Raw genomic sequence first — 56,941 nt, forward strand, 5'->3', positions numbered from 1 at the left:
CTGGATAAGGGATTTCGCGACGGCTCAGGCCGTGCAGCGGCGCCTCCAGGTGCTCCAGTTCGACTGGGCCTCGGAGTGCGTGCGCGAGGTGCTCGGGCCGACCGAGGGCACGGCCAGCGAGGCCGCTGAGCGGTGCCTCGGAGTGCTGCGCCGGTTCTCGGAGGACATCACGGAGCTGGTCCGGTCGGAGACCGCGGACTGGATGGTGGAGTTCCGGGCCGGTCCCGCGCCCATGGGCATGCAGTCCCTGGTGACCGGCGGCGGGAACAGCCGTACGGAGCCGGCGCCGGGGGCGGGGCGGTTCTCGATGCCGTCGGTCGCCACCCGGCCGAACATGCCCCGGCAGCGGCCCCCGGAGTCGCCCCGCTGAGGGCGCGGTCTCCGGGGGGGTCCCCGGGGCGGTCTCCGAGCGTGCGGCCCGTTCCCGACCGGGGCCGGGGACGGGCCCCGGTCGGGAACGGGCCCGATCGGTCAGCTGAAGATGATCATCGAGCCCTGCGCCAGGCTGCGCGTCACGGCCGCGTGCAGACCCAGCCAGACGTGCCGCTCGCGTGCGAACGGGCTCTCGTCGTACGGGATCGGGGCCGCCGGTTCCTCCAGCGTGGTCGGCCGGTCGGGTGGCTGCGGAGCGATCGGCGGATTGACCGGGTCTATGCCGATGGACGGAGCCACGAACTGCAACTCCCGCAGCAGCCCGTGCGCCGAGCCCAGCGGTCCACCGCCCGCCAGGAGCTGGTCGTCGGCGAGCGGGTACAGGAAGTCCACCGGGACGTACGCCCCGGCGTGGTCGTAGTGCCAGACCAGGTGCGACTGCTGCGCGCTCTGCTCGAACATCTCCAGCAGTTGCTCGTAGTCCCCGCCCAGCGCGTCGACCGGAGTGACGGCGAGCCCGCTCAGCCGGAGGAGATACGCGCGGCGCAGCAGGTGCAGGGCGTCGTAGTCGAAGCCCGCGACGGGGGCGACGTCCCCGGTCAGGCCCGGCATATAGGCGTAGACGGGGACGGGTGGCAGCCCCGCGTCGCTCAGCGCCTTGTCGTAGATGGCGATCTCTTCGGCGAACGGGTTGTCGGGGCTGTGGCACAGCACATCGACGAGGGGGACCAGCCACAGGTCACAGGCCACGAAGTCTCGCTCTCCAACGGGTTCGGGCGGTCGTCGGGACAGCGTAATGCGACCCGTACGTCGCGCACAGTGCCCCTGCGCGGACTGCGGCCAGGCCGGGGCGGGAACGGTGTCAGGGGGGGGAGGGGCAGGCAGCCGGTGGCGAGGAACAGGGAGCCCCGCCGAGCCGGGAGCCCGCCGTCAGTCCCGCGTCCCTCCGGAGGCGGGGCCGGGACCGGGGGCGGGATCGGGGGCAGGACCGGACGGGGCGGGATCGGACGGGACGGGATCGGACGGGGCGGGGGCCGGGGCGCCGGCCCGGCTCTCCTCCTCCGCCAGCCGGTCCGCCCACGCCAGCGCGTGCAGGTAGTACGCCCGCATGGTCGCGTGGACCTGGTCGCGGTCGTCGCGAGCGATGGCCTCGACCAGTTCCTCGTGGCCGAACCACAGCCAGCTCCCGCTGTCCTCGTTGCCGCGCAGCCGGTGCACGGCGAACACCCACGCCTGGACGCGCAGCCTGCCGAGGAAGTCGGTGATGTACGGGTTCAGGACGAACGCCCCCAACTCCCGCCAGAACCGCAGGTCGTACCCGATCAGTACGTCGAGGTCGCCGCCCTTCGCCGCGCGTACCGCCTCCGCCGCGCGGCGCCGGATCGAGGCCATCCCGTCGCCGCGCACGGCCACCTGGTCCCCGGGACTGCGGAAGATGCCCTCCACGACGAGGGAGCGCGCTTCCACCATGGACCGGTAGTCGGCGACGGTGAACTCACGGACCTGGAAGCCGCGGTGCTGGTCGGATGCGAGCAGCCCCTGCGCGGAGAGGTCGAAGAGCGCTTCGCGGACGGGCGTCGCGGAAACGCCGTACTGCTCGGCGATCTGCTTGACCGTGAACTCCCGCCCCGGTGTCAGACGTCCCGCCAATACCTCGTCACGCAGTGCGTCAGCGATCTGCTGACGCAACGTACTGCGGGTCACACCTCCGCTCGCACACATGACGCCCCCTCCCCTTTTCGGCTCCGGTCACCTTAAGCCAGGCCACTGTGCCCGGATCCGGGCAGGGCGAGCAGGAGGGGAGGGGCGGGGAGGAGGCGTCGTGTGCGGTCGGCTACGCCGTGTGCTCGTCGGCGACCGCGAGGGCCGCGTCCAGGGCCGCGAGCCCTTCCTTGGCCTCTGCCTCGGTGACGTTGCAGGCGGGGACGGCATGGGTGCGGTTCATGTTGATGAAGGGCCACAGGCCGTGCTTCTTGGCGGCGGCGCCGAAGGCCGCCATCGGCGCGTTGGCCTCGCCCACGGCGTTGTACGGGACGAGGGGCTCGCGGGTCTCCTTGTTCCGGACCAGGTCCAGCGCCCAGAACGCGCCGAGACCGCGGACCTCGCCGACCGAGGGGTGGCGCTCGGCCAGTTCGCGCAGGCCGGGGCCGAGGACCGTCTCACCGATGTGCGCGGCGTTCTCGATGACCTTCTCGTCCTCCATCACATGGATGGTGGCGACGGCGGCGGCGCAGGCCAGCGGGTGGCCGGAGTAGGTGAGGCCGCCCGGGTAGGGGCGGGTGTCGAAGGTGGCGGCGATCTCCGCGTTGATGGCGACGCCTCCGAGCGGCACATAACCGGAGTTGACGCCCTTGGCGAAGGTCATCAGGTCCGGCACCACGTCGTAGTGGTCGGCGGCGAACCACTTGCCCGTACGGCCGAAGCCCGCCATGACCTCGTCGAGGACGAACACGATCCCGTACCGGTCGCAGATCTCGCGGACGCCCGCGAGGTAGCCGGGCGGCGGGGTCATGATCCCGGCCGTGCCGGGGATCGTCTCCAGGATGATCGCGGCGATGGTGGCCGGTCCCTCGAAGGCGAGGGTGTCCTCCAGGTGCTGGAGCGCGCGGGCGCACTCCTCGGCCTCGGTCCCGGCGTGGAACGGCGAGCGGTAGAGGAACGGGGCCCAGAAGCGGACGACGCCCGCGGAGCCGGTGTCGGAGGGCCAACGGCGCGGGTCGCCCGTGAGGTTGATCGCGGTGGAGGTGGCCCCGTGGTACGAGCGGTAGGCGGAGAGCACCTTCGTACGCCCGGTGTGCAGCCGGGCCATGCGGACGGCGTTCTCGACGGCCTCCGCACCGCCGTTGGTGAAGAAGATCTTGTCCAGGTCGCCGGGGGTGCGCTCGGCGATGAGGCGTGCGGCCTCGGAGCGCGCCTCGATGGCGAAGGCGGGCGCGAAGGTGGCGAGCTTGCCCGCCTGTTCCTGGATCGCGGCGACGACGGTCGGGTGCTGGTAACCGATGTTGGTGTAGACGAGGCCGCTGGTGAAGTCCAGGTAGCGGTTGCCGTCGTAGTCCCAGAAATACGCCCCCTCGGCGCCGGCGACGGCGAGCGGGTCGATCAGGCCCTGGGCGGACCAGGAGTGGAACACGTGCGCGCGGTCCGCGGCCTTCACGGCCGCACCGGCCGCGGAGTCGATGAACGGGACATGAGGGGCATGAGGGGTCATGCGGCGAGCGTAGGCGGCGGCAGGGGCGGCACTCCATGGCCACCTTGTATGGCATGGGGCGCGTGGTTCGGCAGGGTGTCGGGTTTCGCGAGAGGCCGCAGCTTTTGACAGCACCCTGTCGTTATGACAGTATTCTGTCATCGAGATCGAGGAGCTCACCATGACCGGCAAGACCGTTCACCTGGCCGTCTACGACACGTTCGCCGACTGGGAGACCGGGCACACCACCGCCCATCTCGCCCGGAGCGGCTACACCGTGCGGACCGTGGCGGCGGGCACCGAGCCCGTCACCACCATGGGTGGCATGCGGGTCCTGCCCGACCTGGCGCTCGACGCCCTCAGGCCCGAGGACAGCGCGCTGCTCATCCTCACCGGGGCCGACCTCTGGGACTCCGGGGACACCCTGGCCCCGTTCGCCGCCAAGGCCCGCGCCTTCCTCGCGGCGGGGGTGCCGGTCGCGGCCATCTGCGGAGCGACGGCCGGGCTCGCCCGCGAAGGGCTGCTCGACGACCGGGCGCACACCAGCGCGGTCTCCTTCTACCTCGACGCCACGGGGTACGGAGGCGGCGAGCGGTACGTGGACACCGACGCGGTCACGGACGGCCTGCTCGTGACCGCCGGACCGACGGAGCCGGTGGCCTTCGCCCGGGAGGTCTTCGCCCTGCTCGGGGTGTACGAGCCGAAGAAGCTGGACGCCTGGTACCGGCTGTTCCACGACTCGGACGTGAGCGCGTTCGAGGTGCTGGAGGGATGAGCGGGGAACGGAACCGGGGCCGGGAGAACCAGGACCGGTTGAGCAGCGCCGCGCTCACGGTCTTCCGGCTCAACGGCCAGGTCCTCGGTGTCGCGGACGAGCTGGCCCGGCCGGGCGGGCTGACGGCGGCGTGGTGGCAGGTGCTGGGCGCGGTGCTGCACGAGCCGTTGCCGGTGGCCGGGATCGCGCGGGCCATGGGGATCACCCGGCAGAGCGTGCAGCGGATCGCGGACCTGCTGGTCGCCAGGGGACTCGCGGAGTACGCGCCGAACCCGGCCCACCGCCGGGCCAAGCTGCTCCGGCCCACCCGGGAAGGGCTGGCCGCGGTGGGCCGGATCAACCCCGGACACGCGGAGTTCGCCGCGCGGCTGGCCGAGGAGCTGGGCGAGGACGGGTTCGCGCGGACGGTGGAGGCGTTGCAACGGCTGTCGGCAGCCCTGGACGTGGTGACGGCGGCCCCCCGGACGGACGCCCCGGCGGGACCGGCCGCCGCTCCCCCGGACGCGCAGGCCGCCGCCACCCTCCCGGACGCACAGGCCGCCGCCGCTCCCACGGACGCGCAGGCCGGTTGACCGGCCTCCCGGACGCGCGGGCCGGTTGACCGGATCACCGCGCCGTCCGGGTCATTCCGATCGGTCGGCGGCCAGTTGGCGGACGGTCGGGAACATGTACAGGTCGCGCATGGCGACCGTGAAGCCGCCGCCGTGCCTGCGCAGCGCCGCGCCGACCCGCATGGCCAGCAGCGAATTGCCGCCGAGGTCGAAGAAGTTGTCGTCCGGGCCGACGGCGACACCGAGCACGTCCCGCCAGATGCCGAGGAGGACGGCCGCGAAGGCGTCGCCCCGGTCCCCGACGTCCGAAGAGGGATCGGCGGCGGCGGAGGCCGGAGCGGCCACGGCGGCCACCGCCGGGCCGGGGGCCGGAAGCCTGCCCGTGTCGAGCTTGCCGTTCGCCGTCAGCGGCAGCCTGTCGAGCGCGGTGACCGTCGAGGGCACCATGTACTCGGGCAGATACCTGGCCGCACGCTGCCGCACAGCGGCGGTGTCGTCCCCCTCCAGCACCACGAACGCGTCGAGCCGGGCGGTGGCCGGGTCCTCCGGATCGGTCCGGTTGAGCACGACGGCGGCCGAGCCGACCAGCGGGTCGTCCAGCAGCACCGCGCGGATCTCGTCCGGCTCGATACGGAAGCCGCGCAGCTTGACCTGGTTGTCCAGCCGGCCGAGATGCTCCAGCCGGCCGTCCGGCAGCAGCCTGCCCCGGTCGCCGCTGCGGTACATCCGCTCCCCGGTGCGCGGATCGACGAGGAAGCGCTGCTCGGTGAGGTCCGGCCTGTTCAGGTAGTGCGACGCGACCCCGGCCCCGCCCACCAGGATCTCTCCGGCGACGCCGACCGGCAGCGGCCCGCCCTCGGGGTCGGCGACCCGCACCCACCAGCCGGGCAGGGGGTGCCCGACCGACCTCGATCCGGTGAGCGCTTCGGCCCGGGTGACGGTCTGCGCGGTCACATGCACCGTGGTCTCGGTGATGCCGTACATGTTGACCACCCGGCACGCGGTCTCCGGGTGCCGGTCGAACCAGGGCAGGAGCATGCGCGGTTCGAGGCTCTCACCGCCGAGTACCACCAGCCGTACGGGAACGGGACCGGGGCCCGCGCCGTCCCGCTCGGCGTCCACCAGGTGGGCGAAGGCCGAAGGGGTCTGGCTGAGCACCGAGACCCGCTCCGTCACCAGCAGCCGGCGGAACTCCTCCGGCGAGCGCGACACCCAGTACGGAACGACGACCAGACGGCCACCGGTGAGCAGGCAGCCCCAGATCTCCCACACCGAGAAGTCGAAGGCGCTGGAGTGGAACAGCGTCCAGGTGTCGTCCCCTCCGAGGCCGAACTCCCCGGCGGTGGCGGCCATCAGGCCGAGCACGTTCAGGTGCGGGACGACCACCCCCTTGGGGCGGCCGGTCGAACCGGAGGTGTGGATGACGTACGCCGGGTCCTGCGGGCCGGTCGTCGAGGGCGGCGGGCCGTCGCACACCTCGGGGGCCAGCTCCGCGAGCGCGGCCGTACCGATCACACGGACGTCCCCGCCGACAGGGAACTCCGCGGGGCCGAGGTCCGTGACGACCGTGGCCGGCCCGGCGTCGGCGACGGTACGGACCAGCCGCTCCCGAGGCTGCGCGGGGTCCATCGGCACATAGGCGGCGCCCGCCCTGAGCACGGCGAGCAGGGTGACGACGAGGTCGGCGGACCGCTCCAGACACACCCCCACCAGGTCGCCGTCCGCCACACCGCTCCGGCGGAGCGCGTGCGCCAACCGGTCGGCCCGGTCGTCGAGTTCGCGGTAGGAGAGCTGCCGGCCGTCGAAGGAGACGGCGACGGCATCGGGGCGGGAGGCCGCGACGGCGGCGATCACCGCGTCGATCCGTCCCGACGCGAACGACGGCGGCCGGGCCGACCGGACGGGCAGGGCCGACCGGACCGACGGGGCTGACGGGGCGGACCGGCCGAGGGCCGCCACTCTGTCCCTTTCGTCCTCGTCCAGCAGTTCCACGCGCACGACCGGGATGTCCGGCGATTCGGCGAGCATCCGGTGCACCCGGCACACATGCCTCAGAAGCTGGTCGGCGATCGCGGGGGACAGGGTCCGCGCCGAGAAGTCGCAGCGCAGTTCCCGGTGGCGCGCGGTGTCACGCGCCACCGAGAGGGTCACCGGGAACGGGGCGCGCTGGAACGGCCGGTACACATGGTCCCCACCGAGGTGATCACCGTCCTGCACGGCGACGATGCCCACGGCGGGCCCGCCCGTGACATCCCCGTCCCCGGCCGCCAATTGCCGCTGAAGCTCCTCGGTGCGCCAGGCCGGACCGTCCGCCAGCCCCGCGCGGACACGTTTGTCGACGGTGCCGAGCGTGCTCGCCGGGTCGGCGTCCACCGGTATCAGCGCTATCCCCTCGACGGCGTACGCGCCCACCGCTCCGGCGGTGTCCGAGGTGTCCGAGGTGTCGGTGACCATCGCCGCGAGCACGGGCCGGGCGACGCCCTCGTAACGGGCGAGGACGATGCCCAGCGCGGCCACCCAGCTCTCGGTGTCGCCCGGCGGATGATCGGCGGGCAGCGGCAGCACACGGGTCTCCGCCGTTTCCGGGCCGTCCGGGGAGCCGAGCCCCCAGTCCGCCCGCACGCCGAACCGGCATCCGGCGAGCGCTGCGGCCTGCGCGGCGGTGCCGGAACGCCTCCCCTCGCCCTCCCGCCCGGCGGTGGGTGCCCGGTCCGGTGCCGGGGCGCGGCCCAGCAGCGCGGCGGTGAAGCCGTGCAGCGCCCCGGCACCGAGCACCGCACGGTGCGCGACCACGACCAGTTCGGCCACGCCGTCGGCGTACTCCAGCAGCACGGCGCGCACCGCCGCGTCCCGGTGCGCCACCAGCGGCCGGGTGAGCTCCCGGCTCCGCCACCGTTCCGCGCCGGGTGCGTCGGAGCGGCACGGCACCGGCTGCCGCCACAACCGGGCGGCCGAGCGGAACACCGCCGCCGTCCCGGTGGCGGGCGGAAGGGCGGCGGCCAGGGCGGCGAACCGCCGGGACAGCCCCTGCGGCCCGGACAGCCCGTTCCGCAGGTCCGGCTCACGGTTCGGGTCCGGCTCACGGTTCAGGTCAGGCTCCCCGGATCCGGTGAATCGCACGCACAACGCGTGGCACACCGCGCCGGGGGCTTCCCGGCCGCCCTCCCGGACCCGGTCACCGGGGTGAACGACGGTGCGCCGCGCCGGAGTCAGAGCTGCGACGGCGACCTGTTCAGAGATCGACACGAGTGTTTCCCCTCGGCTTGTCATCCATCACCAGCGGATCCGATGGAATCCGCCCCGCCGGACGGCCCCGGAAGGCCCGGCTTCGCCGGACGCCCGCAGAGCGTGGATCCTCGCAGATCGGTCTCGGGTCCGCGCCCGCCGGAAGCACCACTCCCGCACTACTCGGTGGTACCGTATAGCGGTACTCAGCATCACGCAGTACCGGGAGCCGAGGAGGAATCGCGATGGACGACCTGACGGAGATGCTGAAGGGCACGCTCGAAGGATGCGTGCTCGAAATCATCGGCGGCGAGGAAACCTACGGGTACGCCATCACCCGACAGTTGAACGAGCTCGGCTTCGCCGACGTCGTCGAGGGCACGGTGTACACCATCCTGCTGCGACTGGAGCGGAACGGACTCGTCGAGGTGACGAAACGACCGTCCGGGGTCGGTCCGCCGCGCAAGTTCTACGCGCTCAACGAGGCCGGACGCGAGGAGCTCGCGAAGTTCTGGACGAAATGGCAGTACGTCTCCTCACGCATCGACAAGCTCAAGGAGGGCGGCAAGTGAGCTTCTGGGAAACCGTCACAGGCAGCGATCTCACCAGGGAGTGGAAGGCGTTCGAGACCCGGTCCGAGGCCCTTCCCGACGACTACCGGGCGGCGTGGGAACAGATCAAGGGCCACCTCTTTCCCCACGGGGACTTCACCGGCCGCAACCTGATGCCGATCCTCGACGCCGCCCTGGGGCTGCTCGAAGAGACAGCGGCGGAGGGGCAGAGCGTGCACGAGGTGCTCGGCGACGACATCCGGGGCTTCTGCACGGCGCTGGTCGGCGGGGAAGGGGCTCGCACCTATCGCGACCGGTGGCGCGAGCAGTTGAACAGGAACGTCGCCGGAAAACTGAGCCGGCCGGGAGGCTGACATGGGCATCCAGGACATCATCGAGGGCAAGAAGCAGTGGCGGGCCCACACGGCTCGGGTCAGGGCACTCCCGCCGGACTACCGGATCGTCTACAAGGAGATGCAGAAGTACCTGTTCAAGGTCGGACCGATCGACCTGCCCGACGGGCCCCTGCTCCCCGGGATCGTCGACTTCTTCGAGGAGGGCGCCGCCGCGGGCAAGGGGGTCCTGGAACTCATCGGCGACGACGTCGCCGCGTTCTGCGACGGCCTGGTCATGGACTCTCCCACCTATGCGGACGCCTACCAGGCATCCATCGGCGGGGAACCCGGCGCGGCCGGGAAGTGACCCCGGGCCGCCCCCGGTCGGCGGGCGCGGCCCGGCACGCGCCCGCATCCGCACTCACGCCCGCACCCGCACCCGCACCCGCTCGCAGCCGTCACCGTGCGGTGAAGCCGCCGTCGACGGTGAGTACGGAGCCGGTGACCTGCCGGGACTCGTCCGAGGCGAGCCAGACGGCCGCCCCGGCCACGTCCTCCGGTTCGATCAGCGCGTTCATCGGCTGCGACTGGACGAACGTCTCCTCGTGTCCGGCGACCGGGAGGTCGAGCGACCTCGCGATCTCGGCGAGCATCCGGCCCTCGGCCGGGCCGTCGTCCCGGACCGATCCGGGACACAGGGCGTTGACCCGTACCTTCAGCGGCGCGTAGTCGAGTGCGGTCGCCCTGGTCAGGCCGATCAGCCCGTGTTTTGACGCCGTGTACCCGGCGAAGTTCCGGTATCCGACCAGACCGGCGGTCGAGGCGACGTTGATCACGCTGCCCGACCGCTGGGCGATCATCAGGGGGCCGACCACGGAGGTCATCCGCCAGGCACCGGACAGGTTGATGTCGAGCATCACCTGCCACTCGTCCTCGGTGACCTCATGGGCGGCCTTTCCCGAAGGCGCCGCGATCCCGGCGTTGTTGAGGAGTACGTCGACGCGGCCGAACCGCTCGACCGTCCGGTCCACGGCCGCGCTCAGCGCCGCGCGGTCGCGGAGGTCGGCCTCGGCGGTGAGTACGGCGGCCCCCTGCTCGCGGCACAGCTGCGCCGTGTACGCGAGCTGGCTCGCGGTCCCCAGCGGGTAGGGAACACCCTCGATGTCACCGCACACATCGAGCAGCGCCAGATCGGCGCCCTCCCGGGCGAACGCCAGCGCACAGGCCCGGCCGACGCCCCGCGCGGCTCCCGTCACGATGATGGTCTTCCCTTGCAGGCGCACCCAGTCTCCTCACGTTCGGGGCGGTCGGTGGCCCGGCGCTCCACCCGCTCCGCGGCTCCCCGCCCGGAACCCTAAAGGCTGTCCCGCAGGCCGTGTTCCAGGCCGTGTCCGCAGGACCTGTCGGGCTCCGGGAACACGGGGTGGGGTCCGCCGCTATTCTCGAACACGGTCTGCCACGGCCGTACGGGGGAGGAATCGCACCATGGAGAAGCTGAGGTCGGACGACCCGCACCGGATCGGGGCATACCGGCTCCTCGGCCGCCTGGGAGAGGGCGGCATGGGCATGGTCTTCCTCGCCCGGTCCGACCGCGGCCGAACCGTCGCCCTCAAGCTCGTCCGCCGCGAACTGGCCGAACAGCCCGAGTTCCGCGCCCGGTTCCGGCAGGAGGTCCGCGCCGCCCACCAAGTGGGCGCGGCCTGGACCGCCCCGGTCCTGGACGCCGACACCGAGGCTCCCGTCCCCTGGGTCGCCACCGGCTATGTCGCCGGTCCCTCACTCCAGCACATCGTCTCCGGACGCCAGAGCGGGCCCGCGTCGGCCTCCGGGGCGTACGGCCCCCTGCCCGAACGCTCGGTCCAGCAGCTCGGGTCCGGCCTCGCCCACGCCCTCCAGCACATCCACGGCGCCGGACTCATCCACCGCGACCTCAAGCCGTCCAACGTCCTGCTGACCATCGACGGCCCCCGGGTCATCGACTTCGGCATCGCCCGCGCCATGGAGACCGTCGCCGACGGCGGCCTCACGCGCACCGGCGCGCTGGTGGGGTCACCGGGCTTCATGGCTCCGGAGCAGGTCCGCGGCGAGCGCGTGACCACCGCCTGCGATGTCTTCTGCCTCGGCTCCGTCCTCGCGTACGCGGCGACGGGCCGCCTGCCGTTCGGTTCCGCCGACAGCGGTGGCGTCCATGCCCTGATGTTCCGCATCGCGCACGAGGACCCGGACCTGACGGGCGTCCCGGTGGGCCTGGTCGAGGTGATCGCGGACTGCCTCGCCAAGGATCCGGCCGCACGTCCGTCCACGGACGAGATCCTGGAGCGGCTGGGCGAGTCCGAGGCGACCGAGACCTGGCTCCCCGGCAGGCTCATCGCCCAACTCGGTCGCCATGCGGTGGAGTTGCTCGACTCCGAGGATCCGGAGCAGCCGCCGTCGGGGGCGAACGGCGGGGCACAGGGCGGGGCGAACGGCGGAGCGCCCACCTCACCGACGTACCACCGGACGGCCGCCGGGCAGCAGAGCCGCCCCCACCAACAGCCCCACCAGGCCCAGCAGACGCACCCCCAGCCTCACCAGAACCACCTGCCTCACCAGACCCACCAGACCCAGACTCCCCTGCACCACCCTCAGCCTCAGCCGAGCCCCCAGCCTCACCCGGGCCACCAGGCGCAGCAGGCGCAGCAGGCGCAGCAGGCGCACCACCAGACCTTCAGCCAGCCGTTCGCCGCGACGTATCAGACCCCCGCCGCGCCACGGCGCCGCTCCGTCGGTTCCACCATCGCCCTCGTGGTCGTCGCCCTGGTCGTCGCCGTCGGGGCGGGCGGGTCCGTGTACGCCTTCATGAACGGCAAGGGCACCGGCACCACCACCTCGTCCAACTCCCCCTCCCCGGACCCGAAGAACGGCGACGGTCACGTACCCGGCGACTACATAGGCACCTGGACCGGCACCATCGACGGCGACTCCGGACCGTCGACCCGCCGCCTCGTCATCCGGCAGGGCCGGGTGGGCGACCCCGTCCTCTCCCTGACGGCGGACGGCCCGCTGGCCTCCGGCGGCACCTACCACTGTGTGTTCAAGGCACCCCTGGCGGAAAGGCCCGCCTCCGACGACCAGGTCCACATCGGCCCCTCCACCGTCTCCGAGGGCCAGCCCTCGACCTCGTGCAGCCCCGGCCGGGCCACCGATCTGACCCTGCTCGCGGACGGCACCCTGCGCCGGGCGACCGCCGGAACCGACGAGAGCCTCGTCTACACGAAGTCCGAGTGACCCTCCCCGCACGCCGCGAGCCCCCTCACAGCAGGCTGCGCACCGTCAGACCGATACCGACCGCCAGAACCGCGACGGCCGTCAGGACCGCTCCGTACGGGGTGTAACGGCGCAGCGCCGGAAGCCGCCGTTCACCCAGCGCCGCGAGTCGGCTCCCGCCTCCGGCGAGCAGCAGCCCGGCGGAGGTCAGGGTGAGGGCCATGCCGAGGCCGTAGCCGAGGACGAGCAGCACGCCGAAGTACGTACGGCTCAGCCCGATCGCGCCCAGCAGGACGACGAGCGCGGAGGGGCTGGGGACCAGACCGCCCGCGAGCCCGACACCGAGCAGCGCGGGAAGCCCCTTGCGACGGCCCGCACGACCCTGTTCATGACTGTGCCCGTGGCTGTGCCCGTGCGCCGGCTCACCCCCGTGCCCGTGTCCATGCCCGTGTCCGTGTCCGTGCCCGTGCTCCTGCCCGTGATGACCGTCCTCGTGATGGTGCGAGGGATCGTGAGGGTGGTGATGGTGGTGGTGCCCGTGCAGCAGGCGGCCCGAGCCTCCCCCCGCCCGCACTCCCCGCACCGCCGATACCACCAGCACCGTTCCCAGCACCGCGAGCACCATCCCGCTCACCGCACCCAGCCAGCCCAGCAGTCGCTCCCCCAGCAGCCCGCCGCCCGCTGTCAGCACGAGGCCCATCACGAGCACCCCGGCCGTGTGCGTCACGGTCACCGTCGCGCCCACCGCGACCGCCGCCCGTACGCCGCCCTCCCGGCGGGCCAGACAGGCGGCCACCGCGAGCTTGGCGTGGCCCGGGAGCGCCGCGTGGCCCGCGCCCAGCAGCAGTGTCAGCAGCACCGCCAGCAGGCCGACCGGCAGGGTGGGATCACGGCCCGCCATGAGGTCGGTGAGGCGGTTCTCCACGGCGGGGAAGAGCACCGCGCCCCGGTCCACCGCCCGCGCGCCCGGCGCCTCGTCCACCGGCGTGCCCGCGACCGCTCCGGGACCGGGCGCGCCCGCCCCCGCGCCCCCCGGTTCCGTACGCAGCGTCGCGGACACCACGGCCGAGGGCTCGTCGCCGCCGTTCGCCGGATAGCGGCGCAGCACGTCGCTCGGGCTGGTCGCGGGCACCGGGGAGGCCGTCAGCCGCACCCCCGTCCCCGCGACCGCCGTGATCTCCTTCCACCCCGTGCGCGACGCGTCCGCCGACGAGGCGAACGTGATCGCTGCGGGTGCCGACAGGTCCGCTCCGGCCCGCAGCACACAGGTCAGCCGCGCCACGGACAGACCGGCCGCACCGTCGGCGTACGTGAGGCGCGCTCCGCGTACCCGCCAGTCGAGCCGCTGACCGTCCACCGAAGCCCGGGTCCGGCGGGCCAGGTCCGCACAGCGGCCGGCGGCCCGCGCGGTGGCCTCGCGGCGCGAGACGGACCCGTCGTGGTCGGTGTCCGTGGCGTCGGCGTCCTGGGCGGTGGGGATCTCCGCGCTGTCGACGACCGCCGTGTCCTCGATCGCGTCCCGGGTCAGGCGCAGCCCGTCGTGGTGGTTGACGCTGAAGTTGCCCAAGGGGTGCGCGAGTGCCGGAGGCGCTGCCGCGAGCGCCAGCAGGAGCGCGGCGGGCAGGACGGCCGACGCCCGGCGTGGCTGCCTCATGTCCGGCTCATCTCCTCGGCGCGCGGGGCGTGGTACGGGGAGAAGCGCGGGTTCAGCGCCAGCGCCTCGCGCAGGTGGCCGGTGGCTCCGGGCAGGCCGAGCGCGTGCTCGATCGCCCCCAGGTGGTAGCGGAACAGGGCGTTCTTCCACCCGGTCGCGGACGCCCTGCGCGCGTACTCCATCGCCTCCGCGTTCCGCCCGTCCCGGTGCAGTGCCCATGCCAGCGCGTCGGCGGCGATCACACTGCGGGTGTGCTTCCACTCGCGGCGCATCAGCTCGACCGCGACGGCCGGGTCACCGTGGTCGGCCGCGTACAGCGCGACGTGCGGATCGACGGGTCCGCCGTCCGCCCGCGACAGCCGTACCTGCGCGTCCAGCGCGGCCCGCTCCCCACCGCTGCCACCGCCACCGCCACCGCCGTCCCTGTCGCCGCCCGCCGAACGCCTCAACTCCACGGCCTCCAGGAGGAACTGCGGCAGCGGGGTCCGCTCCAGCAGCCGTTCGTACGCGGCCATCGCCTCGTCCGTGCGCCCGCGTGCGGCGAGCACCCTGGCCGTGCCGGCCCGCGCGTAGGGGTGGCCGGGTACGGCGTCCAGGGCACGCCGGTAGTGCTTCTCCGCCCGGCCGACCGCGCCCCGGGACCAGGCGAGGTCGCCCAGCCGGGCTTCCGCGAAGGCCCGTTCGTCGTTCGTCGCGGCACTGTCCACGGCCCGTTGGAGCGCGATGGCGGCGTCCTCGGGACGGCCGTTCGTCTCCAGGTCGTAGCCGGCCCTGCTGTACGCCGCCGAGGCCGGGGCGAGGTCCAGCATCCGCTGCACGGCGGTGCGGGCCGCCGGGTAGTGGCCGAGCTGGATCTCCGCGTCGGCCAGGATCGCGTACCCGTCGGGCCGGTCCGGGGCCATTCTGGTGGCCCGCAGCCCGTGCGCGCGCCCCTCGGCGAACTCGTGCCGGGCGTTGGCCAGCAGCCCCTGTCCGGTGAGCGCGGCGTAGTTGTCCGTGCCGTCGAGGTCCAGCGAACGGCGCAGGGCTCGCCCGGCAGCGTCCAGCCGCGCCGCGTCCAGCGCGGTGCGGGCAGCCTCGATCTCGGCGTGGCCGAGGGCGGCCCAGACGGTGGGGTCGTCGGGGTACGCCCGCGTGCGCTCGCGCGCGGCCTCGACCGCGCCACCCGCTCCACCCGCCGCGACCGCTGCGGCGGGAGGGGCGGCGGCCGGGGCATCCGGCGAGGGCCGGCCGGTGCCGGGCCCCAGGTACAGGAGGCCCGCCACACAGCCGGTCACGGCCACGGCTCCGGCCGCCCCGGTGAGCAGACCCCTCACGGGCCCGCGTGCGGGAGGTTGACGTAGGGGAACGTCGCCCGTGCGTCGGCGGGTTCGAGGCGCACGACCGGGTCCGGCAGCAGACCGCGTGCGGACGGGCCCGCCGGCTCGCCCTCCAGCATGCGGATCAGTGGTCCGTCGATGTTGTCGTTCAGACGGCGGCCGTTGGGGAAGCCCTGGAGGTCACCGTCGAGGACCCCGTGCGCCCGGGGATCGGCGGTGACGGGCGTGGTGAGGTTGAGGCGGAGCTGCTCGGCGAGCACGATGCGCGAGGCGTCCGCATCGCCGTTCAGGGCATGGCTGTTGAGGTCGAAGCCGAACAGCGAACCGTTGCCCTTGGCGATCCCCTTCATGAACAGTGCCTGGATGTCACGGCGCGGGGTGGCCGGAGCCTTGCGCCCCTGGGCCGCCTCGATCCGGTGCGGCGGCGCGGGGTCGAGCACCGCGGCGACGAAGGCGTCGTCCAGGTGGTCGTCCTTCGGGGCACGGGCCTGGAACCGGTCCTCGGGCCCGCCGGGCTTCGACAGGCCGATCGTCGAGCCGTGGACCGCGAACGCGAGGTGCGGGGTGCCGTTGCGGGAGACCTGCCGGTACGAGGGTGCCTGGGCGGCCAGACCGCTGCCGAGGTCGGCGCCCTGGCGCGAGACGGTCGACCAGACGCCGATCACCGGGTTGCGCTCGACGTCGCCGTTCAGCGCCACCTCGCTCTTGGGCACCTGGAGCACCAGGCTGTTCACATTGAGCGCCGACAGCGGCTGGGCGTCGGGCAGCCAGCCGGGCACCGGGCCCGAGGTCCCGACGGTGAACAGCCCGAACACCTGGGTGTCCGCCTTGAACGAGTCCGCCGCCTGGGTGGCGACCGTACGGCCGCCGCCCGGCAGATCACGGGTCGCCTGGGCGCGCAGCCTGCCGTAGTCGGGCATCAGCACACGGCCGGTGTTGGTGGGCGAGGCGATGGCGTCGCGCAACAGCGTCCTGCTCGTGCCGTCCGCCGCGATCCTCTCCAGCGTGTACTTCTGCCGGACCCCCAGCGAACGGTCCTCCAGCGAGGTCACCGGCAGCGGGCCGACCTTCGGGCCCATCCCGAACGGCCGGCGGTCCTCGTCGCGGAACGTCCAGCGGTACGTGGCGTCCGGCGCCCCGTCCCCGTCGGCGTCCGTGTGGATCTCGTACCGCGCCCCGGTGGCGAACGGGAAGTCCACCAGGGCGTTCGCCGCGGTCCCCGGCACCTGGAACGGCCGGACGTTGGCGATCAGGGTCACCATGTCGGTGTCGTCGGGGCTGGTGAAGGCATAGACGTCGGTGATGTCCGCCGGGGCGTCGGACACGGACGACGGTGCGTCGATGTGGCCGCCCGCCTGCCCGGTTCCGGTGAGCGGGCCCGCGACGGAGGCGGCCGTCAGGGCGGCGACGGAGGCGGCGAGCGCACAGAGCCTGCGGCGCGAGAAGTACGGCTTCCGACGCGGAAGTCTGTTGAATCCAGGAACGTCGTCCGGTCCGGACATGCGGATCTCCAGTACTGGGTGTGGGGGGAGTGGAGCCGCACCAGAGTGATCGTTTCACCGATCCCCATGCGGCCTTCTCACCCCCAAGGCACCCAGTCGCGTGCAGTTTTCCGTCTATGGGGTGAGGCGCGGTTTGATCTTCGCCTCAACTATGCATGGATGGACCTGCCCCAACAGGAGGCCGGGCGTTCCTCGGTCTCGCCGACCTCCGACGAACTCGGCCTGCCCCCCACCCTGTTGGGCGCACCGCGGACCGGATCTCCGGCTCCGCCCCTTCCCCCCACACACAAGAAGGTCCATGAGCATGCACGGATTCCGCCGCCTCACCGTCCTCGCCGCCCTGGCCGCCCTCGCGCTCCCGCTGGGGATGAGCTCCGCCGGGGCCTCCGCCCCGCAGCAGGCCGCAGCCGCTCCCCGGGCCGCCGTCGCGGCGCCGTTCCCGGGCGCGTACATCTCCCCGTGGGGCGACGCGCAGGTCGCCCTGAGCGACGAGGCCATCGACTGGATGAAGCGCGAGGGCATCACGCTGGATGCCATCGGCCCGTTCGCCATGGACAAGGATGCCCGCGGCTTCTCCATGCCGATCGGCTCGACCGCCGGTGACGGCCTCGACTCCCAGGGCCGGATCTTCTACCCGGGCGGCCTGAACTTCCACCACGCGGCCTCCGGCAAGACCATCACCCTCAAGCCGACCTACATCCGCGTGATGCCGACCCCGGCCTACTCCGCGGGCGTCCTGGTCGACGGCGTGCCGTTCGACGACGAGGTCACGATCGCGGAGTCCACCTACGTGGAGGTGATGGCCGGGGCCCGTCCCAGCCTCACCGGCTTCCGCATCAAGCAGGCGCCGTTCTACATGACGGAAGAGGCGGCGAGCATCTTCCGCTCCGTGACCGGCGGCGAAGCACCGCGCGTCGGCTCGCTCTTCGGCACCCTGACGCCGAACTTCGACTACATCCCCACCAAGTAGGCACCGCTCCTCCTCGGAACCGGACAGCGGCAGCACGACGTCCCCCGTCGTGCTGCCGTTGTCGTCGTGTGGGGGGCATGCGTCACATGTGGTCCGTCCTGGGGATACTCTTCGCCGCCGCGCCTCTGGTCGTCTGGAGGATGCTCGCCCGCAGCCGGGGGGTCGGCCTGACCGTGGGCGGGTTCCTGCTGGCCGAGGCGTGCCTGCTGGTCGCCGCCCAGCAGACCTGGCTGGACATACCCCGGGCCGACGCCCACCTCGTCCACGCGGTCCTCGCGCCGGCCGTCATCGCGTTCGGCGCGGTCCTGGAGCACGGCGGGAAGGGCCCCGGCCCGGCGGACTGGATCCCCCGGCGCAACGGCGCCATCGGCTTCCTGGGCACGCAGTTCGCCCTCGTCCTGGTGGCCTCCCTGCTGTACGTCGTGCTCAACAGCGAGGGCTCCGAAGCCCCGCCCGCCGACGCGGTCCCCCCGCTGCCCGCCGGCCTCACCATCGAGTCGCAGGGCACCGGATGCGGGTCCGGCGGCTGCTACCGCACGGTGCGGATCGGCAGCAAGGAGAACCTGTCCCGCCAGGAGATCATCCGCCGCCTGAACCGACCGCACGAGACCTGCCGCCCCAACGGCTGACTCCTGGACCGGCGCGACCTCTGCATCGGCGTCACGGACAACGGCCAGTACCCGGTGCTCTACCTCAGCCTCCGCAATCTGATCGACTGAGCGCGGCCCGCCCCCGCCCGCCCCCGCCCGCCGCCGGCCTCACCCGCGACGGTACGACGGGGAGCGCGGGAGCGCCCTTCGCTCCCCTATCGTCACCATAATTGCGCCCTGGGTGTCATTGTCATGCCATACCCTGCGATTCGGGCCGCACCCCTCTCTCATCTCCGGGTGCCAAGCGGCCCGCCTACCGTGGGGGTATACGTCACTGTGCGCACGCGCAGAATCTCGACCGCGACAGCGCTCGCGGTCCTCTTCAGCTCCGTAGTACTGGTCGGCGGTGCGGCGAACCCGGCCGCCGCCGACTCCAGTACGTCGCTGCCGATCGCATCGAGCGGCGACATCGTGGTGGACGGCGTCCACCACCGGGTCTTCATCAGTGACCCGAAGTCCGGCAAGGTCGTCGCGACCGACTACAGCGGCAAGGTCGTCGGCACGATCGCCTCCCTGCCCGGCGTGCTCGGACTGGAACTGTCCAAGGACTCCGGCACCGTGTACGCGGCGGTGCCCGGCGACGGGTCGATCGCCGCGATCGACACCGCCTCCCTCACCGAGAGCAAGCGGTACGCGCTCGGCAAGGGCATCGAGCCGAAGTATCCGGCTCTCGCGGGCGGCAAGCTCTGGTTCGGCTTCAACGCCCTGGACGTCGCCTACCGGGGCCAGATCGGGTCGATCGACCTGACGGTTCCGGAAGCCACGGTGACGCTTCCCGAGGGCGGGGGGAACAGCTGGTACTCGGCCCCGAGGCTGGCCTCCGACCCCGCCGCACCCAACGTGCTGGCCGCCGCCCAGGAGGGCAGCAGCTTCATCGCGCTGGCGGTGTACGACGTGGCGGGGGGAACGCCCGAGCGCGTGGCGTACGGCCCGGACAGCTCCGGCGGCGAGTACCAGTCCTACCTCTCCGACTTCGACGTCACACCGGACGGCAAGCAGTTGCTGGTGACGGGCGGCGGGTCCCCGTACCAGGCGCAGGCGTACTCGACCTCGGACCTGTCCCGGGTGGGCGCGTACAACACCGGCAGTCACGGCGCGGCGGTGGCCGTAGCGCCGGACGGCATGGTGGCCGCCGGGACGACCCAGTCGTCCCCCGACGTCTTCGTCTACCGGCAGGGCGCCACGAAGCCGCTGCGCACCTACGACATCCCGTACTCGACCGGCAGCATCACGGCGACCAACGACCTCCATGAGGCGGGCCTCGCCTGGGCGCCGGACCGCAGCCGGGTCTTCGCCGTCACGACCAACGTGTACAGCGACGTCTACGCCCTGCGGGTGCTGACCGACCCGACCAAGTCGGCGGTGAGCCTCACGGTGAACGCGCCGTCCAAGGCGACCCGCGCCAAGAAGCTCACGGTGACCGGCAAGGCCGCGTCCGGGGCGGCGTTCCCCGCGGGCACCAAGGTCTCCGTCGTGCGCACCGACGTCGACTCGCCGAAGGGCAAGTCGCTCGGCTCGGTGTCGCTGGCGTCGAACGGCACGTTCTCGTTCACCGACACCCCGCCCGCCGGCGGCACGGTGACATACCGGGTCGGCTACGCGGGCGACGCGACGCACTCCGCGGCCTCCGGGGCCGACTCGGTCGCCGTCTCCCGCGCAGCGACCTCGCTGACGCTGAACCGGAACAAGGACGTCTACTCGTACGGCAAGGACGTCTCGTTCACGGCGCACCTCGGCAAGACGTACAAGAACCGCGTCGTCGAGCTGTGGGTGGACCCCTTCGGCTCGGACAAGCCGAAGAAGCTGGCCAAGAAGGGCAAGGTCAACTCCAAGGGGAACCTGTCCGTCACGGTCGACATGAAGCGCGACACGACGGTCACCGCCGTGTTCGCCGGGGATGCCCGGAGCGCGTCGAAGTCGGTCAAGTCGACCGCGTACGCGAAGGTGAAGGTATCGACCTCCATCTCCAAGCAGTACAAGACGGCGAAGATCGGCAAGACGTCGTACGCGTACTTCCACAAGAAGAAGAACCCGGTCTTCACGAACACCATGAGCTACTACCCGGGCCGCTCGCACAAGCTGTCCCTGGAGCTCTACTACCAGGGCAAGTGGTACGACGCGGGCCAGCAGTACTTCAAGCTGGGCAGCAACGGGAAGTCGATCGTGACGCTCACCGGTACCCATGAGACCGGCTACAGGATGCGGGTCCGCGCCTCGTACGTGAACGGTTCCTCGGGTGACAGCGTGAACTCGACCACCCACGGCGCCTGGAAGTACTTCATCTTCACGAAGTAGCGGACCGGGGGCCCGGTCCGAGCTCCAGTGCCCTGAACGCCAGCCACAGGTCGTAGCGGGCGCTCGGGGCCTGGAGCAGCGAGCGCCCGAGCACGGTTTCGAGCCGGGCCAGGCGCTTGCGGGTCCCGGGGACGGAGATGCCCAGCGCGGCGGCGGTCGGGCCGAGTTGGGCCTCTCGGTCCAGCCAGGTACGCAGCGTGGCACGGGCGGTGTCCGGGGCCGGTGTGTCCGCCGTTTCCAGGGGGCGCAGTTGCTGGGTTGCCCAGGCGCGGACGGCGGGGCGGCGCAGGATCTCTTCGAGGTCGTGCGCCGCCTCTGCCGTTCCCGCTGATTCCGCTGTCTCCCCGCCCGGCGCCGTCCCGGTGGCTGTCCGGCGGGGGGCCGGGGTGGCACGGATGCGGAGGGCCAGGTCCAGGGCGGCCTGGTCGGCGAGAGTGCCCAGGTCGAGACCGAGCAGTTCGCCGATGAGCCTGAGCCGGGCGGCCAGGGTGTTGCGGTGCACCTTCAGGTGCTCCGTGGCGTGGGTCGAGAAGGACAGCCAGGACGCGGCGGTGGCCGCCAGTTCCTGGCTTCCCGGGTCCTGGGAGCGGCGTGGCAGGTGGTGCAGGAGCGGGGCGAGCAGGGCATCGGCCCACAGCGCGCCCGCCCGGCCGACGACGAGTGCCGGCTCCGGCGAGGCCCCGAACCTGGCGTGCCGGCCGGGAAGTCCACGGGCGACGGCGAGGGCGTGGAAGGCCTGGCGGTATCCGGTCGCCGTGTCCGGGAGCGGCAGCTGTTCGCTGACGCCCACGACGCAGTCGTCCACGAGAGCGGCGACGTTCTCGTCGAGCGGTTCGTCCCCCTTGCCCCCTGCCGGCATGACGAGGATGAGGTGGCTGGCGTAGACGGGGCACCGCACGATCCAGGAGCGCCCGCCGTCCGCCTCCGCGCAGACCCGCGCCACCTCGTCGCGCTGCCCGCCCGCACACTCCACGACGCACACCCGCACCGGGTCGGGGAGCCTGGGGCGCAGCGCGCCGGCCACCTGGTGGGCGATGGACAACTGGCCCGTCATCAGCAGGTGCAGCACCGCCTCCCGGCCCCGCGACTCCGCGAGGTCGACCCGGCGCCGCTTGCGTTCGACCGTCTCGGCCCGCCAGCACAGGGCCGCCGGGGCCAGCGCGTCGGCCAGCAGGGCGGTGAGCCCGGCGGGCACCGGCCGGGGGACGACGACGGCCAGCGCCGGGGCGGGCGGTGCGTCGAGCGGGAACAGCAGCGCGGTGTGTGTGGCCGAGTCGAGGGAGTGCGCCTTGGCGCCACGCGCCGTCAGGGCCCGCGCGCCCTCGGCCGCCAGCTCGGCGGCGTCCGGGGCGGCGGGGGCATCGGGTGCGGGGAGGTGCGGGGCCGGCAGGTGCGGGGCCGGGGCGGCGGATACCGCGTGCAGGACGGTGCCGTCGCCGTCGACGAGCCCGGCCCAGCCGCCCGCGCGTCCCGACAGCCAGTGCAACAGCTCGGGTGTGCCGCCGGTGCGCACCAGCCGGTGCATCCGCAGTACGTCGTCGGCCCGTTCCCGCGCGCGCAACAGGGTCCTCTTCTCGCTGATCGTCACGATCTCGGTGGTGCCGCTCGGCTCGCCGCACCCGGCCCGCGAGCCGGCGACTGGCCGGAAACCGTCCGTTCGGCCTGAAACCGGAGTGCAGCGTACCGGTTTGATTGTGCGGACTGATACCCCCGATGCGCCACACAGGGCGAAATGAACCTGCCGCTCCACCGCCCGACGGCCTAGGGTCCGAACGTGTTCCGGCACGTCGGCGACGACGGGGGACATCGGGAGTCGTCGGGGGACGACGGGGGACGGGTCCGGAACGCGCGGGGAGCGCGGCGGCAGCGGCTCACGGGGGTGGTCGCTGTCGCCGGTTTCCTGTGATCATGAGCATCATGATGAGCGCCGAAGACGTGCTGGACATCCTCGACCTTCTCGGCGGCGCCGGGGTGGACGTATGGCTCGACGGGGGCTGGGGCGTGGACGCCCTGCTCGGCAGGCAGACCCGCGCGCACGACGATCTCGACATCGTGGTCCGGCACTCCGACCGGGACCGGTGCACCGAGGTCATGGCGAACGCCTCGTTCACGCTCTGGCACGACGGCGGCCCCTTCAACTGGGTGCTGAGCGACACGGCGGACCGGCGCGTCGACGTCCACCTCGTGGACCTCTCCACGACCCTTCTCGACGAACGGGGCGAGCCCGTCCACGGGCCCAACGGCCTTGCCCATCCCGTGGGTTCCCTCGACGGCACCGGTACGGTCCTGGGCCGGACGGTGGCCTGCGTGACCGCCGAGTTCCAGGTGCACTCGCACACCGGCTACGCCATCGACGACAACGACATCCGCGATGTGCTGGCACTGCACCGGCGCTTCGGCATGCCGCTGCCGCCGCCGTACGCGGATCTGGCCGCCCGCGCCTGACCGCGATCCGGAACCCGGCCGTCAGGGCTGGCGCTGCTGGACGAACTCCAGGACGGCGCGGGCCAGCGACTGGAGGACCCGGTCGGAGGCCGGCTTCTGTTCCACCTCGAACGAGACCGTGTTCCTGCCGTCCTTCCGCTTGAACGAGACACCGACCCGGAGCCGGAGCCAGCCGACCACCGCGCCCAGCACGATCAGGTCGTCGGTGAGATTCTCCAGCGCCATCTGGTCGTCGGCGGGCGGATCGGCGAGGACGGGACCGACCAGATCGGCGCTGCGCCCGTCCTCCGCCAGCGCGGAGAGCACCCGGCGCGCGGTCTCCGGTGACGCCAATTCCCTTCGTGTGGGGCTCAGTTCACCGGCCGCCGCGCAGACCGCCTCCAGCACCGCCCACGCCTCGTACTGATCCCGGGGACCGTCCGGGTGCCGTGCCGCCAGGGCGTACGAGATCTCTTCGAGCGCCAGGACCACGGCACGGTCGTCAAGGGTGTCGAGGTCCGCTTCCCTCATGGTCATCTCCAGTCTCCCAGCGGGACGAAGCCCGCCCAGTGGTACGGATGCGAAAGATACGGCCGTTCGGTGTCGGCCAGAAAGCTCTGCTGCGCCCGCCACATGGCCTTCCAGACCGGCAGCCCCGCCATGCGGTTGCGGATGAACAGGTCCAGCAGCTCCGCCGAACTGCCGCTGTACACACGCCAGACGGGGGCCACCACCGTCCTGGTCCCCTCGCGGAACAGGGAGCGGGTCAGGCCCGTGAAGTCCTCGCCCCGGTGGGCGGGGGCCTGCCAGCCCGCCGAACAGGCCCGCAGGACCACCGTGCCCGGCAGACCGCGCGGTGTGGTGAGTTCGCGGGCCCGCAGCAGGAAGGGCAGGGCGTCCGGGGAACGGGTGGACAGTTCCCGGCTCGGGCGCCTCCGGCCGTCGGAGAGGATCAGCGCCGCGTCCCGGGGGTCGCTGCCCCCGGCGTACCCGTGGCAGGCGACGTACGCCAGGTCGCACTCCTCGAACGCGCTCAGCACCGCGTGAGGTGTCGCCGCGAGCCCGGACAGCTCGGTCACCTGCCAGCCGTCCGCCCCGGGCAGCCGGTACGACTCGAAGCCCGTGTCGCCCGAGGCCGCCAGGTCCTCGTCCGCCGCCACGTTCACGCACAGGGCGCGTCCGCGCGGTGCGGGACCGGCGCCGAGCAGGTACTCCAGGGCCGAGACACTGGGGGCGTACACCGTGGCCGCGCGCTGCCCGACGTACGCCCCGTCCGCCAGCCGGAGCGCGGTGAGCGGGAGAACGGCGAGCGGACCGTGCGGCGCCACACACATCAGCTCCCGGTCACCCAGCGCGTCCTGGAACGGCAGCAGCAGCGCGGACAGCTCCTCCAGGGGCAGCGGCACCGGGCGGCGGGGCCGGATGGGCGGAATGCTGGGGAACACGGACCCGTCCCCGTCCACCAGCCGCCGGACGGCCTCCACCCTCGTGTGCAGCTCCGCCCGGCCCAGCGCGATGCGGTAGGTGCGCAGCCGGAGTTCGCCCGAGGCGATGACGAAGCAGAACGTCTCGCGGTGCCCCACGAAGTACGAGACGAGGAGCATCCCCTCGTCCGGCGCGTGCCGCTCCACCAGCCGGGCGGCGTCCCGCGCATCGGCGCCCAGGGCGCGGCGCAGACGCTCGTACCCCGGGGCGACCGCGCCGATGGACGCGCTGATGCTGTCGAGCCGCTGCTGGATGGACGTCACGTACGAGGCCCCGGCACGGGCCGTCGGCGCCCCGCTCTCCAGACCCGCCAGGATCCGGCGCACGGTCAGGAGCAGCCCGGCCTCCTCCGCCAGCACCTCCCGGGACACGCCCAGGGGCGGCGGCAGCGGGTGGAGGGCCAGCCCCTCGACGACGGAACGGGACTTCCCCTCCTCGTGCAGGACGAACGCGAGCTGTTCGGCCGTGCCGCCCACCGGCAGTCCCAGCCGCTCGCCCCGGTCCAGGAGCAGCCCGATCAGTTCCTCGTACACGGGCAGTGCCTGGCCCGCCAGCTCGTCACTGGACATCCGCACCGGCCCGAAGACACCGCGTCTGCCCAGCAGTTCACGACAGGCCCACAGCTCGTCGAACGCTTCCTGGTCATGGCCGGGGAGCCCGGCGAGCAGCCGGGCCAGCGGGAGCCTGACCCACATGCTGTCCTCGGAGCGGCCCTGCCTCTCCTCATGGGCCAGGACGGTGCGCAGCAGGGTGACCGCTCCTTCGGCACCCTCGCTGTCCTCGACCACCCCGGCGGCCCGGACCGCGAGTTCCTTCAGGGCGCTCCAGTCGTCGCGCTCGACGGCCCCCTCGATGCCGGACCGCAGTTCGCGCGCCAGCTCCCGGCGTTCCCCGTCGTCCTCGGAGACATGCCACAGCCGCTCCATGACCCGCGTCCGGAGCGGCGGGACACCGTCGACGGGACCCATCCTGTCGAGCCGCTCGCGGATGCGGGCACAGCCGGTGGTCACCAGGCCGGTGAGGCCGTCCCGCTCCTTGCCCTCGGGAAGCACATTGAGCAGACGCTCCGTGACGTGGACGGCGGACCGCTCCCTTTCCCCGCTGCCCGTGCCTTCCCCGCTACCCGTGCCTTCCCCGCCTCCGGTGCCTTCGGCGCTGCCCGGTTCGAAGAGCAGCGCGTCCCGGTAGTAGACCGCGGCCTCCTCCGGCCGGTCGTCCTCGCGGGCGAGATCGCCCAGCGCCACGAAGACGTTCCCCACACCGGGCCAGAAGGGGCCGGGCGTCATTCCGGCGAACAGGCTCAGCAGCAACTGCCGCGTGGCCTCCTCGAACCGGCCCTGCCGGATGTGGACCCGGGCCAGCTCGTGCCGCAGCGGGGCGAGGAAGCGGGAGTCCGTCCGCTCGCCGGTGAGGACGGACTCCTCCACCAGCTCCGCGGCCTCCCGGTCCCTGCCCCGCTCCTCCAGACACCCGGCGAGCTCCAGCACCGTCTCGTGCCAGACCGCCTCCTGCGACGGCTGCGCCCGGTCGACGGTTTCGAGAATCCGGTGGTAGACATCGGTGGCCGCCCCGAGCGCACCCGCTTCCCGCCAGACCCGGGCGTGCAGAACCAGGACGGCGACCGGGGTGTGCAGCGGGACACCCGCGGGGACGTCGGGCAGGGCCTGCGCCGCGTCGAGCTGCCGCAGCGCCTCGCGGTAGCGGTGCACCCCGGCCAGGGCACCGGCGCATTCGACCCGGAGCGCCTTCTCATGGGGCCGGTCCACGGTGCCGTCGGCCTCCACCGCGGCGACCGCGTCGACGTACACCTGTGCCGCGGCCGCCGCGTCACCCATCTCGGCCAGGACGGCGGCCAGCCCCAGATACGCGTTGGTGAGGGAGCCGGAATCCCCGGCGACCAGCTGCTCCGCCACGGCCCGCGAGGCGTGGAACAGCGCCCTTCGGTACCGCCCCCGGGCGCGCAGGTGAGTCGCCCAGTCGGACCGGGCGGTGACCCGCCCCGCGCCGTCCTCGGCCAGCAGGGCGAGGGCGCCCATCACATGGGCGTGGGTGTTCCGCACCTCGGGGTCGTCGCCGATGAGGTGGAGCACGGCCCGCACCGGCGAGGGCGGCAGCAGGTGCCGGTGGCGGCGCAGCAGCGTATGGGCGGTGAGCGGGCTGTCGGCGGCGTGGGCCATCCGTATCAGCGTCCGGAAGTCCTGGGGATCCGCCGGCCGGCTCTTCGCCCCGGCTTCCTCCCGGCCCTCTTCCCCGCCTTGCTCCCGGAGTTCCTCCCGGGGTTTCCGCCGATCGTTCCGCCGGCCCTGCCCGAATCCGCGCCACCGGCCTCCCGGGCGGCCCTGCTCCGGGACCGGGGCCGGCTCCGGCTCCGGCTCCGGCTCCACGTGCTCGCCGGCAGAACCACCAGGACCGCCCGAACGGCCGGAACCGCCGGGCACATCCCGCGTGCAGAGCGTGGCGAGGAAGTCCCCCAGATCGGCGAAGACGGGCCGTCCGATGTCCCGGTGGATCTCCGACATCGATCTCAACGACGCGGCCAGATCGGGCCGTTGCGACTCCGGAACCCGGTCGATGGCCGCCAGGACCTCGTCGAAGGTGGGCATGTGCAGCATGCGCAGCGCGACGCTCATCATCGCGCCGCCCCGGTCCCTCATGAGCCTCCCCCGCCGGTCCTCGTCAGCAGCTCCGCAGCGACCGCGCGCTCGCCCTCGTCCTCGCACAGCTCCAGGGCCCGTTCCGCGTGGGCGCGGGTCTCGTCCTCCACGCCGCCCTTCCCGAATTCGAGGGCCAGGACCAGATGGTCCTGGCCGGACAGGAACGAACCGCTCAGCGCGGCCTTCGACAGCCCCCGGGCGCTGTCGAGCTGTCCGGAGTCCGCCGAGGCCCGGATCCAGGCCACCAGATACGGGGCCGGGTGGTCGGAGGAGACGAAGCGCAGATGTATCCGCTCCACCGGGTTCTGGCCGCCCTGCTGGTTCTGGCAGATCTCGGTGTACAGCAACGAGGCCTCGTACTCGGCCTCCGACTCCCTGAAGTACCGGTCGGCCATGGCGGGCTGACGGGCCTCGCGGGCCACGCGTGATCCGGGCATGACCCGGTTCAGCTCGGCCAGCACCCGGTCCCGCTCGGCGACCGGCCCCCCGGCCATCCGGGCGGTCGCGAGATGTTCGAGCACCTGCGCGCCCGGATGCGCCGCCAGGGCTTCGTCCAGCACCGAGGCCGCCTCGTGGTACGGCTGTGCGGCGTCGAGGCTCCGGCCCAGCTCCATGAGCGCCGTGGCCAGCGCCATGAACACCTCCACGACGGGCGTTCCCTCACCCTTTTCGAAGACCTCCGCGAAGGCGGCGATCCGCAGGCGCAGGAAGTCCCGTTCCACTTCCTGCCGTTCGATCAGCCCCATGAGCGACCGCAGCCGGCGGGCGGCCTCGTACTCCTCCTCGCTCCCGGCCGGATAGGGCCGGGCCGGACGGGCTCCGCCGTCGTCGGGACCGGACACCGCGGGGGTCAGCGTCCGCGACAGGGCCCAGGCGGCCAGCTCGGGCCGTCCCGCGCGGGCCAGCGCGGTCCCCAGGTCGACCCAGGCCGCGCACTCGTCGGGGTTCTCGCCGGTTGCCTGCATCAGCGCGTGAACCGCCCGGCAGGGCATGCCGCACAGCAGGGCCGCCACGCCGTGCGCGTGCCGGTGCGCCGGGCTCAGGCCCGCCTCGGACTCCAGCAGTTCCATGCCGCGCATCCGGTCGGGCCCCGGGCTCAGGTCGATGCCCTGGACCATCGTGAGGCTGCGCCGGGGCAGGGCCGCCGTGGAGAACGGGAACGACCACTCCCGTGCCGAAGAAGCCACATCCATACGCCGTCCCCCGAGGCTGGTCGAAAATCCATGATGGTCAGGCCCGGCGGCGCCGCACAAGAGGCGCACTCGGCCCGAGCGCCCCCACCCGCGAGCGCCCCTCCGGGGTACGGAAGCCTCCGGCGTACAGCTGGTACGGACCCCTCGGCGTACGGGGGCGGAACGCCGGAACGGGGGGTGCGTCCGGCCGGAGCCGGTCGCACCCCCCGCCCGGGTGGGGGGAACCGCGGAGTCAGCAGCTCAGGTTGGAACCGGTGGTCGTGCCGAGGATCTGGGTGAAGGCCGTGTACTTGTCGATGCGGCTCTGGACCTGGCCGGGGTTGCCGCCGTTGCACTCCAGGCTGCCGTTGATCGAGCGGATCGTCTCACCGAAGCCGGCGCCGTTGACCATGGCGTTGTGGGGCGTCATGGTGCCGGGGCCGTTCTGGGTGTTCCAGTACCAGAGGCCGGTCTTCCAGGCCACGGAAGCGTTCTGCTCCACCAGGTACGGGTTGCCGAGCAGGTCGATGCCGAGGGCGTCACCCGCCGCCTTGTAGTTGAAGTTCCAGCTGAGCTGGATGGGACCGCGGCCGTAGTAGGCGGCCTGTCCCGCCGGGCAGCCGTAGGGCTGGGTCGCGTCGCAGTAGTGCGGGTAGTTGGACTGGTTCTGCTCGACGATGTGCACCAGACCACCGGTCTCGTGGCTGACGTTGGCGAGGAACGCCGCCGCCTCCTGGCGCTTGACCGTGTCACTGCCGGTGTTGGCGAAGGCCGGGTAGGCGCTCAGCGCGGCGGTCAGACCGCTGTACGTGTAGAACGAGTTCCGGTTCGGGAACATCTGGTTGAACTGCGCCTCGCTGACGACGAAGCCCGAGGGGTTGGGCTCGCCCGGGTCCGTACCGCCGCCGCAGGCGCCCTTGTCCGCCCAGACGTCCGAGGTGCCCGGAGTCTCGTTCTGTGTCCACCACTTGGCGGACCAGTTGTGCCCGTTGTACGAGGCGGACCCGCCGCCCGTGTACACGGACGAGGAGTTCCAGGCCGGGGCGCAGTCGGCCGCCGCGGCCGTGGAGGCGGGGAGAACGACGATCGTCGCGACGATCGCGCCGAGTGCGGCCAGAAGACTCATGACGCGTCTGATCACGTGATCACTCCTTAGGGCGCGGCGCCACGTCCGGCCGTGGAACGCCGCCATGGGGGTGCCCGTCACTCAAGCGACATGGTCTGGACCTGTCAAGGTCTAGACCATGTCGAACACATCTACGGATCGGAGGTTTGCGCGTGCGCGCGGACACCCCGACGCCCGGATCGTACGGCTGGAAGCGCTCTCAACAGCGGGAATTCCGGAGGCAGTCGGTCCGGATCAACCCGCCCCGGCCCTGGAGGAACCGGCGGGCCCGGGAGAAAACCTTCGGGCCCGTCCAGCATGTGGACGGGCCCGTCCGGGTGTGTGCGGCTCAGCAGGTGAGCCCGGAACCCGGGGCCGTACCGATGATCCCGGTGACGCGCTCGTACTTGGCGACCCGCGCCGCCACCGACTCGGGGTTGCCGCCGTCGCACTCCAGCGCGCCGTTGAGCGAGCGGATGGTCTCACCGAAGCCCGCGCCGCCGACCATGGCCTCGTGGGAGGTCATGGTGCCGGGGCCGTTCTGGGTGTTCCAGTACCAGAGGGCGGTCTGCCAGGCGACCGACGGGTCCTGCTCGACGAGCCACGGGTTGTTCAGCAGATCGAGGCCCAACGCGTCCCCCGCCGCCTTGTAGTTGAAGTTCCAGCTGAACATGATCGGGCCGCGGCCGTAGTACGCCTTCTGGCCCGCCGGGCAGCCATAGGGCCGGCTGTAGTCGCACTTGCGCCAGTAGTTGGCCTCGTTGATCTCCTTCACGTACTTCAGCCCGACCGACTCGAAGTCCGCGTGCGTCAGGAAGGCCGCGGCCTCGCGGGCGCGCGTCGCGGGAGTCCCGGTGTTCGCGAAGCGCGGGTAGGCGTGCAGGGCGTCGATCAGGCCCTGGTACGTGTAGAAGGCGTCGCGTTCCGGGAAGATCTCGTCGAACTGCGCCTCGCTGATCACGAAGTCCGGGACCCCGCCCGTACAGGCACCCAGGTCGGACCAGACGGAGGTGGCCCCCGGATTCTCGCCGTGCGTCCACCACTTGGCGCTCCAGTTGCGCCCGTGGTGCGAGACGGTGCCACCGGCCGTGTAGGCGGTGGAGGCGCTCCACAGCGGCGCGCACGGCTCCGTGGCGCCGGGGATTCCGGCGGCAGCGGAAGGCCGGGCGGTGGCGGAAGGCCCGGCGGCCGGGGAGGCCGAGGCTCCGGGGGCAAGGACGGCCGTCGCGACGACGGCGCTCAGGACGGTCAGAAGGCTCTTGATGCGGTTCAGCGCTGCTCACTCCTTCGGCGCGGCGCGCCGGACGCCGCGACCGGCGGAGCCGACGGGCCGACTCGGCGTGCCGAACACTCAAGCCCCGCTGGTCTGGACCTGTCAAGGTCTAGACCAGACGGGAGCACCGCGCGGAGATCGTCCGGCACGCCCTCACTGAACGGCGGGCGAACATCGGCGGACGCTCTGCCGCCGTCCCCCCGGCCCGGTTCGCGCGCCCGTACGGTGACACGAACTGATGGTCGCACCGCGCGCACGCCCGTGCGCGCAGGGGGAGTGCGGGGGAAACCGTGGAGTGGTTCAGCGCAGAGAACATCGTGGCCGTACTCACCGCCGTCCTGGGCGTACTGGCCTCCGTGGGGGTGCTCTGGTTCGAGCGCCGCGTACCGCGCCGCAAGCGCATCGGCTACCGCGTCCAGATGGACACCCCGATCGGCAGCGACGTCAGCCAGGGGCGCGCCAACGTCCGGCTCGGCCTCTTCCACGAGACCCCGGACATGTCCGATGCGACGCTCGTCCTGCTGCGGATCGAGAACGACGGCTCGCAGTCCATCGCCGACAGCGACTACACGGGACGCGAACTCCACGGCCTGACCGTCGAGTTCACCGGACGCACCGTGCGCGGCATCGCGGTCACCCAGCCGCCCGGAGCCGAGCACCTGATGGAGCACTTCACCCCGGCGGCCGGCATGCGGCACACCGGCCCTCTCATCCGGCTGCCCCGGGTACCGCTCAACCGCGGCGAGCACTTCAAGCTGCTGGTCCTGCTCACCGGAGCCGACATCGGCAGCCCGATCAGGATCACCGGCGGCATCCGTGACGGCGAGGTGACCCCGAACAGCGCCGCCCGCCCCGACGACAAGCCCCCGCTGTTCGGCCGGGCCGCCAGGCTGATCACGGTGGCCCTGACCGTCTGCGTGGTCACGCTCGCCTCGATCATCCTGATCCGGGACGACACCCCGCCGCCCCTCGACTGCGCCCGCGGCGAGCTGCGGGTGACCGGATCGACCGCGTTCGCCCCCGTCGTGCGGGAGTTGGCGGACAAGTACATGAAGGAGTGCGAGGGCTCCACCGTCCGCGTGGACACGCACGGCAGCACCTCCGGGATACGGGAGCTGGCGGCGCAGGGCGACCGGGCCGGGAAGTCCGGCTCCCCCGCGCTCGTCGCGCTCTCCGACGGCCCCAAGCCGGACGGCTATCCTCAGCTCCGCGACACCCCTGTCGCCGTCTCGCTCTTCTCGCTGGTCGTCAACGACAAGGTGCCGGTCCGCGATCTCTCGCTGACCGACATCCGGCGGATCTACCGGGGCGAGATCCGCAACTGGCGCCGTCTGGGCGGCCCGGACCTGGACATCCTGCTGGTCAGCCGGGACGCCAACTCCGGTACCCGCGAGGTGTTCCAGCGCCGCGTGCTGGACCGCAACGAACCCGCCCAGTCCTCCCGCGACTGCGCCACGAAGGACGATCCGCGGGCCCGGGTGGTGCGCTGCGAACTCGACGGCACCGACCAGGTCCTGGCCACGGTCGCCCGGCTGGACGGCGCCATCGGCTACAGCGAGCTGCGCTCCGGCAGCGAACCGGCCGGGCTGCACCGGATCGCGATCGACGGAGCGGCCCCGTCCGTCGACACGATCGGCGACAGCACCTATCCGTACCGGGAGATCGAGTACGCGTACACCTACGGCCGGCCGCCCGCCGACTCGCTGGCCTCCAGTTTCCTGGGCTATCTGAGCCGGGGCAGCGGCCAGGACGTGATCCGTACGCACGGGCATCTGCCCTGCGCGACCCCGAAGGGACTGCGGATCTGCGGGGAGTACTGATCCGAGCCGTACCGAGCCGTGCCGCCGCGTAACGGTACGGCACCACTGGTCACGCTCCCCGGAGCCGCGAAGCAGCCCCTGTGCGAGGATTCCCGGGTGGATCAGCCGACACATGACGCTCCCTCACATACCTTCCCCCACCGGCTGCTTGCCCGGCCGGGCGCGGGCGGCACGGGCGAGGTGCGTCCGGCACGCCCCGCGGGCGGCCGGACGCGCGGAAGGGCCCCCGGACCGGCGTACCGGTCCGGGGGCCCTTCCCCACACAGTGCTGCGAGCGCCCGCTTCCCCTACAGGAACGAGTTGATCTCGATGGTCTCGGTGCGGCCGGGGCCGACACCGATCGCGGAGATCGGCGCGCCCGACATCTCCTCCAGGGCCTTCACGTACGCCCGCGCGTTCTTCGGCAGGTCGTCGAAGGTCTTGGCCTTGGTGATGTCCTCGGACCAGCCCGGCAGCATCTCGTAGATCGGCTTCGCGTGGTGGAAGTCGGTCTGGCTGTACGGGAGTTCCTCGACGCGCTTGCCGTCGATCTCGTACGCCACACAGACCGGGATCTGCTCCCAGCCGGTGAGCACGTCGAGCTTGGTGAGGAAGAAGTCGGTCAGGCCGTTGACCCGGGTCGCGTACCGCGCGATCGGGGCGTCGAACCAGCCGCAGCGACGGTCACGGCCGGTGGTCACACCGCGCTCGCCACCGATGCGCCGCAGCGCCTCGCCGTCCTCGTCGAGCAGCTCCGTGGGGAACGGACCGGCGCCGACGCGCGTCGTATAGGCCTTGAGGATGCCGATGACCCGGCTGATCTTCGTGGGGCCCACGCCGGAACCGGTGCAGGCGCCGCCGGCGGTCGGGTTCGACGAGGTGACGAAGGGGTACGTGCCGTGGTCGACGTCGAGCAGGGTGCCCTGGCCGCCCTCGAACAGGACGACCTTGCCCTCGTCGATGGCGTCGTTCAGGATCAGCGTCGTGTCGGCGACGTAGGGCTTGATCTGCTCCGCGTACTGGAGCATCTCCTCGACGATCTTCCCGGCCTCGATCGCGCGCCGGTTGAAGACCTTGGCCAGGAGCTGGTTCTTCTGCTCCAGGGCCGCCTCGACCTTCTGCTCCAGGATCGACTCGTCGTAGAGGTCCTGGACGCGGATGCCCACTCGGTTGATCTTGTCGGCGTACGTCGGGCCGATGCCGCGGCCGGTCGTGCCGATCTTGCGCTTCCCGAGGAAGCGTTCCGTCACCTTGTCAAGCGTGACGTTGTACGGAGTGATCAAATGAGCGTTGCCGCTGATCAGAAGCTTGGACGTGTCGACGCCACGCTCGTTCAGACCGCTCAGCTCGGAGAGCAGGACCGCCGGGTCGACCACGACACCGTTACCGATGACCGGGGTACATCCCGGCGACAGGATTCCGGAGGGGAGGAGATGCAGTGCGTACTTCTGGTCGCCTACGACGACCGTGTGACCGGCGTTGTTGCCGCCTTGGTAACGCACCACATAATCCACGGATCCACCGAGGAGGTCGGTGGCCTTCCCCTTGCCCTCGTCACCCCACTGAGCACCGAGCAGCACAAGTGCGGGCACAGGCGTACACCCCTTCCGGGCGGGGCATGTCCAAGGTCAGGGGGCGTACGTAAAGGTCGTACCTGCCGCACGACGATGTACGGCAAAGCCTGAGCCGTCGAACCGGGTGCCCCGGAATAGACGAAGCCCCTGGCGCAATAGCGCAAGGGGCTCTTGCACCAAGATGCTACCCGAGGAAGGACCGAGGTGTCGGCTGCAGAGCCCCCCGGCGACGGCGACCACCAGCTCCTGGTGCTCATCGACCCGGTTGCCCGCCGGACCGACGGCGAGTCCGTGCGTATCGCCAAGGACGTGCTGAGCGCCGGCTCACACGCCAAGATCTGCCTTCCGGACAGTCCGGAGGAGTTCGCGCGGGCCCTGGCCCGGCGGGGCAATCGAAGGCCGGTGGTCGTCGGCGACGATCACGCGCTGCTGCGCGCGGTGAACCAGCTGCACCGCGAGCGGGAGCTGTCCGACGGCGTGCTGTCCCTGATCCCGGTCGGCGCCGCGCACGCGCTGGAGCTGGCGTGCGCGCTCGGCGTGCCCCGGGGCGCGGTGGCGGCGGCGAGGACGGCCCTCGATGGGGCCGTACGGAAGCTGGACCTGCTGGTGGACGACAGCGACGGCGTGGTCCTGGGCCAGCTGCGCATCCCCGGCCCGCCCCCGGCTCCCGGCACCGGCCCGGACCACGCCCATCCGGACCCGGGCGAGCCGCACACGGGCGTCACGGCGGTCTGGGACACCTGCCGCTCACTGGTCGCGTCCCTCGTCCGCCCGGCGCCGCCCGGCCATGCCGCGCCGCCGCGCAGGCACCGGCTGCGGGTCGAGGCGGACGGGGTCCTGCTCAATGACCTGGACCGGCCGGTCGAGTGCGTCTCGGTGGCCGCCCGGGGCGACGGCGGCCTCGCCGGTGTGGTGGTGCACACCACGTCGGGCGAGAAGGTCACGGCGGAGGCGTCGTCCGTCACGGTCTCCGGCGCGGACTTCCGCTACCGGGCGGACATACGGGTGGGCGGCCCGGTGCGGACCCGGACCTGGACGGTGCGGGCGGGGGCGTGGGGGCTGATGCTGCCGTGCCCGGCGAGCGCGGACAGGGCAACAGGCGCACTCTGAGAGAGAGGCCGGGGGGCTTTGGGGACTGTGGGGGCCCTGGGGACCGTGGGGGTTCTCAGGTTTCCGAGTTACCGAGGTTTCGGAGGTGACCGTCATGACCCGGACCGCTGTCGGCTGGCACATCGAGCTGGAATTCGAGGAAGACACCCACCGCACCCGTGCGGCGGCCATGGTGAGGCTCTCCGACGGTACGGAGATGCGTGCGCACGGCTACGCCAGCCGCCACCCCTCCGACGCCGACCAGCAGAGGGTCGGCGAGGAGATCGCGGGCGCGCGGGCGCTCAACGAACTGGCGATGAGGCTGCTGACCAAGGCGCACGAGGAGATCGACGAGGCGTCCGGCAGGACGTCGCACCCGCTGGTATAGGCCTCGCGCCCGGGGCATCGCGCCCGGCGTACGGGGCCTCGCGCCCGCTGACGCGGGGAGGCCCTCAGGGCTTCGCCGCGTCCGGCGTGAGGTCCAGCGTCTCGCGGTGGGCCTTCCAGCGCTCCATCATCCCCACCAGCTCCACCTGGACGAACTCGAAGAACGCCGCCGTCTCCGCCAGCCGGGCACCCGCCGGTGAATCCACGCCCAGCGTGCGGGCGCCCTCCCGGAGGGTGTCCTCCCAGCGCGTGAGCACCCGGTCGCGGCTGGCGAACGTGGTGTACCAGATCTCGTTCTGCAGGCGGTAGCGGTCCCGGCGCGAGCCCGGCTCGCGCTCACGGCTGACCATGCTGACCTGAGTGAGATAGCTGACCGCGCCGGACACCGCGGCCGGGGAGATCTGGAGCGCGAGGGCCAGCTCGGCCGAGGTCATCGAGGCGTCGTCGTCGGCGAGGAGTGCCGCGAAGACGCGGGAGGCCATGCGCTGCATGCCCGCGTCGGTCATGTCCGCGGCGAACCGCTCGACGAACCGCGACACGGCCTCCGCGTCCCGTCCGTCCTGCTCGTCGCGCGTGTCCGCGCCGTTGTCGCTGCTCATCGCCCCATCGTCTCCCCTGGCCGGTCCTGTCTCAATTTTATACGCTTCCTTAACTTCACAAGTTTGTGAAAGTAGCGTACGTTCAGAACATGACGAAGGCAATCACCGTGGCCGGGCTGCACAAGTCGTTCGGGCGGACACACGCGCTGGACGGCCTCGACCTCTCGGTCGAGACCGGTGAGGTTCATGGCTTCCTCGGGCCGAACGGCGCCGGGAAGTCCACCACCATCCGGGTCCTGCTCGGGCTGCTGCGGGCCGACTCGGGCGCCGCGCAGCTGCTGGGCGGGGACCCGTGGCACGACGCGGTGGCCCTGCACCGGCGCGTCGCGTACGTCCCCGGTGATGTCACCCTGTGGCGCAATCTCTCCGGCGGCGAGGTCATAGATCTCTACGGGCGGCTGCGCGGCGGCCTGGACCGCTCCCGCCGCGCCGATCTGATCGAGCGGTTCGAGCTGGACCCGACGAAGAAGGGGCGTACGTACTCCAAGGGCAACCGGCAGAAGGTCGCCCTGGTCGCCGCGTTCGCCTCCGATGTCGACCTGCTGATCCTGGACGAGCCGACCAGCGGGCTCGACCCGCTCATGGAGGAGGTCTTCCAGAGCTGTGTCGAGGAGGAGCGGGAGCGCGGCCGGACGGTGCTGCTCTCCAGCCACATCCTCAGCGAGGTCGAGGCGCTCTGCGACCGGATCAGCATCATCCGGCAGGGCCGGACGGTGGAGACGGGTTCGCTGGCGGACATGCGCCATCTGACCCGTACGAGCATCACCGCCGAGCTGTCCGCCGCGCCCGACGGGCTCACCCGCCTGCCCGGGGTGCACGACCTGAGCGTCCGGGGCGGCCGGGTCACGCTCCAGGTGGACACGGACAAGCTGGACGCGGTGCTCGTCTCGCTCACCGCCTCCGGGGTCCGCTCACTGACCAGCACCCCGCCCACGCTGGAGGAGCTGTTCCTGCGGCACTACGCGGCCGACGAGGCGCCCGAGGGGGTGACGGCGCGATGACCACCCTCACGACCGTCCCCGCCGCGGTGCCGCGTCCGGCGCCCCGCCACGGCCCGCTCGCCGGGACCGGGGCCCTGCTGCGGCTCGCCCTGCGCCGCGACCGGCTGATGATGCCGGTCTGGGTGCTGGCGCTCGGAGCGTCCTTCTCCTCCGTGGCCAAGTCCTACTCCTCGCTCTACGGGACAGCCGGCCAACGTGCCGAAATGGCCGCCTCGATGAGCGGCAACAGCTCGATCCGCGCGCTGTACGGGCCGATCTTCGACGACTCGCTCGGCGGGCTCGTCACCTGGCGCATGGTCGGCTTCGGGGCCGCGCTGGCCGCCGTGATGAGCCTGATCATCGTGATCCGGCACACCCGTGAGGAGGAGGAGACCGGCCGCCAGGAGATGCTCTCCTCCGCCATGGTGGGACGGCGCGCACCGCTCACCGCCGCTCTGCTGGCCGCCGTGATCGCCAACGCCGCGCTGGCCCTGGTGATCGTGGGCGCGCTGGCGGGGGCGGGTGCGGGCGGCGCGGGCGCGGTGGCCCTGGCCCTGTCGGTGGCCGGCACCGGGGTGCTCTTCGCCTGCACGGCGGGCGTCGCCGCACAGTTCACCGAGAGCGCGCGGCCGGCGAAGGGGATCTCGGCGGCGGTGATCGGGGCCGCGTTCGTCCTGAAGGCGGCGGGCGACTCGGCCACGGACGACGGCTCCTCCGTGCTGACCTGGCTCTCCCCCATCGGCTGGGCGGAGAACGTCCGCGCCTACGCCGACGAGCGCTGGTGGGTCCTGCTGGTCCTGGCCGCGGCGATCGGGGTGCAGGCTGCCCTCGCGTACACGCTGGCGGGACGGCGCGATGTGGGCATGAGCTTCCTGCCGACGCGCCCCGGCCCGGCCACCGGGCGGATCTCCACGGCGTCCGGTCTGGCGCTGCGGCTCCAGCGCGGTTCGCTGACCGGCTGGACGCTCTCCTTCGCCGTGGTCGGCGTGATCTTCGGCGGGCTGACCGGCGGCGCGGCGGACCTGGTCGGCGACAACGAGAAGACGCGGCAGATCTTCGAGCGGATGGGCGGACAGTCCGGGCTGACCGACGCCTTCCTGGCGGCGATGACCGGGATGCTCGGGATGGTGGCCGCGCTCTACATCGTCTCCTCGGTGCTCCGGCTGCACGGCGAGGAGAGCGCCCAGCGCGCCGAACCCGTTCTCGCGGGCGGCGTGGGACGTATCGCCTGGGCCGCCGGACACCTGGTCATCGCCTTCGGCGGGGCCGCGCTCATCATGGCCGTCGGAGGCCTCGGCCTGGCCCTCGGCTACGGCCACCGGCTGCCTCAGATCCTCGGCGCGGCCCTGGTCCAGCTCCCCGCGATCTGGCTGCTCGGCGGTCTCGCGGTCCTGCTCCACGGGGCCGCGCCGAAGCTGGCATCGGCCTCGTGGGGCGTCGCCGGGATCTGCCTGGCGATCGGCTGGATCGGCCCGGCGGTGGACCTGCCCCGGGCGGCGATGAACCTCTCCCCGTTCAGCCATCTGCCGAAGCTGCCGGGCGGGGAGATGGCCTGGACCCCGGTGCTGCTGCTGACCGCGGTCGCGGCGGCCGTGGTCGCGGCGGGGCTGGTGGCGCTGCGGCGCCGCGACATAGTGACCTGACCCCGCTACCGGGGTCCCGCTGCCGTCACTGCCGTTCGGAGACCGCGGCCGGGGCGGCGGTGGCGGTGGCGGGGACCGGGTGCTTCGCGGCGGCGGCGCGGACCGCCGTGAGCTGGAGGAGCAGGGCGGCGGCGGCGAAGCCCGCGGCCCAGAGGGGGAGGACCGATCCGCTCCAGCCGAAGGCGAAGGCCAGGCCACCGAGACCCGAGCCGATGGCACTGCCGAGGTAGAGCGCCGATTCGTTGAGCGCGACGGCGACAGGACCGCCGCGTTCGCTGCGGGCGGCGAGCAGGTCGCTCTGCTGCGGCACCTGGAGGGCCCAGCCGACCGCGCCCCAGACCGCGATGGGCAGCAGTGCCAGCAGCGGTGTGATGGACGCCGCGAGCCGGAATGCGAGCAGGGCCACGACGAGGATGGCCAGGATGCCGACGACCAGCGTCGCGGGACGGCGGACACGGTCGACGAGGGAGCCGATCAGGAAACTGCCCACCACACCGCCGATGCCCCAGGCCCAGAGATAGGGCGTGATGGTCTCGACGCCGCCCATGGCCCCGGTCGCCATGACGGGCACGAAGTAGGTGTACAGGCCGAGGCTGGCGATGGCGGCGAGGAGCGAGACGCCGACGATCGACGCGACGCGCGGGTCGGCGACGACCTGGGCACGCTGCCGGAGGGTCACCGACTCGGTGGCGGGCAGCGCCGGCAGCCGGACGGCGAGCCCGATGAACGACACGGCACCGATGACGGTGACGAGCCAGAGAGTCGCCCGCCAGCTTGTGTGCTCGGCGATGTAGACACCCGCCGGGACACCGAGGACGGTGCCCGAGCTCATCCCGCCCATGATCACGGCGAGCGCCCTGCCGCGGCGCTCACGATCGACCAGGGACGCCGCCGCCGCCGCGGCGAGAGCCAGGTAGAGACCCGCGCCGACACCCGCGAAGGCCCGTGTGACCAGGAGGAAGGTCAGGGAGGTGGAGACCGCGGAGGCGGCGTTGGCCAGGGCGAAGACGGCCAGTGAGACCAGCAGCCCGGCCCGCACGCGGGAGGCGGACAGCAGTGTGGCGAAGATCGGGGAGGCGATGGCGTACGCGAGCGTGAATGCGGTGACCATCTGGCCGGTGGCCGAGACGGACGAGTCGAAGTCGTCCGCGATGGACGGCAGCAGACCCGCTGTGACGTAGGCGTCCAGGCCGAGCGCGAACGCTCCGAGGCCCAACAGGTAGACGAGTTTCACCGGTTCCTCAATGTTCGAAGGTCGCAGGACATACAGACATCATGCCGGTGCGGGACCACCGCGCAACCGGAAGGAGCGAAAATCGGACACCGCGTCCACACGATTGGCTGTGCGATTCTTGAAGGGTGCGCCACTACTTCCACCCGGACATCGAGGACGTCTGTCTGCCCGACGTCCTCTTCGCGCTGAGCGACGCGACCCGACTGGGCATCGCCGTCACGCTCGCGGACGGACAGGAGCGGACCGCAGGAGAGCTCGGCGGCTCCATCGCCAAGTCGACCATGACCCACCACCTCAAGATCCTTCGCGAGGCCGGCACCCTGTACGTGCGGTCCGAGGGCACCCGCTGCTTCAACTCCCTGCGCCTGGAGGAGCTGGAGTCGCGTTTCCCCGGTCTGCTCGACCAGCTCCTCGGCTTCGCGGTCAGATGCGGTTACACCTCCGCCGACGCCCGGCGCTGAGCCGCCGAGCCGCTGATCCGCCGCATCGGTGAGCGGCCGGACCGGTGAGCCGCCGGAACGGTGAGCGGCTGCGTCCATGAGCGGCCGGGCCGAGGACGGCCACAGCGACGGGCGCCGGACGGCGGGAGTTCCGCCGGGATCAGAGGTCCAGTTCGATCCCGTAGGCCGACAGCCAGGAGTTCAGCCCCAGCGCCATCTCCAGCCCCGAGCGGTCGTACTGGGCGCTCATGTCACCCACCGGCCGCTTCAGCAGACCGCGGCCCGCGGCGTGGTCGAGCAGCGGCAGCACCGGCGACGAGGAGTCGGCGAGGACCTCGGTGAACGCGTTCCGCAGGCCGATCTCATAGGCCGGGTCCTGCGTGGTGGGGTACGGACTCTTGACCCGCCGCACGATGGACTCGGGCAGCAGATCCTTCGTGGCCGCCCTGAGCAGGCTCTTCTCCCGCCCGTCGAAGGACTTCATCTCCCACGGCGTGTTGAAGACGTACTCCACGAGCCGGTGGTCGCAGAACGGCACCCGGACCTCCAGGCCGACGGCCATGCTCATCCGGTCCTTCCGGTCCAGCAGGGTCTGCACGAACCGGGTGAGGTTCACGTATCCCATCTGGCGCATCCGGCGCTCGGTCGCGCCCTCCCCCGCCAGGACCGGCGTCTCGGCGACCGCCTGCGCGTAGCTGTCCCGCAGGAAGCCGCCCATGTCCAGCTTCTGGATGAGGCCGGGGTCGAAGAGCGACTTGCCGTCGAAGTACTTGCCGGTCGCCGAGGTGAGCCAGGGAAAGGTCTCCGCCCCGACGGCCTCGTCGTCGAAGAACCACCGGTACCCGCCGAACACCTCGTCGGCCGACTCCCCGGAGAGCGCGACCGTCGACCGTTCCCGCACGGACTGGAAGAGCCGGTAGAGCGAGGGCCACATGTCGCCCCAGTAGGCCGGCGGGAGGTCGAGCGCCCGCAGCACCTTCGCCCGCAGCCCGGGATCGGCCAGCGAGGCGCTGTTCATGATGATCTCGGAGTGGTCGGCCCCGACGTGCGCCACGAGGTCCCGGACGAACGGCGCGTCCGAGGAACCGCGCACCGGGTCCTCCACGAAGCCCGCGCCGTGCTCCTCGAAGTCGACGGAGAAGGACCGCACCGGGCCGTCGCCGCGCGCCGCGAGCTTCTGCGAGGCCAGCGCGGTGATGACGGAGGAGTCGAGTCCGCCGGAGAGCAGGGAGCAGAGCGGGACGTCCGAGATGATCTGCCGCTCCACGATGTCCTCAAGGAGTCCGCGGACGGTGTCGATGGTGGTGGGCAGGTCGTCGGTGTGCTCCTTGGCCTCCAGGGCCCAGTACACCCGCTTGGTCAGCCCGGAGCGCCCCACCTTCACGATCTGGCCGGGACGGACCTCGTACATCCCTGCGAATATGCCCTGTTCAGGCGTCTTCACCATCTCCAGCACCTCGCGCAGCCCGTCGGCCCCGACCTTCCGGGGCACCGTGGGATGTCCGAGAATGGCCTTCGGCTCGGACCCGAAGACCACCCCGTCCGGCGTCGGGTAGTAGTAGAGCGGCTTGACGCCCATCCGGTCGCGCACCAGGAGCAGCGTCTGCGTCCTGACGTCCCAGAGCGCGAAGGCGAACATGCCGTTGAGGCGGTCGACGACGCCCTCGCCCCATTCGAGGTAGCCCCGCACCACGACCTCGGTGTCGCTGCGCGTGCGGAAGGAGTGCCCGCGCGAGATCAGTTCGGCACGCAGCTCCTTGAAGTTGTAGACCTCGCCGCTGTAGGTCAGGCAGGCGAGGGTGCGCCCGTCCGCGTCCGCGGTCATCGGCTGGCGGCCACCGTCCAGGTCGATGATGGACAGCCGCCGGTGGCCGAGGGCCACGTGTTCGTCCGTCCACCTGCCCTCGGCATCGGGACCTCGGCAGGCCATCGTCCGTGTGACGGCCTCCAGCGTCTCCTGCTGCTGACGTACGTCGCGGGCGAAGTCCACCCAGCCGGCGATTCCACACATGGCTGTCTCCTTGCTCGACGACGGCGCGGGGGCGCGCCGCCGGACGTGGTACGGGTCCTGCGGATCGGATGTCGTACGGGTCGTACGGGTCGTACGGGTCGTTCGGAGCGGTACGGCGTACGGGGCGGTGCGGCGGGGGCGGTCCCGGAGTGCGGGGCTCGGTCAGCCCAGCCGCTCCCAGTCGGCTTCCTCAAGGACCGTCCGGCCGTGCGGGAAGTAGCTGACGGGGCGCACGTGGCGTACCCGCCCGTCCATCTCGTTCAGCCGGTGCTGGAGGGCCAGCGCGTCGGCGATGCCGGGAAAGGCGAACTCCGGGGTCCGCCCGCGGGTGACGAACTCCGTGACGTCCAGGGCCATGCGGCCCAGCTTCACGACCGTCTCGAAGCCCGCGGGCACCGGCCGGTCCCCGGTGTCGAGCTCATGGATCACCTCGTCGCCCCCGGACGTACGGCGCCACAGGCGCAGCCGGTCCGCGTCCCAGGCCGGGGTGTCCAGGACCAGGGCCGCGTAGAGGATGTCCCCCTGGGCGTCGCGGAAGACGAAGTCGACCTCGCGCTTGCGCGTGATGTTCACGAAGCTGCTGTATCCGGTGACGGTCCCGGACCCGAGCGTCCCGGACAGGGCGACGCTGTCGAGCACCCGAGGGCCCGAGACGGAGAAGTCCGAGCGGGTCCCCAGAGCGGATTCCAGGGCGAGTTCGCCGCTCCGTCCCGCGATCCACTGGACCAGGTCCAGCGGATGGACGATCTCGCTCTGCACCCCGCTCGTGGGGCGGTGGTCATTGATCCGGTCCTTGCCCCAGGTGAAGTGCGCCCGGACCAGTTCCAGACCGTTGCGCAGAACATGGGTACGCAGAAAGCGGGACGCCTCGGAATAGCGTTCCACCAGATCCAGACAGAATCCTGACGCCTTGCCGAGCGCGGACTCCACGGCGGCCAGGTCGTCCCCCGGTATCGCCAGTGGCTTCTCCGCGACCACGAACCCGTCATAGCCGTCGAGCTCGGAGAGGATGCCCGCGTGCGCCATGTCGGGCACGGTGACGACAACGACATCGGGACGGCCGTCGTTCAACGCATCGGAAACGGAGGGAAAATAGGGGATGTCCACGTCCTTGCGTGTGCGCCCCACATACGAGAATTCCATCGGCACCCGGGTGTTCGCGAAGGCGGTACGAAAACGCGTCCCCGCGTATCCGAGTCCGACGATCAGAACCTTCATGGGTCAGGCACCTCCAAGGCTCAGGGAAAGAAGCTCCTCACCCGACGGCCGGAACCCGAGCTTGCGGTACAGCGGGGAACCGGCGTCGGTGGTCTGCAGGACGACCTCCTCGGCGCCGGCGCCCCGGAGCCAGCCGAGAGCGTGGTCCATCACGAGCCCCCCGAGTCCGCCCCGGCGCGCCGCCGGATCGACGACCACCGTCTGCACCCAGCCCGACCTGCCGCTGGGACAGTGCGCGGTGGGGGCGCGCTGGTCCACGACGGCGACGGCGCAGGCGAGCAGGGCGGGCGCCGCGCCGATCACCGACACCTGCACCGTGCCGCTGCCGTCACCGGCGAGCACACGGCGGAGCCAGGCCCGGTAGGCGCGCTTCCAGAGGGCGTCCTCCTCGGGGGTGCGGGCCACATAGACGCCGCTCCCCGAGCTGAGCAAATAGCCGCGCAGACGCACGAGTTCTTCTATGTCACCCATGCCGGCCGACCGCGGCTGCGGTTTCTGCTGGGAACTCATACCGAGGGACTCTAGGGCGATATCCGCATCATGAGAAATGGGTCCGCCACACCGTCTATGCAGTTTCGGAATGAGTGTTCCCGGCTCCGCTCCGACCTCGATTTATACAGTCCTGCCATGACCCCGCAGATTCGACATTTCCCTGTGCCCGGGAGTGGCCTATACATTCCTGGCGCCAGATCCGGAAAGCCGAGTTCACCGGAGGATCAATGTTTCATTACGATGAATTCTTCACGTCCGAGATTGACACGCTCAAGGAACAGGGCGGATACCGCACGTTCCTGGAGATCGAACGCCGCGCCGGCTCCTTCCCCGCCGCACTCAAGTACGGGCCCGGTGACGGCAGGCGGATCAGCGTGTGGTGCAGCAACGACTACCTCGGGATGGGGCAGCACCCGCTCGTCCTGGCCGCCATGAAGAAGGCCGTGGACGAGGCGGGCGCCGGCAGCGGAGGCTCACGCAACATCTCGGGCAACAACCGTCACCATGTGGCGCTGGAGGAGGAGTTGGCGGACCTCCACGGCATGGAGTCGGCGCTCATCTTCCCCTCCGGCTACTCGGCGAACGACGCCGCGCTGACGGTGCTGGCGGGGCGGCTGCCCGGATGCGTCGTGTTCTCGGACGCCCTCAACCACGCCTCGATGATCGCCGGTATCCGGCACAGCGGCGCCGAGAAGCACGTCTTCCGGCACAACGACACCGATCATCTGGAGGAGCTGCTGGCCGGTACGGATCCGTCGCTGCCGAAGATCATCGCTCTGGAGAGCATCTACTCCATGGAGAGCGACATGGCACCCCTGGAGCGGATCACCGAACTCGCCGCCCAGCACGGGGCGTTCACCTATCTCGATGAAGTGCACGCGGTGGGCATGTACGGGCCGCGAGGCGCCGGTCTGGCCGCCGAGCGGGGTCTCGGCACACACTTCGACGTCGTCCAGGGAACACTGGCGAAGGCGTTCGGCACGGCGGGCGGCTATGTCGCCGGGTCAGCCCCGGCGATCGACGCGATCCGGAGTTTCGCCTCCGCGTTCATCTTCACCACCTCGCTGCCTCCCGCCGTCGCGGCCGGGGCGCTCGCCGCCGTACGTCATCTCAAGCACTCGGAGACGGAGCGGGCCGCGCTGCACCACAAGGCGGCGCTCCTCCAGGGCCTGCTGCGCGACAGCGGCATCCCCGTGGCGTCCGAGGCCGCGCACATCGTGCCCGTCCTCGTCGGTAACGCCGTCAAGTGCCGCAATGTCGCCCGTCAGCTCCTGGACCAGTACGGCTGCTATGTCCAGCCCATCAACGCGCCGAGCGTGCCGGTGGGTTCGGAGCGGCTGCGGGTCACACCCACACCGCACCACAGCGATGACGAGATCGTCGGGTTCGCCCGTGCGCTGGATGCCATATGGGAGCGGGAGAACCTGCCCCGCACGCTCACCCGGGTACCCGCGTGACCCCGCCCGCCCCCGTGCCGCCGGGCCCCGCCTCCCCTCCCCGTACCCCAGCGAAAGGGACCACCGTGCGCAAGCCCGTCGTCGTCGTGGCCGATCCACTTCCCCCCAGCACTCTGGAACCGCTGGGAGGGTACGAGATCAGGGAGTGCGAGGGCCGGGACCCGGTGGCACTGCACGCCGCGCTCCGGGACGCCGACGCGCTGCTCATCCGCAGCGGTACGCGGGTGGACGCGGAGGCGCTGGCCGCGGCGCCGCGCCTGCGGGTGGTCGCGCGGGCCGGCGTCGGCCTGGACAACGTGGACGTGGAGGCGGCCACCGCACGCGGTGTGCTGGTCGCCAACGCGCCCCTGTCCAACGTCCTCAGCGTGGCCGAGCTGACCGTGGGCCTGGTCATCGCGGTGACCCGCCATGTCGTGCCCGCGGGCTCCGCGTTACGCGCCGGCCGGTGGGAGCGGGCCGCGCACCAGGGCACGGAACTGGCCGGCAGCACGGTCGGCATCGCCGGACTCGGTCATGTCGGCACCCTCGTCGCGGAACGGCTCGCGGCGTTCGGGGTCCGCATCCTCGCGTTCGACCCGTACATCTCGGCCTCGCGGGCCGATGCCGCGGGTGCGCGGCTGGTCGGTCTGGACACGCTGATGGCCCGGAGCGACATCCTCACGGTGCATCTGCCGAAGTCCCCCGCGACCGTGGGGCTCATCGGGGAGCGGGAGCTGCGGCTGGCCAAACCGTCGCTCCGGCTGGTGAACACCGCCCGGGGCGGCATCGTCGACGAGAACGCGCTCGCCGTCGCCCTCAAGGAGGGCCGGGTGGCGGGCGCCGCACTCGATGTCTTCGAGATCGAACCGGCGGTGGGAAACCCCCTGTTGGCCTTCGACTCCGTGGTCGCCACCCCGCATCTGGGCGCCGGTACCGCGGAGGCCCAGGAGCGGGCCGGGCGGGTCGCGGTCCAGGCCGTGGTGCGGGTCCTCACGGGAGGTGTCCCGGACCACACGGTGAACTCCCGTGCCGCGGACGCCCGTACGCCGGGGGCACCCGGCCGGGTCTGAGCCGCGGGGCGGCAGGAGCGTGTGGGGTGACCGTCGTGCCGGACGGTCACCCCACACGTGTCATCGACGGCGTCCGTCGGCCCTCGCGGTCAGTCCCCCGCCGACGGAGCCGCCAGGGCGGATTCGGCGGTTCCGCCCCGCCGCCCGGCCGGTGCGAGGACCTGCTGGACGACCCGGACGAACCGGTCGGCCAGGGGATGGCTGCCCTGCACCGGCTGGATCAGCGAGATGCCGATGGACGGGCCTCCCCGCAGGGGCACGAAGGCGACGGAGGGGTGGACGTTGCGCCGGAGCACGAGGTCGGGCACCACGCTGATGCCCTTGCCCGCGGCCACCGACTCGATGCACTCGTCGAAGTTGAGGCAGTGCAGGACGGTGCTGGGGCGACGGGCGATACCCCAGTCCCGCTGCTGGATCGGACCGGTGACCTCGTTGAGCACCAAGGGGTACTCGGCCAGTTCGAACCAGTCCACCCGCTCCCGCGCGGCGAGCGGATGCCGGCGCGGCACGGCGGCGACATAACGCTCGGTGCCGAGCGGTGTCTCCTTCACCCCGCTGCGCCGGAGCCGGCCGCGCAGGATCGCGACGTCCACGGTCGCCCGGCCCACTCCGGCGCCCGCGTCGTCGCAGCGCCGCAGCTCGACCCGGGCACCGGTCTCCGCCTCGAAGCGCCGGATGGCCTCATGGACCCACTCGTCGGGGAGCAGCCAGGCGAAGCCGAGCCGCAGGCCGGGCGCGGAACCGTCGGGGAACAGGGCCTTCTCGAAGCGGGGCAGCAGCACCTGGAGTTCTTCCCGCAGGGTCGCGCCCGCCGGGGTCAGACAGACCTGGCGGGTGGTGCGGTGGAAGAGGCGTACGCCCATGTGTTCTTCGAGACGGCGGATGGAACGGGTCAGCGCGGGCTGGTTGCTCGACATCCTGGCGGCGGCGTCGGTGAAGCTCAGGGTGTCGGCGACGGCGAGAAAGGCGTGCAGATGGCGCAGGCTGACGCCCGCGAGTCGCGCGGCGGGAACGGGGCCGGTTCCGTTTCCGGGGCCGGGGGCGCTCCCCTCACCGGGGCCGTATCCGTCGCCGGGGGCGTTTCCCTCGCCGGGGGCGGGGCCATTGCCGGAGCCGCCGGGTGTCCGGGGTGTGTCCTCGGGCTGCTGTCTCATACCGCTCTACCGTCCCCTGCCGGTCCGTCGGCCCCGGTCCCGACGGCCGTCACCGACGTGGTGACCGTGGCCGCGAAGGCGACCCGGCCTGCCTGCACGGCTTCGACCCGGAGCCGGGCACGGCCCTCGGCATCGGGGCCTAGGGGCTCGGAGCGCAGCGCACAGGGCTCGTCCAGCTCCACGTAGTGGGAGAACGCACAGTCCAGGGCGGCTATTTCGGCTCCGGCGTCACTGCCCCGGACGTGGTCGTAGGTCAGCTGGTGGGCCGCCTCCAGCAGCAGCATCCCCGGTACGTGGTCCACGGGGTGGTCGAAGTAGATGGGGTGCGGGACGGGAACCCTGAGCCGCCTGCCGCCGTCCGCCCCGCCCCGGGCACCGGGACCCCCCTGGGCACTTGGACCCCCCTGGACACCGGAGCCGCCGGGGCCGATCACGACATCGTCCGCGCGGGAACGCCGTACGTCCCCGGCGGCGGCCGGTATCGGGACCGGCACGGAACGGGCCATCACCGCGGACGCGTCGGCCCTCTCGCCGCGCAGCCGCCGGTAGACCCCCGCGGTGTGCGTGGTGAACCGGGTCCGCGCCGTGGCCACACGGACCCCGCCCCGGATGACGGCCATGCGCAGGGAAAGAGCGGTGGGCCGGGTCCCCCGGTACGACAGATCGAAGCACTCGACCTGGAGTTCGACCTGATGGCCGAGATCGGCACCGTACGCGGCACTGTCGATCCGATAGGCGAAGTGCTCCCATATGAGCTGGTGCCCGACCGGCACCTCGTACGCGGCGTGGCACAGCAGCGGGAAGGTCTGACGGATCGTCTCGCAGAGCAACAGCGGGTCGAATGCCGCCCCCGCACGGTAGAAGGTGTGCGTGGACGGCCAGTTCGCGGCGATGCGAAAGGCGTCGGGGCCCGTCCTGGTCCATTCCGCCAGGTAGACCTCGGCGGCGTTCGACTTGTGGACGTAGTGCTGCGGCACTTGGTCGATGACTGGATCGAGGATGCAGTTTCCGGCAGCGTCGTGTGCGGGCACGAGGACCGCCCCCCTCCGAGTAAGAACCGTCGCCGCCTAGTTGAGCGGCGATCATCATTTCATTAACATAGAGGGAGGTCTGTTTGTTTGTCGAGAAAGCATGGGTCATCCAGATGAAGTCCAAACAACCGCAGGAACGAGCCATCCGAACACGGAGGGCTCTCCTCAAGGCCGCAGCCGAGTGTTTCGACGAAAGCGGCTACTACGGTGCGGGCACCAACAAGATCCTCGCCCGCGCGGGCATGACGCAGGGCGCCATGTACTTCCACTTCAAGTCGAAGGAGGAACTGGCCCACGCCGTCATGCTGGAGCAGGCGGCCGACCTCGTACTCCCGCCGGAACCACGCGGGTTGCAACAGCTGGTGAACATCACCCTCATGCTGGCCGTGGAGATGCAGCACAATGTCCTGCTGCGCGCCGGAGTACGGCTCGCCGTGGACCCCGGAGGACCGGCCCGGAACGACGACTCGATCTACGCCTGGTGGGCGGCGCTCTTCCACAAGGAGCTGGTCGTGGCCCGCGAGGCGGGCGAACTCCGGCCGGAGGTCGACGAGGAGAGCTTCTCGCTGACCCTGGTCGGCGCGTACACCGGGACGCAGCTGATGTCGGAGATAACGACGGGCCGCTCGGACCTGACCCCGCGCATCATGACCCTGTGGCGCTTCCTGCTGCCCGGCATCGCCACACCGGACATGCTCGCCGCACTCGACCTGAACGGCGAGCCCGTCATGAGCGCGGGATGAACAGCACCCGGATCGTCGTCACCGGTGGCACGGGGTTCATCGGCACACACGTCGTCGGGGAACTGGCCGCCCGCGACGGGGTGACCGTCCGCCTCGCCGGCCGGCGGCCCGCCCCCGACGGTCTGCCCGGCGTGGAGTGGATCCCGGCCGAACTCACCGACACCGGCTCGCTGCACGGGATCTGCGAGGACGCCGACGTACTGATCCACCTCGCGTCCAAGGTCTCCGGTACCGAGGAGAGCTGCCGCGCGGTGAACGCGACGGGCACCGGCGCCCTGATGGCGGAAGCGGTCCGGGCCGGGACGCCACGCGTCGTACAGCTGTCCACCACGGCCGTCTACGGCCGGGGCCCGCACACCGGCCAGGACATCACGGCGCTCACGCCCGCTCCCGTATCGGCCGCCAGCGCCACCCGGCTCGCGGGCGAAGCGCACGCGCTGCGGGCCGGAGCGGTGGTGCTCCGCGCCGGGCTGGTCCTGGGGGCCGGAGACCGCTGGGTCGTGCCCGCGCTGGCCGACCTGCTGAAGCGGGTGCCCGGCCGGTGGGACGGCGGCGCCGCGTCACTGTCCGTCGTGGACGCGCCGGACCTGGCGCGGCTGATCACCGCCGTCGCACTGACACCGCGGCCCCCGGGGCCCTCGGTGTTCCACGCCGCGCACCCCCGGCCGGTACGGATCGGAGACCTGGTCACGGCCCTCGCCGAACACGGCATCGTCCCCGCCCCCGCCGACGAGGACCTGTCCTGGGAGCGCTGCCTCAAGGAGCACGCCGCCCACCCGGGCGCCGTGAGCGAGCGGCAGTTCCATCTGCTCGCCCAGGACCACTGGTACCGCTCCGACGCGATCTGGGAGCGCACCGGAGTGGACCCCGGCCCCGGCCCCCTCGCCGGGCTGGCCGCCTCCGCCGACTGGTACCGCACCCTGCTCGCCTGACACACCCGGCCGGACGCGCCTGTGCCCCGGGAGAGTCCCGGGGCGAACCGGAACCGGGTACACCGCCCGGCGCGTCCCCCCGGGCATGGACACTCGACGAGAGGCCGTCACCGGGGCGGCCGGATGCCTGGCCGCCGCGCTGGGTGCCGTCGTGGGGCTCGCGGTCTGGACCCCGTACGGAAGGGCCGGACTGTTCGGCGGCTTCGAGGGCGCGGTCAACTGGACCGTGCTCTGGCTCGGTCTGCCCGTCATGACGCTCGGCGGGATCGCCGTCGCGCTCGGGATCTTCGCCGTCGCCCGGGGGCGCTGGCGCCCCGCGCTCGGGCTGGCCGGGGCCGTCGCGGCACTCACCGCCCTCGGCTTCGGCCTCGACGTCCTGGCCCCGCCGCCGCTCCCGGACTGCTACGACCCCTGCTGAGCCCACGTACGAGACCTGCTGAGACCGGGCACGCGCCCCGCCGAGACCGGGCACGCGCCCCGCTGAGACCGCTACGGCCCCGCCCGGTCCCGGCAGCGCCCCTCACAGCTCCACGCGCAGCTCCTTCAGCCCCCGGATGACGAATCCGGGGTTCCACTCCGGCTCCGCCGCCAGCCGCATCCCCGGCGCCCTGCGCAGCAGCTCACCGAAGGACGCGGCGAGTTCCACCCGGGCCAGCGGTGCCCCGAGGCAGTAGTGGATGCCCGCGCCCAGGCTGATGTGCGGGTTGTCCGGCCGGGACAGATCCAGCTCGTCCGGCCGGGCGAACCGCTCCGGGTCCCGGTTGGCCGAGCCGAACAGCAGCGCCACCTCCGAGCCGCGCGGAATCACCGTGCCGTCGATCTCGATGTCGTCCAGCACCCAGCGCTCGAACAGCTGCAACGGGGTGTCGTACCGCAGCAGTTCCTCCACGGCCGTCGGCAGCATCCCGTGGTCCGCGCGCAGCGCCTCCAGCTGGTCCGGGTGGCGGAAGAGGGTGCGCCAGCCATTGACGGTGGTGTTGACCGTCGCCTCGTGGCCCGCGTTCAGCAGCAGCACACAGGTGGAGATCATCTCCTGCTCGCTGAGCCGCTCCCCCTCGTCATGGGCGGCGATGAGCGCGGAGATCAGGTCGTCCCCGGGCTTCCCGCGCCGCTCGGCGATCAGGTCGCGCAGATACGCGGAGAAGTCGGCCGAGGCACGGACGGCGGCCCGTGCGGTCTCCTCGGACGGGTTCAGCTCGTACATCCCGCAGATCGCCGCCGACCAGGGCCGCAGCAGCGCCCGGTCGGACTCCGGGACGCCGAGCATCTCGGCGATGACGGCGACCGGCAGCGGCTCGGCGACGGCCGCGAGAAGATCGCCGCCGCCCGCCGCGACGAACGCGTCCACCAGCTCGGCCGCCAGCCGCCGTACGGTCGGTGCGAGCCGCTCGACCGTACGCGGGGTGAACGCCTTGGAGACCAGCCGCCGGATACGGGTGTGGTCCGGGGCCTCCAGATCGAGCAGGCCCTGCCCGTTGAGTACGGTGAACGGCTCGTGCGCGGCGGGCGGCGCCGCGCGGCCGAACTCCTCGTGGGTGAAGCGGTGCAGATACGTGCGGCCCAGCCGCCGGTCACGCAGCAGGCCCGACACATCGGCGTAGTGCGGGATCAGCCACTGCCGGGTCGGCTCGAAGTAGTGCGCCCGGCCACCGGCGCGCAGGGCCGCGTAGGTGGGATACGGGTCGGCGACGAACGCCGGGGACCAGGGATCGAAGGACACGTGCATGACCCGACGCTACCGGCACCGGCCGCCGGCGCAAGGGGACCGCCCCCGGCTACCGCCGGCCCCGCGCTATCCGGGCGTGACCAGCCGCGCCTCGTACGCGAACACCGCCGCCTGGGTCCGGTCGCGCAGCCCGAGCTTCACCAGGACGCGGCTCACATGCGTCTTGATGGTGGATTCGGCGACCACCAGATGCGAGGCGATCTCCGCGTTCGACAGGCCCTGCGCGATGAGCACCAGCACCTCCGTCTCGCGTTCCGTGAGGTCGCCGACCCGGGCGAGGGCGGGCGGCCGGGGGGTCTCGGCGAGCTTCGAGAACTCGGTGATCAGCCGCCGCGTCACCGTCGGCGCGAGCAGCGCCTCCCCCGACGCCACCACCCGTACGCCGTCGGCCAGCTGCCGCGCGGAGGCGTCCTTGAGCAGGAAGCCGGAGGCCCCGGCCCGCAGTGCCTGGTACACGTACTCGTCGAGGTCGAACGTCGTGAGCACCAGCACCTTCGCGTCCGCGTCCTGCGCCACGATCTCGCGGGTCGCCTCGATGCCGTTCATCACGGGCATCCGGATGTCCATCAGCACCACGTCGGGGCGCAGGGCCGCGACCTGCGAGACGGCCTGCCGCCCGTCGACCGCCTCGCCCGCGACCGCGATCCCCGGCATCGCGTTGAGCAGCACGGAGAAGCCCTCGCGCACCATCATCTGGTCGTCGACGATCAGGACCCGGATGTCGTTCATGCGCCCTCGCCCTGCCCGGTGCCGTCCGTGTCCCCCGTACCCCGGCCGCTCCTCGCGTCCCGTGCAGCGCGGCCGTCATGGGCGTCATGGGCGTCATGGGCGTCGTCGTGCGTCGACTGCACGGGGATGAACGCGGCGATCTCGTACCCGCCGTCCCCGGTCGGCCCGGCGGTCATCTCCCCGTTCAGCATCGCGACCCGCTCCCGCATCCCCGTGATCCCGTGCCCGGCCCCCGGCGACGGCTTCACCAGTCCGGTCGGCGGCCCGTTGACGACGCGCAGTCCGAGGCCGCCGAGCACATAGCCGAGCTCGACCCGGGCCGTCGCCCCCGGTGCGTGCCGCAGGGTGTTGCTGAGGGCCTCCTGAATGATCCGGTACGCCGACAGCTCTACGCCCTGGGGCAGTTCGCGCACCGCGCCCGTGATCGTCTTCTCCGACTCCAGACCCGCCTCCCGCACATTGGCGAGAAGGCCGTCGAGCCCGTCGAGGGTGGGCTGCGGGGCGTCCGGCGCCTCGTAGTCGTCGGCGCGGACCACTCCGAGCACCCGGCGCAGCTCGGTGAGAGCGGCCACCGCGTTCTCCCGGATGGTGACGAACGCCTGCTCCAGCTCGGGCGGCGGGTTCTCCACCCGGTAGGGCGCGGCCTCCGCCTGGATCGCCACGACCGACATGTGGTGGGCCACGACGTCGTGCAGCTCACGGGCGATGGTGGTGCGCTCCTCCAGGAGCGTGCGCCGGTCGCGCTCGACGGCGGTGACGGTGCGCTGCACGGTCACTTCGCGCTCGGCGTCGCGCCGTACCTGGATCATGCTCACCACGAGCAGCGCCAGGGCGGAGAGCACGAGCATCGGCGCGGCGCCGTCGGAGTCCCGCATGGGCCCGACGCCCTGGAGCAGTGTGCCGAACAGCAGGGTCAGCGCCCACATCCAGGCGGCGGTACGCGGCCGGGTCCTGGCCGCCACGACCACCAGCACCACCAGGTGCGAGAAGAGGCTGGCGGGCCCCCACAGCCCGTCGCCGCTCCCCATGGCGGAGATCAGGGAGGAGACCATCGACACCCAGAACGCGGCGACCGGCCTGACCAGGCTCAGCGCGACCGGAATCGCGGGCAGCGCGGCGACGACGAACTGGTGGTCCCATGTGTCGAGGCCCAGCAGCACGGTGAACAGAGCCGCCAGCAGCACCACCCCGTGCGGGGTCCAGACGGCGTACTCCCGCAGCCGCGCGGGCACCAGCCGGAAGATCCGCCCCTCACCCGTCCTCGGGCCCATCGGGCGGTAGGCGAACGCGTCGTGGAAGAGGTCCTGCCGCAGGCCCGCGATCGCGCCTGAGGCCACCCGCAGCTCCGGGCTTCTGGTGTTCGTATGGGTCTCGGTCACGTCTCCACGGTAGGCGGCGGCGGGGCGCGGGTCGTCAGCACCGATACGGATCCTGGACCGTCCCCCTCAAGTACTACGGAACGGCGCCAGGACCCGCGCCGCAGTCCCCGCGTACCACCGCGCACACGTCACGGGCGACCTGTGCGACCACCGCGCACGCCTCGGGCGCCCCGTGCACCACCCGCGTGCCGGAGCCCGCGCCGGCCGCGCTCACCACGCCAGCTGGGCCAGCTCCTCCGCCACCACCGCGCACGCGTCCGCCGACGGATCGATGAGCGGGAAGTGGCCGACGCCCTCCAGCAGGGTCAGCCCCACCATCTCCCCCGCCTTCGCCGCCGCGTCGACGAACGCCTCCGACACCGCCTGCGGCACGGTCAGGTCGTCGGTGCCCTGCACCACGGCCGTCGCGATGCCGGTCGGCAGCAGCGCGGCCGGGTCGACGCAGGCGCTCCGCTCGGCGAAGTCCGCCTCCGCGCCCAGGAGTTGCCGGACGGCCCCGGAGCAGATGTCCAGCTCGACGGCGGTCGCGAAGTCGGCGATCGGGGCCAGCGCGACGACCCCGCGCAGCGGCGGCGGGGCGGGCAGCCGCCACGGAGACCCCTCGGGCAGTTCGTGCCGGGCGGCAGCCCACAGCGCCAGCTGCCCGCCCGCCGAGTGCCCGGTCACCACGGTCCGCCGCACATCGGCCTGCGGAAGCTCCCGGGCGGCCAGCACCGGCATGGCGTCCATCGCGGCGGCGACGTCGTCGAAGGTCTCGGGCCACCGGCCCGCGACCGGCCCCGAGCCGCCCGGCCGCGGGATCTCGCGGCCGCACCGGTACTCCACGCTGGCGACGGCGAAGCCGCGCCGGGCCAGGAAGTCCGCGAGCGGCGACACATGGGCCCGGTCGTAGGGGGCCCGCCAGGCCCCGCCGTGGAACAGGACGACGAGCGGCGCCCCGGTCCGCCCGTCGCGCGGACCGTAGAAGTCGATCACCTGGTCGGGATGGCTGCCGTAGGAGGCGGACCGATCGGGGGCGACCACCGGATGCGCGAACGCCGACTCGGTCTCGGCGGCGTCACGATCACGCGCGGCAGAATCCGACATGCTGCTCCAACCGTCCTGTGCCAATGCCTGTGCCGGTGCGTGTGCCCGAGCCAGTGCGTGTGACTGTGCGTGTGACCGAACCAGTACGCGGTCCCGTGCGTGGTCCCGTGCGCGGTCCCGGTGCCAGTGTGCACCCCCACGCGCGGTGGCCGGACCGTGCCGGGGTCATGTGCCCAACTGGCGTGACCTGCGGGGACGGTACCAGTCGGACGCGTGCCGTCCGGACCGCCCCCGTCCGGACCGCCCCCGTCCGGTCACTTCCCCTCCGGCACCTCGGCCAGCACCTCGGCCAGGACGCGCGCCGCCCGTTCCGCGTCGGCGAACCCCACGTACAGCGGAGTGAAGCCGAACCGCAGCACGTCCGGCCGCCGCAGGTCCCCGACGACACCGCGCCCGATGAGCGCCCGCATCACCGGCTCCGCGTCCGCGCAGCGCAGCGAGACCTGGCTGCCGCGCTCCGCGTGCGCGGCCGGGGTGACCGGGGCGACCCGGCCGTCCGGCACGTACGCGGCGACGCACTCCAGGAAGAAGTCCGTCAGCGCGAGGGACTTGGCCCGTACGGACTCCACGGAGACCCCGTCCCACACGTCCAGCGAGGCCTCCAGCGCCAGCATGGAGAGGATGTCCGGCGTCCCGACCCGGCCCCGTACGGCACCGTCCGCCGCGGCGTACCCGGGTGTCATCGCGAACGGGTCGGCATGCGAGGTCCACCCCGGCAGGGGCGAGTCGAAGGCGGCCTGGTGGCGCTCGGCGACGTACAGATAGGCGGGTGAACCGGGGCCGCCGTTCAGGTACTTGTACGTGCACCCGATGGCCAGGTCCACGCCGTGCTCGTCCAGGCCGACCGGCAGCGCGCCCGCGCTGTGGCACAGGTCCCAGACCACCAGACCCCCCGCCGCGTGCACGGCGGCGGTCAGCCCGGGGAGGTCGTGGAGCCTTCCGGTGCGGTAGTCGACGTGGTTGAGCAGGACGACGGCGGTACGGGGGCCGAGCGCGGCCCCCACCTCGGCGGGCGCGACGGGCACGATCCGGTGACCGGTCATCCGGGCGGCGGACTCGGCGATGTACCCGTCCGTGGGAAACGTCGTCGCGTCAACGAGGATCTCGTCGCGTCCGTCCGCCGCGAGCCGGCTCGCGGCGACGACGGCCTTGAAGACGTTCACACTCGTCGAGTCGCCCACGACGATCTGCCCCGGACCCGCCCCGACGAGCGGCGCGATCCGGTCGCCGATCCGCTCGGGCGCGGTCCACCAGCCGCTCTCGTCCCAGGACCGGATGCGCAGCCGGCCCCACTCACGGGTGAGGATCTCCTGCATCCGGGCGGGTACGTGGGCCGGCAGCGCGCCCAGCGAGTTGCCGTCGAGGTAGACGGTGTCATCGAGGACGAACAGCTTGCGCCTGGGCGCGAGTTCATCGGCGGCGTCGAGCGCGGCGGCCCGTTCCG

Annotated in this window: 49 protein-coding genes (2 of these 49 cut by a window edge); 22 read left to right on the plus strand and 27 right to left on the minus strand. The window is 72.2% G+C overall.

What is annotated here, in order from left to right; genetic code table 11:
* Positions 1 to 370, plus strand: the end of a protein-coding gene (locus tag ABT170_RS09380; RefSeq protein WP_329942835.1) for an SLATT domain-containing protein. The gene continues 422 nt to the left of window position 1, outside the view; only the last 370 of its 792 coding nucleotides appear in the window; its start codon lies beyond the left edge, outside the window; the stop codon is at positions 368 to 370.
* Between the two features lie 101 nt (positions 371 to 471).
* Here the strand turns inward: ABT170_RS09380 and ABT170_RS09385 are convergent, their stop codons facing one another.
* The 3 genes from ABT170_RS09385 to ABT170_RS09395 all read right to left on the minus strand — a co-directional run bounded on the left by ABT170_RS09385 (position 472) and on the right by ABT170_RS09395 (position 3,580).
* Positions 472 to 1,122 (minus strand): putative DNA-mimic protein, encoded by a 651-nt coding sequence (locus ABT170_RS09385; RefSeq protein ID WP_351865467.1) that lies wholly within the window; start codon positions 1,120 to 1,122, stop codon positions 472 to 474.
* A 180-nt stretch (positions 1,123 to 1,302) separates the two neighbouring features.
* Positions 1,303 to 2,094, minus strand: coding sequence for a GntR family transcriptional regulator (locus ABT170_RS09390; protein ID WP_351865470.1), 792 nt, complete (start codon positions 2,092 to 2,094; stop codon positions 1,303 to 1,305).
* A 112-nt stretch (positions 2,095 to 2,206) separates the two neighbouring features.
* On the minus strand, positions 2,207 to 3,580 hold the full coding sequence (locus tag ABT170_RS09395) for an aspartate aminotransferase family protein (protein ID WP_351865472.1): 1,374 nt from the start codon (positions 3,578 to 3,580) through the stop codon (positions 2,207 to 2,209).
* Positions 3,581 to 3,740: 160 nt separating this feature from the next.
* On the opposite strand from ABT170_RS09395, the gene ABT170_RS09400 reads away from it, so the two are divergent.
* Positions 3,741 to 4,334, plus strand: a complete 594-nt coding sequence (locus ABT170_RS09400; RefSeq protein ID WP_351865475.1) for a DJ-1/PfpI family protein — start codon at positions 3,741 to 3,743, stop codon at positions 4,332 to 4,334.
* Positions 4,331 to 4,906: a MarR family winged helix-turn-helix transcriptional regulator gene (locus ABT170_RS09405; protein WP_351865478.1), complete on the plus strand. Its 576-nt coding sequence runs from the start codon at positions 4,331 to 4,333 to the stop codon at positions 4,904 to 4,906. The genes ABT170_RS09400 and ABT170_RS09405 overlap by 4 nt, the downstream gene beginning before the upstream one ends.
* A gap of 51 nt (positions 4,907 to 4,957) precedes the next feature.
* On the opposite strand, the gene ABT170_RS09410 is transcribed toward ABT170_RS09405, so the two are convergent.
* Positions 4,958 to 8,131 (minus strand): amino acid adenylation domain-containing protein, encoded by a 3,174-nt coding sequence (locus ABT170_RS09410; protein ID WP_351865481.1) that lies wholly within the window; start codon positions 8,129 to 8,131, stop codon positions 4,958 to 4,960.
* A gap of 224 nt (positions 8,132 to 8,355) precedes the next feature.
* On the opposite strand from ABT170_RS09410, the gene ABT170_RS09415 reads away from it, so the two are divergent.
* Genes ABT170_RS09415 through ABT170_RS09425 form a run of 3 tightly spaced genes read left to right on the plus strand, consistent with a single transcriptional unit; the run spans position 8,356 to position 9,363 of the window.
* The gene (locus ABT170_RS09415; protein WP_351865484.1) at positions 8,356 to 8,682 is read left to right on the plus strand and encodes a PadR family transcriptional regulator; all 327 of its coding nucleotides are present in this window, start codon (positions 8,356 to 8,358) and stop codon (positions 8,680 to 8,682) included.
* Complete coding sequence (locus ABT170_RS09420) at positions 8,679 to 9,035, plus strand: DUF1048 domain-containing protein (protein WP_329942828.1); 357 nt, start codon at positions 8,679 to 8,681, stop codon at positions 9,033 to 9,035. The genes ABT170_RS09415 and ABT170_RS09420 overlap by 4 nt, the downstream gene beginning before the upstream one ends.
* Position 9,036: 1 nt before the next feature.
* Positions 9,037 to 9,363: a DUF1048 domain-containing protein gene (locus tag ABT170_RS09425; protein ID WP_329942827.1), complete on the plus strand. Its 327-nt coding sequence runs from the start codon at positions 9,037 to 9,039 to the stop codon at positions 9,361 to 9,363.
* Positions 9,364 to 9,454: 91 nt separating this feature from the next.
* Here the strand turns inward: ABT170_RS09425 and ABT170_RS09430 are convergent, their stop codons facing one another.
* Positions 9,455 to 10,279: a mycofactocin-coupled SDR family oxidoreductase gene (locus ABT170_RS09430; RefSeq protein ID WP_329942826.1), complete on the minus strand. Its 825-nt coding sequence runs from the start codon at positions 10,277 to 10,279 to the stop codon at positions 9,455 to 9,457.
* A gap of 202 nt (positions 10,280 to 10,481) precedes the next feature.
* Here ABT170_RS09430 and ABT170_RS09435 point away from each other — a divergent pair, with 202 nt between their 5' ends.
* Positions 10,482 to 12,263, plus strand: a complete 1,782-nt coding sequence (locus tag ABT170_RS09435) for a serine/threonine-protein kinase (protein WP_351865489.1) — start codon at positions 10,482 to 10,484, stop codon at positions 12,261 to 12,263.
* Positions 12,264 to 12,288: 25 nt separating this feature from the next.
* On the opposite strand, the gene ABT170_RS09440 is transcribed toward ABT170_RS09435, so the two are convergent.
* The 3 genes from ABT170_RS09440 to ABT170_RS09450 are packed head-to-tail and all read right to left on the minus strand — an operon-like array spanning position 12,289 to position 16,717.
* Positions 12,289 to 13,896 (minus strand): HoxN/HupN/NixA family nickel/cobalt transporter, encoded by a 1,608-nt coding sequence (locus ABT170_RS09440; RefSeq protein WP_351865491.1) that lies wholly within the window; start codon positions 13,894 to 13,896, stop codon positions 12,289 to 12,291.
* The gene (locus ABT170_RS09445) at positions 13,893 to 15,212 is read right to left on the minus strand and encodes a tetratricopeptide repeat protein (RefSeq protein ID WP_351865494.1); all 1,320 of its coding nucleotides are present in this window, start codon (positions 15,210 to 15,212) and stop codon (positions 13,893 to 13,895) included. Before ABT170_RS09445 ends, ABT170_RS09440 begins: the two co-directional genes overlap by 4 nt.
* Positions 15,209 to 16,717 carry a DUF4331 domain-containing protein gene (locus tag ABT170_RS09450; protein WP_329942822.1) on the minus strand — a complete coding sequence of 503 codons (1,509 nt, stop codon included), beginning with the start codon at positions 16,715 to 16,717 and terminating at the stop codon, positions 15,209 to 15,211. The genes ABT170_RS09445 and ABT170_RS09450 overlap by 4 nt, the downstream gene beginning before the upstream one ends.
* A gap of 298 nt (positions 16,718 to 17,015) precedes the next feature.
* Here ABT170_RS09450 and ABT170_RS09455 point away from each other — a divergent pair, with 298 nt between their 5' ends.
* From ABT170_RS09455 to ABT170_RS09465, 3 genes are all read left to right on the plus strand, one after another.
* The gene (locus ABT170_RS09455; RefSeq protein ID WP_329942821.1) at positions 17,016 to 17,687 is read left to right on the plus strand and encodes a hypothetical protein; all 672 of its coding nucleotides are present in this window, start codon (positions 17,016 to 17,018) and stop codon (positions 17,685 to 17,687) included.
* Positions 17,688 to 17,764: 77 nt separating this feature from the next.
* The gene (locus ABT170_RS09460) at positions 17,765 to 18,316 is read left to right on the plus strand and encodes a hypothetical protein (protein ID WP_351865498.1); all 552 of its coding nucleotides are present in this window, start codon (positions 17,765 to 17,767) and stop codon (positions 18,314 to 18,316) included.
* Positions 18,317 to 18,613: 297 nt separating this feature from the next.
* Positions 18,614 to 20,632, plus strand: a complete 2,019-nt coding sequence (locus tag ABT170_RS09465) for a YncE family protein (protein ID WP_329942819.1) — start codon at positions 18,614 to 18,616, stop codon at positions 20,630 to 20,632.
* Here the strand turns inward: ABT170_RS09465 and ABT170_RS09470 are convergent.
* Complete coding sequence (locus tag ABT170_RS09470) at positions 20,622 to 22,157, minus strand: helix-turn-helix domain-containing protein (RefSeq protein ID WP_351865739.1); 1,536 nt, start codon at positions 22,155 to 22,157, stop codon at positions 20,622 to 20,624. The genes ABT170_RS09465 and ABT170_RS09470 overlap by 11 nt on opposite strands.
* A gap of 383 nt (positions 22,158 to 22,540) precedes the next feature.
* On the opposite strand from ABT170_RS09470, the gene ABT170_RS09475 reads away from it, so the two are divergent.
* Complete coding sequence (locus tag ABT170_RS09475; protein WP_329942818.1) at positions 22,541 to 23,077, plus strand: nucleotidyltransferase domain-containing protein; 537 nt, start codon at positions 22,541 to 22,543, stop codon at positions 23,075 to 23,077.
* Positions 23,078 to 23,098: 21 nt separating this feature from the next.
* On the opposite strand, the gene ABT170_RS09480 is transcribed toward ABT170_RS09475, so the two are convergent.
* The 5 genes from ABT170_RS09480 to ABT170_RS09500 all read right to left on the minus strand — a co-directional run bounded on the left by ABT170_RS09480 (position 23,099) and on the right by ABT170_RS09500 (position 30,745).
* Positions 23,099 to 23,593 (minus strand): hypothetical protein, encoded by a 495-nt coding sequence (locus tag ABT170_RS09480; protein WP_329942817.1) that lies wholly within the window; start codon positions 23,591 to 23,593, stop codon positions 23,099 to 23,101.
* Positions 23,590 to 27,195 (minus strand): CHAT domain-containing protein, encoded by a 3,606-nt coding sequence (locus ABT170_RS09485; RefSeq protein ID WP_351865501.1) that lies wholly within the window; start codon positions 27,193 to 27,195, stop codon positions 23,590 to 23,592. Before ABT170_RS09485 ends, ABT170_RS09480 begins: the two co-directional genes overlap by 4 nt.
* Complete coding sequence (locus ABT170_RS09490) at positions 27,192 to 28,388, minus strand: hypothetical protein (RefSeq protein WP_351865504.1); 1,197 nt, start codon at positions 28,386 to 28,388, stop codon at positions 27,192 to 27,194. Before ABT170_RS09490 ends, ABT170_RS09485 begins: the two co-directional genes overlap by 4 nt.
* Before the next feature lie 232 nt (positions 28,389 to 28,620).
* Positions 28,621 to 29,508, minus strand: a complete 888-nt coding sequence (locus ABT170_RS09495) for a glycoside hydrolase family 19 protein (protein WP_329942814.1) — start codon at positions 29,506 to 29,508, stop codon at positions 28,621 to 28,623.
* Between the two features lie 313 nt (positions 29,509 to 29,821).
* A complete protein-coding gene (locus ABT170_RS09500) occupies positions 29,822 to 30,745 on the minus strand; it encodes a glycoside hydrolase family 19 protein (protein ID WP_329943017.1) in 924 nt (307 codons plus the stop codon).
* Positions 30,746 to 31,035: 290 nt separating this feature from the next.
* Between ABT170_RS09500 and ABT170_RS09505 the strand changes: the two genes are divergently transcribed.
* The gene (locus tag ABT170_RS09505) at positions 31,036 to 32,565 is read left to right on the plus strand and encodes a substrate-binding domain-containing protein (protein WP_351865507.1); all 1,530 of its coding nucleotides are present in this window, start codon (positions 31,036 to 31,038) and stop codon (positions 32,563 to 32,565) included.
* A 287-nt stretch (positions 32,566 to 32,852) separates the two neighbouring features.
* Here the strand turns inward: ABT170_RS09505 and ABT170_RS09510 are convergent, their stop codons facing one another.
* Positions 32,853 to 34,136 carry an adenylosuccinate synthase gene (locus ABT170_RS09510; RefSeq protein WP_266922440.1) on the minus strand — a complete coding sequence of 428 codons (1,284 nt, stop codon included), beginning with the start codon at positions 34,134 to 34,136 and terminating at the stop codon, positions 32,853 to 32,855.
* Between the two features lie 186 nt (positions 34,137 to 34,322).
* On the opposite strand from ABT170_RS09510, the gene ABT170_RS09515 reads away from it, so the two are divergent.
* Together ABT170_RS09515 and ABT170_RS09520 are read left to right on the plus strand one after the other, a co-directional pair.
* Positions 34,323 to 35,228, plus strand: coding sequence for a diacylglycerol kinase family protein (locus ABT170_RS09515; protein WP_329942812.1), 906 nt, complete (start codon positions 34,323 to 34,325; stop codon positions 35,226 to 35,228).
* A 94-nt stretch (positions 35,229 to 35,322) separates the two neighbouring features.
* On the plus strand, positions 35,323 to 35,595 hold the full coding sequence (locus tag ABT170_RS09520) for a DUF1876 domain-containing protein (RefSeq protein WP_329942811.1): 273 nt from the start codon (positions 35,323 to 35,325) through the stop codon (positions 35,593 to 35,595).
* A gap of 64 nt (positions 35,596 to 35,659) precedes the next feature.
* Here ABT170_RS09520 and ABT170_RS09525 read toward each other — a convergent pair whose 3' ends face one another.
* On the minus strand, positions 35,660 to 36,193 hold the full coding sequence (locus tag ABT170_RS09525) for a GbsR/MarR family transcriptional regulator (protein WP_351865512.1): 534 nt from the start codon (positions 36,191 to 36,193) through the stop codon (positions 35,660 to 35,662).
* 89 nt (positions 36,194 to 36,282) lie between these two features.
* Between ABT170_RS09525 and ABT170_RS09530 the strand changes: the two genes are divergently transcribed.
* Entirely contained in the window at positions 36,283 to 37,194 is a 912-nt protein-coding gene (locus ABT170_RS09530) for an ABC transporter ATP-binding protein (RefSeq protein ID WP_329942809.1), read from the plus strand.
* The gene (locus tag ABT170_RS09535) at positions 37,191 to 38,816 is read left to right on the plus strand and encodes an ABC transporter permease (protein ID WP_329942808.1); all 1,626 of its coding nucleotides are present in this window, start codon (positions 37,191 to 37,193) and stop codon (positions 38,814 to 38,816) included. Before ABT170_RS09530 ends, ABT170_RS09535 begins: the two co-directional genes overlap by 4 nt.
* 25 nt (positions 38,817 to 38,841) lie before the next feature.
* Here ABT170_RS09535 and ABT170_RS09540 read toward each other — a convergent pair whose 3' ends face one another.
* The gene (locus ABT170_RS09540) at positions 38,842 to 40,050 is read right to left on the minus strand and encodes an MFS transporter (protein WP_329942807.1); all 1,209 of its coding nucleotides are present in this window, start codon (positions 40,048 to 40,050) and stop codon (positions 38,842 to 38,844) included.
* A gap of 125 nt (positions 40,051 to 40,175) precedes the next feature.
* Between ABT170_RS09540 and ABT170_RS09545 the strand changes: the two genes are divergently transcribed.
* The gene (locus ABT170_RS09545) at positions 40,176 to 40,511 is read left to right on the plus strand and encodes an ArsR/SmtB family transcription factor (RefSeq protein WP_266922433.1); all 336 of its coding nucleotides are present in this window, start codon (positions 40,176 to 40,178) and stop codon (positions 40,509 to 40,511) included.
* Positions 40,512 to 40,650: 139 nt separating this feature from the next.
* Here the strand turns inward: ABT170_RS09545 and asnB are convergent, their stop codons facing one another.
* The 3 genes from asnB to ABT170_RS09560 form a co-directional block, all read right to left on the minus strand.
* A complete protein-coding gene (gene asnB / locus ABT170_RS09550; protein ID WP_351865516.1) occupies positions 40,651 to 42,501 on the minus strand; it encodes an asparagine synthase (glutamine-hydrolyzing) in 1,851 nt (616 codons plus the stop codon).
* Between the two features lie 162 nt (positions 42,502 to 42,663).
* The gene (locus ABT170_RS09555) at positions 42,664 to 43,719 is read right to left on the minus strand and encodes a Gfo/Idh/MocA family oxidoreductase (RefSeq protein WP_329942805.1); all 1,056 of its coding nucleotides are present in this window, start codon (positions 43,717 to 43,719) and stop codon (positions 42,664 to 42,666) included.
* A 3-nt stretch (positions 43,720 to 43,722) separates the two neighbouring features.
* Positions 43,723 to 44,229 carry a GNAT family N-acetyltransferase gene (locus ABT170_RS09560; RefSeq protein WP_329942804.1) on the minus strand — a complete coding sequence of 169 codons (507 nt, stop codon included), beginning with the start codon at positions 44,227 to 44,229 and terminating at the stop codon, positions 43,723 to 43,725.
* 209 nt (positions 44,230 to 44,438) lie between these two features.
* Between ABT170_RS09560 and hemA the strand changes: the two genes are divergently transcribed.
* Together hemA and ABT170_RS09570 are read left to right on the plus strand one after the other, a co-directional pair.
* Entirely contained in the window at positions 44,439 to 45,668 is a 1,230-nt protein-coding gene (hemA, locus tag ABT170_RS09565; protein WP_351865519.1) for a 5-aminolevulinate synthase, read from the plus strand.
* 65 nt (positions 45,669 to 45,733) lie between these two features.
* A complete protein-coding gene (locus ABT170_RS09570) occupies positions 45,734 to 46,717 on the plus strand; it encodes a hydroxyacid dehydrogenase (protein ID WP_351865522.1) in 984 nt (327 codons plus the stop codon).
* Between the two features lie 89 nt (positions 46,718 to 46,806).
* Here the strand turns inward: ABT170_RS09570 and ABT170_RS09575 are convergent, their stop codons facing one another.
* Both ABT170_RS09575 and ABT170_RS09580 read right to left on the minus strand, forming a co-directional pair.
* Complete coding sequence (locus tag ABT170_RS09575) at positions 46,807 to 47,871, minus strand: LysR family transcriptional regulator (RefSeq protein ID WP_329942801.1); 1,065 nt, start codon at positions 47,869 to 47,871, stop codon at positions 46,807 to 46,809.
* Positions 47,868 to 48,902, minus strand: coding sequence for a ScbA/BarX family gamma-butyrolactone biosynthesis protein (locus tag ABT170_RS09580; RefSeq protein ID WP_351865526.1), 1,035 nt, complete (start codon positions 48,900 to 48,902; stop codon positions 47,868 to 47,870). The genes ABT170_RS09575 and ABT170_RS09580 overlap by 4 nt, the downstream gene beginning before the upstream one ends.
* Before the next feature lie 83 nt (positions 48,903 to 48,985).
* Between ABT170_RS09580 and ABT170_RS09585 the strand changes: the two genes are divergently transcribed.
* The 3 genes from ABT170_RS09585 to ABT170_RS09595 all read left to right on the plus strand — a co-directional run bounded on the left by ABT170_RS09585 (position 48,986) and on the right by ABT170_RS09595 (position 50,995).
* Positions 48,986 to 49,645, plus strand: a complete 660-nt coding sequence (locus ABT170_RS09585; RefSeq protein WP_266922425.1) for a ScbR family autoregulator-binding transcription factor — start codon at positions 48,986 to 48,988, stop codon at positions 49,643 to 49,645.
* Positions 49,642 to 50,577 (plus strand): NAD-dependent epimerase/dehydratase family protein, encoded by a 936-nt coding sequence (locus tag ABT170_RS09590; RefSeq protein WP_351865529.1) that lies wholly within the window; start codon positions 49,642 to 49,644, stop codon positions 50,575 to 50,577. The genes ABT170_RS09585 and ABT170_RS09590 overlap by 4 nt, the downstream gene beginning before the upstream one ends.
* A gap of 85 nt (positions 50,578 to 50,662) precedes the next feature.
* Complete coding sequence (locus tag ABT170_RS09595; RefSeq protein WP_329942798.1) at positions 50,663 to 50,995, plus strand: hypothetical protein; 333 nt, start codon at positions 50,663 to 50,665, stop codon at positions 50,993 to 50,995.
* Between the two features lie 102 nt (positions 50,996 to 51,097).
* On the opposite strand, the gene ABT170_RS09600 is transcribed toward ABT170_RS09595, so the two are convergent.
* The 5 genes from ABT170_RS09600 to kynU all read right to left on the minus strand — a co-directional run.
* Positions 51,098 to 52,303 (minus strand): cytochrome P450, encoded by a 1,206-nt coding sequence (locus ABT170_RS09600; RefSeq protein ID WP_329942797.1) that lies wholly within the window; start codon positions 52,301 to 52,303, stop codon positions 51,098 to 51,100.
* Positions 52,304 to 52,369: 66 nt separating this feature from the next.
* Positions 52,370 to 53,032, minus strand: coding sequence for a response regulator (locus ABT170_RS09605; protein WP_351865533.1), 663 nt, complete (start codon positions 53,030 to 53,032; stop codon positions 52,370 to 52,372).
* Positions 53,029 to 54,411, minus strand: coding sequence for a sensor histidine kinase (locus ABT170_RS09610; RefSeq protein WP_329942795.1), 1,383 nt, complete (start codon positions 54,409 to 54,411; stop codon positions 53,029 to 53,031). The genes ABT170_RS09605 and ABT170_RS09610 overlap by 4 nt, the downstream gene beginning before the upstream one ends.
* Before the next feature lie 210 nt (positions 54,412 to 54,621).
* Entirely contained in the window at positions 54,622 to 55,497 is an 876-nt protein-coding gene (locus ABT170_RS09615; protein WP_329942794.1) for an alpha/beta hydrolase family protein, read from the minus strand.
* A gap of 254 nt (positions 55,498 to 55,751) precedes the next feature.
* Positions 55,752 to 56,941, minus strand: the 3' portion of a protein-coding gene (gene kynU / locus ABT170_RS09620; RefSeq protein WP_351865538.1) for a kynureninase. It continues 25 nt past the right edge of the window; only the last 1,190 of its 1,215 coding nucleotides appear in the window; its start codon lies beyond the right edge, outside the window; its stop codon occupies positions 55,752 to 55,754.

Source organism: Streptomyces sp. NPDC001787, from assembly GCF_040297465.1.
GTDB lineage: Bacteria > Actinomycetota > Actinomycetes > Streptomycetales > Streptomycetaceae > Streptomyces.

Excerpts from the sequence above, each read along its gene's own strand:
- ABT170_RS09390 (WP_351865470.1), bottom strand. The coding sequence starts at position 2,094 with ATGTGTGCGAGCGGAGGTGTGACCCGCAGTACGTTGCGTCAGCAGATC.
- ABT170_RS09395 (WP_351865472.1), bottom strand. The coding sequence starts at position 3,580 with ATGACCCCTCATGCCCCTCATGTCCCGTTCATCGACTCCGCGGCCGGT.
- ABT170_RS09400 (WP_351865475.1), top strand. The coding sequence starts at position 3,741 with ATGACCGGCAAGACCGTTCACCTGGCCGTCTACGACACGTTCGCCGAC.
- ABT170_RS09405 (WP_351865478.1), top strand. The coding sequence starts at position 4,331 with ATGAGCGGGGAACGGAACCGGGGCCGGGAGAACCAGGACCGGTTGAGC.
- ABT170_RS09415 (WP_351865484.1), top strand. The coding sequence starts at position 8,356 with ATGGACGACCTGACGGAGATGCTGAAGGGCACGCTCGAAGGATGCGTG.
- ABT170_RS09425 (WP_329942827.1), top strand. The coding sequence starts at position 9,037 with ATGGGCATCCAGGACATCATCGAGGGCAAGAAGCAGTGGCGGGCCCAC.
- ABT170_RS09435 (WP_351865489.1), top strand. The coding sequence starts at position 10,482 with ATGGAGAAGCTGAGGTCGGACGACCCGCACCGGATCGGGGCATACCGG.
- ABT170_RS09440 (WP_351865491.1), bottom strand. The coding sequence starts at position 13,896 with ATGAGGCAGCCACGCCGGGCGTCGGCCGTCCTGCCCGCCGCGCTCCTG.
- ABT170_RS09450 (WP_329942822.1), bottom strand. The coding sequence starts at position 16,717 with ATGTCCGGACCGGACGACGTTCCTGGATTCAACAGACTTCCGCGTCGG.
- ABT170_RS09455 (WP_329942821.1), top strand. The coding sequence starts at position 17,016 with ATGAGCATGCACGGATTCCGCCGCCTCACCGTCCTCGCCGCCCTGGCC.
- ABT170_RS09460 (WP_351865498.1), top strand. The coding sequence starts at position 17,765 with ATGCGTCACATGTGGTCCGTCCTGGGGATACTCTTCGCCGCCGCGCCT.
- ABT170_RS09470 (WP_351865739.1), bottom strand. The coding sequence starts at position 22,157 with ATGCACCGGCTGGTGCGCACCGGCGGCACACCCGAGCTGTTGCACTGG.
- ABT170_RS09475 (WP_329942818.1), top strand. The coding sequence starts at position 22,541 with ATGAGCATCATGATGAGCGCCGAAGACGTGCTGGACATCCTCGACCTT.
- ABT170_RS09480 (WP_329942817.1), bottom strand. The coding sequence starts at position 23,593 with ATGACCATGAGGGAAGCGGACCTCGACACCCTTGACGACCGTGCCGTG.
- ABT170_RS09485 (WP_351865501.1), bottom strand. The coding sequence starts at position 27,195 with ATGAGGGACCGGGGCGGCGCGATGATGAGCGTCGCGCTGCGCATGCTG.
- ABT170_RS09490 (WP_351865504.1), bottom strand. The coding sequence starts at position 28,388 with ATGGATGTGGCTTCTTCGGCACGGGAGTGGTCGTTCCCGTTCTCCACG.
- ABT170_RS09520 (WP_329942811.1), top strand. The coding sequence starts at position 35,323 with ATGACCCGGACCGCTGTCGGCTGGCACATCGAGCTGGAATTCGAGGAA.
- ABT170_RS09525 (WP_351865512.1), bottom strand. The coding sequence starts at position 36,193 with ATGAGCAGCGACAACGGCGCGGACACGCGCGACGAGCAGGACGGACGG.
- ABT170_RS09530 (WP_329942809.1), top strand. The coding sequence starts at position 36,283 with ATGACGAAGGCAATCACCGTGGCCGGGCTGCACAAGTCGTTCGGGCGG.
- ABT170_RS09535 (WP_329942808.1), top strand. The coding sequence starts at position 37,191 with ATGACCACCCTCACGACCGTCCCCGCCGCGGTGCCGCGTCCGGCGCCC.
- asnB (WP_351865516.1), bottom strand. The coding sequence starts at position 42,501 with ATGTGTGGAATCGCCGGCTGGGTGGACTTCGCCCGCGACGTACGTCAG.
- ABT170_RS09555 (WP_329942805.1), bottom strand. The coding sequence starts at position 43,719 with ATGAAGGTTCTGATCGTCGGACTCGGATACGCGGGGACGCGTTTTCGT.
- ABT170_RS09560 (WP_329942804.1), bottom strand. The coding sequence starts at position 44,229 with ATGAGTTCCCAGCAGAAACCGCAGCCGCGGTCGGCCGGCATGGGTGAC.
- hemA (WP_351865519.1), top strand. The coding sequence starts at position 44,439 with ATGTTTCATTACGATGAATTCTTCACGTCCGAGATTGACACGCTCAAG.
- ABT170_RS09575 (WP_329942801.1), bottom strand. The coding sequence starts at position 47,871 with ATGAGACAGCAGCCCGAGGACACACCCCGGACACCCGGCGGCTCCGGC.
- ABT170_RS09590 (WP_351865529.1), top strand. The coding sequence starts at position 49,642 with ATGAACAGCACCCGGATCGTCGTCACCGGTGGCACGGGGTTCATCGGC.
- ABT170_RS09595 (WP_329942798.1), top strand. The coding sequence starts at position 50,663 with ATGGACACTCGACGAGAGGCCGTCACCGGGGCGGCCGGATGCCTGGCC.
- ABT170_RS09600 (WP_329942797.1), bottom strand. The coding sequence starts at position 52,303 with ATGCACGTGTCCTTCGATCCCTGGTCCCCGGCGTTCGTCGCCGACCCG.
- ABT170_RS09605 (WP_351865533.1), bottom strand. The coding sequence starts at position 53,032 with ATGAACGACATCCGGGTCCTGATCGTCGACGACCAGATGATGGTGCGC.
- ABT170_RS09615 (WP_329942794.1), bottom strand. The coding sequence starts at position 55,497 with ATGTCGGATTCTGCCGCGCGTGATCGTGACGCCGCCGAGACCGAGTCG.